Genomic DNA, 57,671 nt, shown 5'->3' on the forward strand with positions numbered 1-57,671 from the left:
GGAGCCCACGCCCTCGCCCGTGGCGATGCCGTCGATGGCCTGGTTGTAGAAGTCGGGCAGGCTGGGGGCCGCGCCGTGGCGCAGGTGGCCCCCGTCGGCGTCGGCGAGCAGGACCGACACCAGCACCTCTTCGGGAGCGAGCTCCTCGATGGCGCGGGCCATGCCCTCCAGGACCTCGGGCAGGGGGGCCTGGCGGGCGATCTGTTCGAGGAGCGCCCGGTGTTCGGCCGTCAACCGCTGCGCTTGCTGCACCTGGGTGGTCTCCACCCCGATCACCCGTACGCCCATGACGTTGCCGCCGCCGTCCAGGCGGGGCTCGTAGGTGAAGTCGAAGAACGCCTCGCGCGCCTCCTTCCCCTCCCCCAGGACCACCCGGGCGTTACGGCCGACGTGGGATCTGCCCGTGCGGTAGACCCGGTCGAGCAGACCGATGAACCCCTGGGCGACCAGTTCGGGCATGAGCTGTCCCAGCGGCACTCCGGTGCGGGTGCGCCCGGGTCCGCCGATCGCCGCGAAGAAGGCGGGATTGGCGGCCTCCAGCATGTGCGCCGGCCCGGCCAGGGAGGCGAACACGGCCATCGACTGGCCGAACAGGGCCCGCAGGTCGCCCTCCGTGCCGCTGCCGGCGGTGCGTGCCGCCGGCACCTGGGCGGACCGGGGCGTCCGCCGTCCTGACGCGCCCGTCATCCGGCGTTTTCCCCGCTCGGCCGCACCGGTTCGTCGGCGCCCGCGGCGAGCGCGCCGTGGTCGGCCGCGTGCGCGGCCAGGGCCTCGTCGGCGTCGGCGTACAGGGAGAAGATCTGGTTGAGGCCCGTCAGGGTGAACAGGCGGTCCAGGAAGGCGGGCACCGCCGCCAGGCGCAGGACCCGGCTCTGCCCGGAGAGCTGGTTGTACAGCTTCAGCAGGGCGGTGATGCCGGTGGAGTCGCAGTACGTGAGGTGGGAGCAGTCGATCACCACCGCACCCGTGTCCCCCTGCGCGCCCAGCTCCTTGTCACCGGCCTCGTACAACTGCACCGCGCTGTGGAAGTCGAGGTCCCCGCGCAGCACGAATACCACTCCTCGCGTGTCCCGTCTGACGTCTACCGCGAACACCCTCAGTTCCCTCCGCTGCGGTTCCCGGTGGGAACCCGTGGTAAAGATCAGTGAAATACTACTTTCATCCGGATATGACCGGAATCCTGTTCCCCGGCCTCGTCACCGTCCGGGCCGAACCGAACTCCTGCCCCCTCGTCGGCGCGCCACACCGGGTCCTCCGGCACCCGGTCAGTGGCGCGTGGTCAGGCTGGTCAGTCCGGAGATGGTCAGGACCGGGGTCAGGAGCGGGCCGGCGACGAGTTCGAGCCGGTCGGCGTGGGAGAAGAGGACGCTCAGGCCGGCGCTGTCCAGGTAGTCGACGGCGGTCAGGTCGAGGACGAGGGGCCCCGGGGTGCGGTCGAGCGCGTCGGCCAGGCTGCCCGTGTTGCTCATGTCGATCTCGCCGACCGCGGTCAGCACGGCCGTACCGTCCGGCCGTCGACCGGGCGTGAGGGTCAGGGACGTGGTCATCAGGCGATCCTCGTGTGCATGTCGACGGTGGTCCCGGTGGGGCCCTGGGTGACGGTGACCTGTTGCATCAGGGCCCGCATCAGGGCCATGCCGCGGCCGCGGTGGGCGTTGCGCTCGGGTTGGGGCACCTTCCACCGTCCGGTGTCCGCGACGATCAGGCGCAGGTTGTTCGCGGACGCCTCGGCGCGGAAGTGGACGGCGTCGCCGGGGGCGTCGCGGTGTCCGTGCTCGATGGCGTTGGCACACGCCTCGCCCGCCGCCACGAGGATGTTCTGCACGGTGCCCGGCGGCAGGTCGCACTGGTCGAGCCAGCCGCGCAGGGCCCTGCGGACGGGCGCGAGCTGGCCCGATTCCGCGGGGAAGGACATCTCCAGCGGGGCCGGGTGCCGGTAGAGCAGCAGGGCGACGTCGTCGTCGTAGCCGCCGGCGGGTGCCAGCCGGGACATGACGGCGGTGGCGAGTTCGTCGATCGCGGTGTCCCGGCCGTCCTGGAGCGCCTCGCCGGCCTGGTCGATGCCCGCGCTGAGCGGACGGCGGCGGCGTTCGACGAGTCCGTCGGTGTACAGCAGCAGGGTGGAGCGGGCCGAGATGGTGCAGCTGCCCTCGGGGCGCTGGGCGCCGGGACGGACGGCCAGGGGGAGGGAGCGCCCGTCTTCGAGGAGCCGGATGGTGCCGTCGGGGCGGACCAGGATGCCCGGGGGGTGCCCGGCGCTGGAATAGGTGAGTCCTCCGGTCCCGGGGTCGAGGACCCCGCAGAACACGGTGGTGCACATCGCACCGGGAACACCGGCGGCGAAACGGTCCAGGGCCATGAGCGCCTGGGCCGGGCCGGCGTCCTGCAGCAGCAGGGCACGGCAGGCGCTGCGCAACTGGCCCATGACGCTGGCGGCCTCCAGGCCGCGGCCGACGCAGTCGCCGACGACGATGCCGATGCGGCCGTCGGGCAGGGCGACGGTGTCGTACCAGTCGCCGCCGACCTCCAGGGGCCGGGTGGCGGGCTCGTAGCGGACGGCGAAGCCTTCGGGCAGGTGGGACGGGCCGAGGATGGCGCGCTGCAGGGCGATGGCGGTCTCGCGCTGCTGGTCGATCTGGTGCGCGCGGGCCAGGCCCTGGGCCAGGCGTCCGGCCAGGAGGGACAGCAGGAGCTGGTCCTCGCCGGTGAAGGGGCGCTGTTCGTCCAGGTCGATCCGGAGGGCGAGCGGACCGTCGGGGTGCTCCAGGAGGACGGCCGCCCCGCCCGGGTCGGTGACGGGGGTGAGCTCCGGCTGCCGGCACAGGTCGGCGAGCGCGTGACGGTGTTCGGCGGGCAGCCCCCGCCAGGTGAGGGAGGGGTCGGTGGCGGTGAGGGCGGGTTCGTCGCCGTGACCGAAGACCGCGGCCGTGACGTTCCGGGCGTGCCACACCTCCTTCAGCTCCTCCAGGGCGCCGGTCATGGCGTCGGACAGGCTGGTGGCCTGGGACAGGCGGGCGCCCAGGGCGGCCAGGGCGGTCTCGCGCTGGACGGCGTAGTGCTCGGTGGTCACGTCGCGGAAGGTCCCGACGATCACGGTGCGATCGGTGTCGGGGTCCTGGACCTGGTTGAAGGTGGCGCTCACCCACAGGCGGTGCCCGTCGCGGTGGGTGACGGGGATGGTGTAGCTGCCCCGTTCCTGGCCGGTCAGCGTGGCGAAGGCCTCGGCGACCTGACGGTGGGCCTCGGGGTGGGCGGCGGCGTCCGGCCACCAGGGGTGAACCGGCCGGTAGGGCAGGTCCTCGGGGCCGTAACCGAGGATGGCGGTGAAGGAGGCGTTGATCTCGACGACCGCGCCGTCCTCGTCGCAGACGAAGAACGCCTCCTGGAGGGAGTCGATGAGGGCGGTGCGCCACCGGGCGTGGTGGTTGCGCAGCCGGGCCAGCTTCACGTTGGCCTCGACCCGGGCGAGGAGTTCGGCCGCCGCGAACGGCTTGACGAGGTAGTCGTCCGCGCCTGCCTGCAGACCCTCGATGGAGGCCTCCTGCCCGGCGCGGGCGGAGAGGAGCAGGACCGGCACCGAGGCGGTGCGCGGGTCGACGCGCAGCGCCCGGACCAGGTCCAGGCCGTTCAGACGGGGCATCATCACGTCGCTGACCACCACGTCGGGGGCTTCCGCGCGGACGGCGTCGAGGGCCTGCCGACCGTCTTCGACCGCGTGGACCGAGTGGCCGGCGCCGCGCAGCAGCCGGGTGAGGTACTCGCGCATGTCGGCGTTGTCGTCGGCGATCAGCACCCGTGCCGGGGCCGCCGGACGGGGGGACCCCGCGTCGTCACCGGTGCCCGGGGCGGCGACGAACGCGGGGGCCGCCTCCTCGGTCCTCTCGCCCGGCAGCCAGCGCAGGGCCTCCTGGAGGAAGGGATCGGCGGCGGAGGGCGCGACGGTGCCCGTTTCCGGCCGGATGGCGTCGGCGGGCAGGTGGGCGGAGCCGAAGGGCAGCCGGATGGTGAAGCGGGTGCCCTCCCCCTCGGTGGAGGCGGCGGTGATGGTGCCGCCGTGCAGGCCGACCAGTTCCTTCACCAGGGCCAGGCCGATGCCGCTGCCCTCGCCGGAACGGGAGCGGGCGCTCTCGATGCGGTGGAACCGTTCGAACAACCGGGGCATCTCCTCGGCGGCCACGCCGATCCCGGTGTCCACGACCGTCACCACGGCCTCGCCGTCCTCCGCGCGCACGCCCACGCGGATCATGCCGTCGAAGGTGAACTTCAGCGCGTTGCTGAGCAGGTTGAGGACCACCTTCTCCCACATGCCGCGGTCGACGTACACCGGCTCGGGCAGGGGCGCGCAGTCGACCTGGAAGTCCAGGCCGGCCTTGTCGACGGCGGAGCGGAACACGCTGGCCAGCTCGCCGGTGATCGCGGCCAGGTCGACCGGTTCGTAGCTCGCCCGCATCCGGCCCGCCTCGATGCGGGAGAAGTCGAGGAGCGTGTTGACCAGCTTGCCCAGCCGAAGGCCGTTGCGGTGTACGGCCCTCAGTTCCTCCTGTACGCGCGGCTCCGCGTCGGCGAGCTGCTGCTGCAGCTCCTGGACCGGCCCCATGATGAGGGTCAGGGGGGTGCGGAACTCGTGGCTGATGTTGGAGAAGAAGGTCGTCTTGGCGCGGTCGAGTTCCGCGAGCTCCTCGGCCCGGCGTTGCTGGGCCTGGTAGCTGCGGGCGCTGGAAACCCCGGTGGCCACGTGCCCGGCGACCAGTTCCAGGAAGCCGCGGTAGCCCTCGTCCAGGGGGCGGTAGCGGTTCAGACCGGCCACCATGAACCCGTAGGGCACCGTGCCCTGTTGGTGCAGGGGGACGACAAGCGCCTGGGTGGGCACCTCCTCCCACCCCCCGGAGGGCAGGTCCCGGAACGGCTCGCCGTCCAGCGGCACCAGCTGGGACTCCCCGCGGGCCGGGGCGTCCGTCGGCCACACGGACGTGGAGTCCGCCGGCAGGGTCTCCGCCGCCACCGGGTGGCCGACCGGCACTCCGGTGACGGAGGAGAGGCGGGCGGAACCGTCTTCCTGGAAGAGGTAGGTCAGGGTGAAGGGCAGGTCGTGCGGATTGCGGCCGAGCTGCTCCGCGACGAAGTCGAACATCTGGGGTTCGGTGCGGATGACGCTCGGGTCGGAACCCAGGTCGCGCAGGGTCGCCATGCGGCGCTCGCCGATGACCCGCTCGGTGTCCTCGCTGACCACGCACAGCATGCCCACCACGGCACCGCCGTCGTCGCGCAGCGGGCTGTAGGAGAAGGTGTGGTAGCTCTCCTCGGGGTAGCCGGAGCGTTCGAGGAACAGCAGCAGCGCCTCGTCCCAGGTCGCCTCGCCGCTGTTCAGGACGGTGTCGATGCGCGGACCGATGTCGCCCCAGATCTCGGACCACACCTCGCGGGACGGCCGGCCGAGCGCCCAGGGGTACTTCTGTCCCAGGGTGTCGCGCCGGTAGGCGTCGTTGCAGAAGAACGTGAGTTCCGGTCCCCAGGCCATCCACATGGCGAACTTCGAGGACAGCAGGATGCTCACGGCGGTCCGCAGACTCTGCGGCCAGTCCTGCGGCGGTCCCAGCGGCGTCGCCGACCAGTCCACCCGGGCGAGGTCCTCGCCGATCCCCTTGTCGGCGCCGAACACCCCGGTCACAGCCGTCGACGGCGTGGCGGTCCCGCCGTCCTCCGAGCGCGTCACAGACCATCCTTTCGTTCGCTCCGGCCCTCGCGCGGAGCGCCTGCCGCAGACGGCTCCCGAGAGCCGTCGAACACCGGACACCACGGGTCCGGTACCCCGCAGGAGCTGTCGGAGTCCTTCTGCACCGCCTGAGGATCCACCGGTGTGCTTCCGTAGGATAAGACAATCGCCGAGGTCTGCAGCAGCGCCGGTGGTGCACGGCCGGGCGGGTGCCCCACGGGGCTCGGGCGGCTTCACCGGGCCGTCGGCCTCCTGGCCGCCGCTGTGGGGCCGTACGTCCTCACGGACGCGCGTCCCGGGGCCGTCCGCCGCGGAGACGGACGAGAAGTGGGCCCCCGGACAGCGGCAAGGCCTCCTCGCGCGCCGATCTCGCCGACAGCGGACCTTCCGGACTCCGGAGGCGTGGTGGGGCCGACCGCGACGACCCGGTCGAGGTCGCCTTCGGTGCCGGTCCGGGCGGGCGGGGCCTTCCGGACAGGCCCTAGGAGGCCGGCTCGGGACGCAACCGGGCGTACGGCTCCTCGGGGCAGGCGGCGTCCGGCGGGGCGACCTTGAGGTAGGCGGTCGCGTACTGCGGGTTCTCGACCTCCTCGCCCGGCGCCGGCTCCTGGAAGCAGACCCGCCACGTACCCGGGTCGGAGGGCAGTGCGACGTCGGTGTAGACGCTCTCCGGCCGTACCTTCCGGATCCCGACCGCCTCCAGCGTCTCCCCGGCCCGTACGAGGGTCGCCCCGGCGACGCCCGGCATCACCGGCCAGGAGACCGCCTCGCCGTCCGCGGCGGGACAGGGCGAGTCGACGCGCACCACCCCGAGGTCGAGCACGGGCCGCCCGCCGCCCCGCTGCCCGCCCGCCGTCTGGAAGCACACCTTCCACCCGTCCGCGTCCCACTGCCCGTCGTCCCGGTCGGAGGCGTCGTGCGTCACGACGTCGTACCCGGCCCCGTCCGCGACCTCCTGCGCCTCCTCGAGCACCTTTCCCACGAGCCGCGGGGGCCCGGCGGGCACGGAGGGAGTGGCCGTGGGCTCCACGGAGGAGGGAGGGACGGAAACCTCCGGCCGACCACCCTCCTTCGCGTCCCCGACACCCGCTCCCGGCCTCCCGCCCGGATCACCGGACACCAGGAGTCCACCCCCGACCACCATCAGCACACCGAGGACGACGATCCCCGGCCGCCGCCACCAGGGACGCGCGGCGGGACTTGCGGGCGGGGGCGGGGGCGCGTAGGAGTCCACGGCGGGATCGTAGGCCCGTCCCCACGGCCACCGCCGGGGTACGCCCGGATCGGCGGAAACGCACCCCGGATATCCTCTCAGCCCTCCAGGAAAGGACCGGGAAGTGATGCGCAGCACGGTGTTCCGCTGGACCGCGTGGGTGGCGGGGGCGCTGGCCCTCGGACTCCTGGTGACGTGGATCTGGTGGCGGGAGAGCGACACGGCGGCCCGCTGGCGCTTCGAAGAGGCCATGAAGACCTACTGCGGGGGCGTACTGGCCTACGAGGAGGGCCCGTTGTTCGAGGGCCTCGGGCACGAGGTCGCACTGCGGGGCGACCACAGCCCGAGGAAGGACGCCCACACCTGCTGGCTGGGCACGTCGAGGCGACAGGTCGTGGTGGCGCTCCTGCCCGGCGGCGATCCCGGTCCCGGCGAGCTGAGGGACACCCTGCCGCCGCTCCGGGACAGGGTGCTGCTGCCGCTCCCGCTGGGCGGGGGCTGGCGGGGCTGGATCGACGGCTCTTCGGCACGGGTCCTGCTCGACTGCCGGGGAAGCGCGGACCGCGTCGCCGTGACGGTCGAAATGACCTCCCGTTTGCGTGAGGAGGACGCGGAGAAGGTCTTCGCGGAGCCGGAGAGGATGTGGGAGGACACCGACCACCTCTTCGGAACCCGGTTCGCCCTCGCGACGGCGGTCAAGGCGGCCGGGCACTGGGGCTGCGAGGCCGAGACGGGGAAGCCCCTCACGTCCCTGCCCGAGGTCACCCGCGACGAGGAGGCCGAACGCGCGGACGGCACCTGCGCGGGCCTGCCCTTCGCCCTCGACCGACGGCTCGACACCGTATGGGAGACCGCGGTCGACCGGTCCGCCGTGTACGAGATCTGCGAGGTCGAAGCCTCCGGTCACTTCACCGAGAACCCCTACTCCTTCTCCGCCCGCTTCGGCCCGTACGCCCTGGCGGCCCGACGCGAGGGGGACTTCCGCGACACCGCAGGCGGGGTCGGCGCCAGGGGCGGCACGCTCTGGGCCTCCGCCCGCTGCCCCGGCGACACCGAACGCGCCCTGTTCACCGGCTCCGTACCGCCCGAGGCCTTCACCGCATGGTTCCCCGACGAGAAGGGCGGAGAGACCTTCGGCCTGCCCGCCTTCCACGAGTTCGCCAAGCGCTCCGCCGAACGCCACGGCTGCACCGACCTGCGCCTGCCGAAGCCCCGCTGACCCTCGCGGACACCGGCCGCCGCCTTCGGCGGCATTCGGTTCGCGCGGCCGGTTCCACCGTTTCACGGTCCCGTTGACGTGCGGTGGATTACGCTGTGTAGCCCGGACGCGACGAGGGCGGCCTTCCGCACCGCCGGTCCGTACGAGCGACGCGGAGGGTGACGCGATGCCGCAGCGACGAGTGGTCAGCGGCCGGAGCCAGGAGCCGCGCCGGCGGTTCGCGGAGGAGCCGCACAGACTCCGGACCACCCGGAAGCTGACCCTCCGGCAGCTCGGTGACCGGGTGGGCCGGGACTGGTCCCTGTTCGGCAGGATGGAGAAGGGCGAGACGCTGGGGAGCCCGGACGTCGTCCAGGGCCTGGACGCGTTCTACGAGACGCCGGGGCTGTTGCGGACGCCGGAGTACGCGCGGGAACTGCCGGCCGCGGGCGGTCACAAGGGCAAGGAGCTGGAGCAGCAGGTCGAGGCGAGGATGGGCCGGAAGGCGCTGCTGGAAGGAAGGGACGCGCCGCCGTTCCGGGCGATCCTGGCGGAGGCGGCCTTGCGTACACCGCTGCGGGACGGGCAGGGACGGCGCGCGCAGTGGGAGTACCTGCTGGAGATGTTCGAGCGGCGCAACATCACTGTGCACGTCCTGCCGCAAAGCGCGGGATCGCATGGGCTGGTCAGCACGGAGGCGTGGTTTCTGCGCCTCGTGAACGGCCGCCCGGTGACTTATACGCGCGCGGCGACGGCCCCCGCGAACCTTCGGGGTCGCGGGGGCCGTCGGCGTGTCCCGGTCGGTCAGATGTCCCGGAAAAGACTTGGCAGCCCTGTGAGCTGCGCAGACTCGTGACGTAGGGCTTCTGGCCTGGGGAAGCACCCTTTCTCTTCTTTCGCCCTCGTACCCCTTGATGCAGTCGAAAGTCCCAGGAAAGTCCCAGAGGAGTCCCATGCGCGAGTGGCTGTAATGGCAGAGGCAGATGTGCCGCCATGTGGGGCGGAGTGGAGCGTCGCGGCCGGGGAGGGGGCGGTCAGAACGCCCCTCCGTGCCCGTCGAAACGCCACGCTCTGTCGAGTCGGTGGCCCATGGCTGCCTGGTGCGCGTGCTGCAGAGAGAAGGTGTCGATAGGAGAAGGGCGCTGCCGCAGACTTGAAGTGCACCGGCTCCGGAGGCCGTCGGCGTTTCCGGCGCCTTCCCAGGTCAGTAGCTTAGATGGCGGCATGTTAGGGGCTCGGTCCCGCGTATGTCCTGTGAAAATGAAATGTCCTGTTTGTTTGCCATTCTGTGTCGTTGTCCTTGTGTCGAGGTCCCGCGGCGCGACGTGACAGCCGTCACGAAGGCCTACTACGCGCAAGGATGGACGGCCCCGTCTCGGGTGCTCGAAATGTCGCGGTGACCAAGTGCTTCCGAACGCCCGGAACGCAGCTGCCCGCCGAGCGGCCATCGGGCCGGACGCCGTTCGAGCGCTGGCCGCACCCGAGGGAGTGCGCGGCCTGTCCGCGGCCGGGGTTACTTCCGGCCAGGTATCCATTTCATGCCGAGCCGGTACGCCCGGGAGATCACGTCCTGGACGCCGGGGCCGTCCGCCGGCGTGAACCAGCGCACCTCGCGTTCGATGACGAGTTCGCCCTTCTGTCGTTTGACGAGGGCGATGGCACACGCGTGCGCCATCGGCGGGCACTCGTCCAGAATCACTCGGAACCGGCTACCACGGTCGGAGGTCAACGTCACCACCGCGTCGAGGCCGCGGAAGTCGCCGGACCCCTCGTATATGTAGACGAAGAGCAGGAGCTTCTGGAACTCGGCCTGGTGGTCCAGGTTGATGACGAGGTTCTCTCCCGTCTCCCGGGCCCCGGTCCGGTCGTCCGAGTCGAGGGCGACGTAGGGGAAGCGGTCCACCGCGCCGAAGGCGTTCCCCAGCGCCTGCACCACGGTCTTGGAACCGTCGGTACAGCGGATCATGCAGCCGAGGTCGAGGTCCACCGTCCTGGCCGGGGCCGCGCGCAGCGAGGCCCGGATCCGGTCGAACAGACCACGCGTCTCGCCGGTCGCCCGCTGGGCGGCGGCCTGTGGCGAGGTCCAGTTGAGGTTGACCTTGATCAGTCCCGAGGTCACGCCGTGCTTGTCCAGGAAGACCGTGGGCGAAGCCTTCGTCAGGTCCACGGCGGCGGGCTTGGTCATACGGCACCTTTTCGAAGAGGGGGGCGGGGGACGACCGTGCAGGTGGAGGCATGGGATTGCAGAGGGGCGGCCGGAGGGCTGAGCCGGTAGGACCGGGAGGGCGGCTCGAACAACCGGAGGCATCGACTCGTGGGGGTGGCGCCGTTCTGATCTCTGGAGTCGTTCGGCCTGGCGGCCTCTAGCATGAGGGCCGTCGGAGGGGGCCTGGGCCGGAGCGGAGCACGGAGAGTCGTGGGCGGTCTTACGGAAGCGAAGCTGAGGGCACTGGCCGGGGGGCGATCGTTCGAACGTGGACTCGGTTATGTGCACGAGGTGTCCGGGGTCGAGTTCGGTGACGGCTGGATCAGGGCGTTGGTGCGCGGCACGGAGCGGTACGAGGTGGAGCTGCTCCTCGGCGGCGGCAGGAAGCTCGCGGGCACGTGCGACTGCCCGTACGGCCAGGAGGGCAACTTCTGCAAGCATCTGGTCGCGCTCGGCCTGACGGTGATCGCCCAGGAGGCCGACCTGCCTAGCCTGAGGAAGGCGGCCAGGGACCGGACCCGAGGCCTCGAAGCCTGGCTGACCGGCCTGTCACGGGACGATCTGATCGCTCTCGTGAGGGAGGAGGCGGCCGATGACCGGAGCCTGCGGAGGCGTCTGGAACTGCGGGCGGCGAGCGTCCACGGCGACGTGGCCGGGATCCGTTCCCATATCCGCGAGTTGCTCGACATCGGCCCTTTCGCGCAGTACGGCTACGTCGAGTACGCCGATGCCCGTGCCTACGCCGACCAGGCCGGGCAGGCGGTCGCCGCGATCCGGTCGCTGACGGCTTCCGGTCGGGCGGCCGATGCGACGGCCCTGGCTCAGGAGGCGATCGGCCTGCTGGCCTCCGTGGTCGAAGGTGTCGACGACTCCGACGGCCGACTCGGCCAGGTCGGCGCCGATCTCGCCGACGCCCACCACGAGGCCTGCCGCGCGGCCCGCCCGGATCCGGAGGAGCTCGCGCACTGGCTGGTGACCCATGCCCTCGACGAGGCGGCCGACCTGACGGACTTCGACCCTCTGGATTACGGGGACGTGCTCGGGGAGCGGGGGACGGCCGCTCTGCGCCGGTACGCCGCCGAGGCGTGGCAGGCGAACCGCACCGGCTGGGCCGAGAAGCACCTGATGCAGCGCCTCGCGAAGTCCGGTCGGGACATCGGCACGGTGATCGCCGTGCACGCCGCCGACCTCGCCCCGGACGGCCACACCCACCTGCTCGTCGCCCGCGAACTCGACGCCGCCGGCCGTACCGCCGAAGCCCTGGAATGGGCCGAGCGCGGCATCCGGGAGGCCGAGGACCTGGCCGGCGTCGACACCGCCCTGGTCGACCACCTCGCCGACCGCTACACCCGCACCGACCGGCTCGCCGACGCCGTCACCCTGCGCCGTGACCACTTCGCCGCCCGCCGCACCCTGCTCACCTATCAGCAGCTACGTGTCGCAGCCGTGGCCGCCGACTGCTGGCTGACCGAGCGGGAGGAGGCACTGAAGCTTCTCCGCGCCGATGTCGAACAGGTTGGCGTGTACGGTGGCCGGGTCCTCGTCGACGTCCTGTTGGACGACAAGGACCTCGATGCCGCCTGGCAGGCAGCCCACGAGCACGGCGCCCACGACGGCCAATGGCTCACCCTTGCCGACCAGTCCCGCCCGACCCGCCCCGCGGATGCCCTTCCTGTCTACCTTCGCCTGGCCGCCCGCCTCGCACGCGAGACTGGCAACCGCGCCTACGAACAACTCGTCAGCCTCCTCCTGAGTGTCCGCGACTGCCACCACCGCCTCGGCACGCCGGACGACTTCACCGCCTACGTCGCCGACCTGCGCGCCGCCCAGAAGCGCAAGCGGAATCTGATGCGACTGATGGACGACTGTGGGCTATGACTCGCCAAGCATGTCATGTTGACATCGTCAACGCACCTTGCTGTTGTTTACAATTGAACTCCCGTGTACGCTGTTCGCGGGGCTGGGGGTCTGCCCGCGTCGTGAGGCGGGGCATTCCTCCGTGGGGAGTCGTGTGCTCGCAGGGCCGCGCGAAAACGCAAGGGAATGGGCTGTGGCGACGGAGATGATCGCGGGGCGGTTCCGGCTCCTGGGGGCTGTGGACTCGGGCAACATGGGTGAGGTCCACAGAGCCGAGGATCTGGAGGCCGCTCCAGGCGACGCCGATCGCGTCGTGGCGGTCAAGCTGATCCTCCGGCGCCGGTCCGGCCTGCAGATCGACACGCACGGCGACACCAAGGCCGTGGAACGGTTCGCCCGCGAGGTCCGGATCATGCAGACCTTCGCCCGGCACCCCAACCTCCCGCGTACGATCGCCGGCGGTGTGGACGACACGAACGGCGGCCTGCCCTACCTCGCGATGGAATTCCTCGACGGCCATCCTCTGGCCGACCTGGTCGCCGACGAGCCGCAGCTGCCGATCTCCTGGGCGGCGGCCATCGCGGCGCAGATGGCGGAGGGGCTCAAGGCCGCCCACGTCGAGGGTGTCATGCACCGCGACCTCAAGCCCCGCAATGTCATGCTCACCCGCGGTGGCCTCGTGAAGGTCCTCGACTTCGGCATGGGCCGGATCGTCGACGACCCGGACGGTACCAAGCTCACCAGCACGGGCGTCACCGTCGGCACCGCCCGCTACATGGCACCCGAGCAGTTCCAGGGCGGAGCCGTGACCCCGGCCGCGGACCTCTACGCCCTCGGCTGCGTCCTGTACGAGATGCTCCTCGGCGTACCGCCGTTCGTCGGCACCTCCGCGTACGAACTCGGCGAGAAGCACGTCCATCAGGCACCGAACCCGGTCCGGCTGGTCCGGCACGACGTCCCCGAGGCGCTCGCCCGCCTCGTCGACCGCCTCCTCGCCAAGGACCCGGCGGACCGCCCCGAGAGCGCCGCCGCCGTACGGGACGCCCTGCTGCCGTTCGTCGCGCCCGGCGAACCGCTGCCCACCTGGCGCGAGTTCGATCCGGTGGGCCGCCTCCTCCAGGACCGGGCCGCGCTCGCCACGCCCACGGCGCGGCAGGCTTCGGCCGGCCAGGCGCCCGCCCAGACCCGCCCGCACGCCTCCGGCATGGACGTCTTCGGCGTCCACCGGGACCTGATCGACGAGTACCGCGCCTTCACCCAGGGCGGCACGATCATCCGCGACGAACGCGTCGCCGACTTCGTCCGGCGCGACCTCGACGCCAAGTCCCAGTGGCCCAACCCGTGGATCTCCCTCAACCCCTTCTTCGACTCCGCCGGCACCGTTGCCGAACTCGCGTCCCAGGGCGTCCTCCACCCCGAGTGCGCGCGGATCTTCCAGGCGAAGAAGACCAGGGGCGGCACCGTCTGCGACGGCCGCCCGCTCACCCTCCACCAGCACCAGCGCGAAGCCGTCGACGCCGCCCGGTCCGGGGCGTCCTACGTCCTCACCACCGGCACCGGCTCTGGCAAGTCCCTCTCCTACATCGTGCCCATCGTCGACAAGGTCCTCAGGGACCGGGAGACGGAGCCGCGAGGAACGGCCAAGAGAGTCCGCGCGATCATCGTCTACCCCATGAACGCCCTGGCCAACAGCCAGCTCAAGGAGCTGGAGAAGTACCTGAGGGACGGCTACGGCGCAGGACGCGAGCCCGTCACCTTCGCCCGCTACACCGGCCAGGAGGACGACGCCGCCCGCAGGGAGATCCGTGACAACCCGCCGGACATCCTGCTCACCAACTACGTGATGCTGGAGCTGATGCTCACCCGCCCCGACGACCGAGACAGCCTCGTCCGGATGGCCAAGGGCCTCGAATTCCTCGTCTTCGACGAACTCCACACCTACCGAGGCCGCCAGGGCGCCGACGTCGCCCTGCTCATCCGCCGCGTCCGCGAGGCGTGCCAGGCCGACCGCCTCCAGTGCGTCGGAACCTCCGCCACCATGTCCACCGAGGGCACGATCGACGAGCAGAAGAGCGTGGTCGCGGGCGTCGCCTCCAAGCTCTTCGGCACGAGGATCCGCACCGAGCACGTCATCGGCGAGACCCTGGTCCGCGCCACCGACCCGGCCCCCGACGCGGTCCCTGCCGAGCGGCTGCGCACCACCGACGCGCCCCGCGCGTACGCGGACCTGGTCCGCGACCCGCTCGCCCGCTGGATCGAGACCCGCTTCGGCCTGGCCACCGACACCCTCACCGACCGCCTCGTCCGCCAGAAGCCGGCCAAGATCGAGGACGCGGCCGAGGACCTCGCCCGGGAGAGCGGCGTGTCCGTCGAGGACTGCGCCGCGGCCCTGCGCGCCACCCTGGAGGCCGGCTCGCAGGCCCGTCACCCCGTCACGGAACGCCCCCTCTTCGCCTTCCGCCTCCACCAGTTCCTCTCCAAGGGCGACACCGTCTACGTCACCCTGGAGGACCCGGACAGCCGCCACCTCACCCGTGACTACCAGCAGGTGCAGCCCGGCACCGACGGCAAGCTCCTCATCCCGCTCGCCTTCTGCCGGGAGTGCGGCCAGGAGTACCTGACGGTGTGGCGCACCGAGAAGGACGGAGAGGTCCGCTATGAGTCCCGCCGCGACACCTCCGCCACGGGCGGCAGGGCCGGCGACGGCTACCTCTACGTCGGCCGCCCGTGGCCCCGCTCGCTCGACGAGGCCGTCGCCGAGCGCAAGCTGCCGGAGTCGTGGCTGGAGCTCGACGACCGTGGTCAGGAAGTCGTCAGGAAGCCGTACCGCGAGCGCGCGCCCCGTGCCGTGACCGTCGACCCCTATGGGTACGAGGGACGGGGCGACCTGGACGCCGCCTTCATCCCCGCCCCGTTCCGCTTCTGCGTCCAGTGCTCGGTGTCCTACGAGCAGCCGCGTGGCAAGGACTTCGCGAAGCTCGCGACCCTCGACCAGGAAGGCCGTTCCTCCGCCACCTCCCTGGTGTCGGCGGCCGTCGTCCGCTCCCTCAAGGCCGTGCCCGAGGAAGCCCTCGACAAGGAGGCGCGCAAGCTCCTCACCTTCGTCGACAACCGCCAGGACGCCTCCCTCCAGGCCGGCCACTTCAACGACTTCGTCCAGATCACCCAACTGCGCGGCGCGCTCTACCGGGCCGCCCTGGACGCGGGGGAAGAGGGCATCCACCACGAGGAGCTGGCCACCCGCGTGGCGAACGCCCTCGCCCTGGACCCCGTCGAGTACACCGGTCAGTCGGACCTGCCGCCCGCCCTCGCCCGCAACGCGGCCAAGACCCTGCGTGACGTCATCGCCTTCCGTCTCTACCTCGACCTGGAGAGCGGCTGGCGCATCACCATGCCGAACCTCGAGCGGACAGGTCTGCTGACGATCGACTACGCGGACCTCCAGTGGGTCGCCGAGCGTGACGAGCGCTGGCAGGACACGCATGCGGCGCTCTGCGGCGCCGACCCCGCCCTGCGCGCCGAGATCACGCGGACGCTCCTGGACGACATGCGCCGCGAACTCGCCATCGACGTCCAGTACTTCCGCGACGACTTCGACGCCCTCCAGCGTGCCAGCGAGGAACGCCTCATCGACCCGTGGGTCCTCGGCAGGTCCGACGCGCCCAGGGTCAAGACCGCCTACCCGCAGCCCTCCAGCCCCGGCATGGACCGGTCCGGGCACTTCCTCTCGGCCCGCGGCAAGTTCGGCAAGTACCTGCGCCGCACCGCACCCACGGTCTTCGACGTGCGCGACGGCGTGAAGCTGGACAACACCGACCTCCAGAAGATCATCGAGGACCTGCTGAAGGTACTCGCGAAGGCCGGCCTGGTCACCGAGGTCAGCGCCGCCCCCCAGCGCGCCGGCCGCTTCCGCGTGCCGACCGGTCCCGCCGCCACCGGCTACCGGATCTCCGCCGCCTCCCTCATCTGGCGGGCCGGCCCCGGCGAGTCCGGTGCCCACGACCCCCTCACCCGCACCTACCCCAGCGGCGACGGGCCGCGCGTCAACACCTTCTTCCGCGACCTCTACCGCAACGCCGCCGCCGAACTGTCCGGCCTGTTCGCCCGTGAGCACACGGCCCAGGTCGACCCCGCCGAGCGTGAGCGCCGCGAGGAAGCCTTCAGCAAGGCCGAACTGAAGCTCCTCTACTGCTCCCCGACCATGGAGCTGGGCGTCGACATCTCGTCCCTCAACGCGGTCATGATGCGCAACGTGCCGCCCACCCCGGCCAACTACGCACAGCGCAGCGGACGCGCCGGCCGGAGCGGCCAGCCCGCCCTCGTCACCACGTACTGCGCCACCGGCAACAGCCACGACCAGTACTACTTCCGTCGCTCCGAGCGCATGGTGGCGGGCGCCGTCGCCCCGCCGCGCCTCGACCTCGCCAACGAAGACCTCGTCCTCTCCCACCTCCAGGGCATCTGGCTCGCCGAGGCCGGGCTGAAGCTCGGCCGGGCCATTCCGCAGATCATCGACATCGCGTACGACGAGAGCCTGGGCCGCCCGAACCCGGCGCTCCACCTCCACGACGACCTGTACGCGGCCTCCCGCGACGCCGACGCGCAGGCCCGCACGGTGGCGGCGGCCCACCGGGTCCTCGGCCCGTTGCTCGCCGACTTCGCCACGACCGTCTGGTGGGACGAGCGCTGGATCGAGGACCGCGTCCGCACCGCCCCCGACCGCTTCGACCGCGCCTTCGACCGCTGGCGAGACCTCTTCCGGGCCGCCCTCGTCGACCAGTACGTCCAGAACAAGCGGGTCCTCGACCACACCCTCACGGAAGGCGACCGGCGGCGCGCCGTCGCCCGCCGCAAGGAGGCCGAGACCCAGCTCAACCTCCTGAAGAACGAGACCCCGGACAGCCGGTCCGTCCTCTCCGACTTCAACCCCTACCGCTACCTCGCCTCCGAGGGCTTCCTGCCCGGCTACTCCTTCCCCCGCCTGCCGCTGGCCGCCTACATCCCGACCACCGGCCGCCGCCACGGCGACGGCGACTACCTCCAGCGCCCCCGTTTCCTCGCCATCCGCGAGTTCGGCCCCGGCGCGCTGATCTACCACGAGGGCGCCCGCTACCAGGTGACCCGCGTCCAGCTGCCCCCGGACTCCTCCGGTGACATCGCCACCACCGCGGCCACCCGCTGCAAGCACTGCGGCTACCACCACGACCCCGAGCAGCGCGCCGACGTCTGCGACATGTGCAAGGAGCCGCTCGGCGCCGCCGCCTACAACCTGCTGCACCTGCACACCGTCTACACCCAGCGCCGGGAGCGGATCTCCTCCGACGAGGAGGAGCGCCGCAGGGCCGGATTCCGGCTGGAGATCTCGTACCGCTTCCAGGACCACGGCATCCGCAGGGGCCGCCAGGACGCCCACGTCTCGGACCCGGCGGGCAGTCTCGCCACGATCTCGTACGGCGACTCGGCCACCGTCCGCATCACCAACAAGGGACGGCTGCGCGCCAAGGAGAACGAGCAGGACGGCTACTGGCTCGACCCCGCAAGCGGCCACTGGATGAACGAACGAGATGCCGCCGAGGCGTCCGGCGACTCCAGCGAGATGCCGGTCATCGACCCGGACGGCAACGAGAAGCGCCGCAAGAAGCGAGTCGTCCCCTTCGTCGAGGACCGCCGCAACATCCTCGTCGTCACCCTCGACGAGCCGCTGCCCGAACCCATCGCCCTCACTCTCATGTACGCCCTGGAGCGGGGCGTCGAGGCGGCGTTCGAGCTGGAGGACTCCGAGCTCACCAGCGAACTGCTCCCGCCCGACGACGGTCCCCGCAACCGCTTCCTGCTCACCGAGGCCGCGGAGGGCGGCGCCGGAGTCCTGCGCCGCCTCCAGGCCGAGCCCGGAGCGCTCGCCGTCGCCGCCCTCCGCGCCCTGGAGATCTGCCACTTCGACGAGCACGGAGTGGACCAGGCCGAGCAGCACTGCGCCCGCGGCTGCTACGACTGCCTGCTCACCTACGGCAACCAGCTCGACCACGCGGCGATCGACCGCCACACCGTCGTCCACCTGCTGCGCCGCCTCGCCTCCGCCGTGTCCGAGCCCGAAGGGCGGGGCGAGTCCCCGACGGAGCAGCACCGGCGGCTCGTCGAGGAGCTGGGGCGAACGGCCCCGAAGCTCGCCGACACGCCGGCCGACGACGCCGACGACATGGCGAACACTCCCCTGGAGCAGACCCTCGTCAACTGGCTCAGGGACCACGGCCTGCGCCTGCCCGACAAGGGCCAGACCCTCGTCGGCACCGCCCTCCCCGACTTCGTCTACCACCTGCCCGGAGTCAAGCTCGCCGTCTTCGTCGACGGGCCGGACAGGGAGGAGGACGCCACCCGGGACGAGGACGCCGAGGAGCGCCTCTACGACGCCGGCTGGGGCGTCGTCCGCTTCCCGGCCGACCCCGCCGACTGGGACGCCGTCGTCGCCCGCCACGCCCGCTACTTCGGCGGCCCCGCCGCTTCCTGACCACGGAACCGACCGACCACCCGAGGACCCCGAGGACTCACCCGATGACGCTCACCTACTCCGCCGGTTCCCTGGTCACCGCCCGAGGCCGCGAATGGGTCGTGCTCCCCGAGAGCGCCCCCGACATGCTCGTCCTGCGCCCGCTCGGCGGTTCCGACGACGACATCGCCGCCGTCTTCCCCGCCTTCGAGGACGTCAGAGGCGCCGAGTTCGCCCCGCCGTCCGCCGCCGACCTCGGCGACCACCGCGCCGCCGGACTGCTGCGCTCCGCCCTCCGCATCGGCTTCCGCTCCGGCGCCGGCCCCTTCCGCTCCCTCGCCGGCATCGCCGTCGAACCCCGCGCCTACCAGCTCGTCCCGCTCCTCATGGCGCTGCGACAGAGCACCGTACGGCTCCTCATCTCCGACGACGTCGGTATCGGCAAGACCGTCGAGGCCGGCCTCATCGCGAGCGAACTCCTCGCCCAGGGCGAGGCACGCGGCCTTGCCGTCCTCTGCTCACCGGCCCTCGCCGAGCAGTGGCAGGAGGAGCTGCGCACCAAGTTCGGCCTCGACGCCGAACTCGTCCTCGCCTCCACCGTCTCCCGCCTGGAGCGCGGCCTGGACCTGGGGCAGTCGCTCTTCGACAAGTACCCCCACGTCATCGTCTCCACCGACTTCATCAAGTCCACCCGCCACCGCGACGACTTCGTCAAGCACTGCCCCGACCTGGTGATCGTCGACGAGGCTCACACCTGCGTCGTCGCCGACGACACCACCTCCACGCAGAACCAGCTCCGCTACGAGCTGCTGCGCCGCGTAGCCGAGGACGCCGAGCGTCACCTGCTCCTCGTGACCGCCACCCCGCACAGCGGCAAGGAGTCCGCCTTCCGTAACCTTCTCGGCCTGGTCAGGCCCGAACTGGCAGGCACGGACCTGGACTCCGACCGGGGCCGACGACTCCTCGCCCAGCACTTCGTCCAGCGCAAGCGCGCCGACGTACGCCAGTACCTGACGACCGAAGACGGCCTTGGCGACGACAGCCTGGCCGAGCGGACCGCGTTCCCGTCCGACCGCTTCTTCAAGGACGAGACCTACAAGCTGTCACCGGCCTACCGCGCCCTCCTCGACGACGCCATCGCCTATGCGAGCGAGCGCGTCGAGGCCGCCGGCAGCCAGGGCAAGCGCGAGGCCCGTATCGCCTGGTGGTCCGCGATCGCCCTGCTCCGCTCCCTCGTCTCCTCCCCACGCGCCGCCGCCCAGACCCTCCGTACGCGCTCCGCCGCCGCGGCCGCCGCCAGCGCCGAGGAAGCCGACCGCTTCGGCGCGCCCCTCACCCGTGACGCGGCCGACAGCGACAGCCTGGAGGGCATGGACGTGGCCCCCGGCGCCGAGACCGACGACGCGGGCGCCCGCCTCGCCGAACTCGCAGACCGGGCCGCCGCCCTGGAGGGCCCGGAAGGCGACCTGAAGCTGAAAGCCCTGGTCAAGCACCTGAAGACGCTGCTCGCCGACGGCTACCACCCGATCGTCTTCTGCCGCTACATCCCCACCGCCGAGTACGTCGCCGAGCACCTGGGCGGCAAGCTCGGCAAGAAGACCGTCGTCCGCGCCGTCACCGGCACCCTCTCGCCCCAGCAGCGCATCGAGCGGATCGAGGAGCTGGCGGAGGAGGCCGGGCAGGACCCCGCCGCCCGCCGCGTCCTCGTCGCCACCGACTGCCTCTCCGAGGGCGTCAACCTCCAGCACCACTTCGACGCCGTCGTCCACTACGACCTCGCCTGGAACCCCACCCGCCACGACCAGCGCGAGGGCCGCGTCGACCGCTACGGGCAGCAGCGCGACGAGGTCCGGGTCATCACCCTGTACGGCAGCGACAACGGCATCGACGGCAAGGTCCTCGACGTCCTCATCAAGAAGCACCGCCAGATCAAGAAGGACCTCGGCATCTCCGTCTCCGTCCCCGACGAGACCTCCTCCGGCGTCACCGACGCCATCGTGGAGTGGCTGCTGCTGCGCGGCCGGGAGGGCGAGCAGGGAACCCTCTTCGAGACAGACTCCTTCCAGCAGAGCTTCGCCGACCTGGAGGCCGACTGGAAGTCCGCGGCCGAACGCGAGACCCGCTCCCGCTCCCGGTTCGCCCAGCGCTCCATCCACCCGGAGGAGGTCGCCCGCGAGGTCCTCGCCATCCGCGACACCCTCGGCCGCGCCGACGAGGTGAAAGACTTCGTACGGACCTCCCTCACCGCCCTGGAAGCCCACCTGGTGGAGGCGGGCGACGGCTCCGGCGACTTCACCGCCGAGGTCAGCGGCACCTCCGCCGGCCTGCGCGACGCCCTCGCCCCCGTCGTCGGAGCCGCCGCCGTCGAAGGCGCCCGCCCCATCCCGTTCCGTACGACCTCGGCCGTGGCCCGGGGCGAGGCCGCCCTCGTCCGCACCGACCCCGTCGTCGGTGCCGTCGCCACCCACGTCCTGAACTCCGCCCTCGACAGCCAGGCCGACGGCCGCCGCCCCGCCCGCCGTTGCGGTGTCGTCGCCACCCGCGCCGTCGACACCCGCACGACCCTGCTCCTCGTCCGCTACCGCTTCCACCTCACGCTGCCCTCCCGGCAGGGGGAGAAGCAGCTCGTTGCCGAGGACGCCCGCCTCCTCGCCTTCCAGGGCTCCCCGAAGAACGCCGTGTGGCTGCCCGAGGAGCAGGCCCATGCCCTCCTCACCGCCCAGGCCGCCGACAGCGTCGACCCCGACCACGGTGAGCACATGATGACCCGGGTCCTCGGCCAGCTCTCGGCTGTCACCGACCACTTGGAGCAGTACGGCGACACCCTCTCCGCCGAACTCCACGAGTCCCACCGGCGGGTCCGCCGCGCCTCCGACGAGATCGTCCGCGGCCTGCGGGTCACCGCCCAGAAGCCGGCCGACGTCCTCGGCGTCTACGTCTACCTGCCCGCCGCGTCCGGAGAGGCCGCCGTCTGATGTCCGCCACCACCCGCAACCAGGTCTTCTCCGCCGTTCACACCGTCGGCGGCCTGCTCCCCGCCGACATGCTGATCCGCATCGCCGACGGCAAGGACGTCAAGGGCTCCGCCCCCGCCGACTACCAGGTCATCGGCGCCCGTTCCGTACGCGACGAGGCCGAACGCCACTGGGACTACCTGAAGTCCGTCTGGCGCGAACTGCGCGAGAAGCTGCCGGTCGCCCCGGACGCCGAGACCCCGGCCGACCCGACCGGCCTGGCCGTCTCCCAGTGGCTGGAACCGCTCTTCGCCGAGCTGGGCTTCGGCCGCCTGACCCCGATCGGCGCCACCGGCATCCCGGCGGACAGCGACCCCGACCGCGTCTTCCCCATCAGCCACCGCTGGAACCACGCCCTCCTCCACATGACGGCCTGGAACGCCGACCTGGACAAGCGCACCGGCGGAGCGGGCACGGTCCCGCCCCAGTCCCTCGTTCAGGAGTGTCTGAACCGCACCGAGGCCCACCTGTGGGGCGTCCTCACCAACGGCCGCCGGCTCCGCATCCTGCGCGACTCCAGCGCGCTCGCCACCGCCTCGTACGTCGAGTTCGACCTCGAAGCCATCTTCGACGGGGAACTCTTCAGCGAGTTCGTGCTCCTGTACCGCCTGCTGCACGTCTCCCGCTTCGCGGTGGCGGAGGGCGCGGCCCCGTCCGCCTGCTGGCTGGAGAAGTGGCGTACGGAGGCGATCGCGTCCGGCACGCGGGCCCTGGACCAGCTCCGTAAGGGCGTCCAGGAGGCCATCACCACCCTGGGCACGGGCTTCCTGCGCCACCCGGCGAACACGGCCCTGCGTGAGGACACGGACGTCAAGGCCCTCCACGGGGCGCTGCTCCGTCTCGTCTACCGCCTGCTGTTCGTCTTCGTGGCGGAAGACCGCGATGTCCTGCACGGCAAGGAGGCGACGGAGCAGGCGCGGGAGCGTTATGCGTCGTACTTCTCCTCGGCTCGCCTGCGCGCCCACGCCCGCCGCCGCAGGGGCACGGCCCACGGCGACCTCTACCAGGCCCTCCGGATCGTCCTGGACGCCCTCGGCGACGAGAACGGCCGCCCGGAACTGGGCCTGCCGGGCCTCGGCGGCATCTTCGACGAGACGGAGACGGACGCCCCCCTGAAGGGCCTGTCCCTCTCGAACGAGTACCTCCTCACGGCCGTACGCCACCTCTCCCAGGTCCGGGACGCGGGTTCGCGGCGCTGGCGCACCGTCGACTACCGCCACCTGGACGCCGAGGAACTGGGCTCGATCTACGAGTCCCTGCTCGAACTGGTCCCGCAGCACAGCGCGGCCGACCGGACCTTCGAGCTGGTGGAGTTGGCAGGCAACACGAGGAAGACGACGGGCTCGTACTACACCCCGTCCTCGCTCATCGAGTGCCTCCTTGACTCCGCCCTGGACCCGGTCTTGGACGACGCGGTCAAGCGCGGCGAGCAGACGGCGAGCGCGGCGGGCGACCCGGACCCGTCGGACGCGATCGTCCGCGAGCTGCTTTCCCTCACAGTCTGCGACCCGGCCTGCGGCTCGGGCCACTTCCTGGTGGCGGCGTCGCGGCGGATCGCGAAGCGGGTGGCGGCGGTACGGGAACGCAACCCGGAGCCGACCCTGGAGGCCGTCCGCCACGCGCTGCACGAGGTCGTGGCGCGATGCGTCTACGGCGTCGACCTCAACCCGATGGCCGTCGAACTGGCCAAGGTGTCGCTGTGGCTGGAGGCCCTGGAACCGGGCAAGCCGCTCGGCTTCCTGGACGTCCACGTGAAGCACGGCAACGCGCTGATCGGAGCGACGCCGAAGCTGCTGCGTGGCGGGATTCCGGACGAAGCGTTCATCGCGACGGAGGGCGACGACAAGAAGCATGCCAAGTCGTTGGAGAAGCTGAACGCCGAGGAGCGGAAGGGTCAGTTCACCCTCTTCGACATGGAGGACGAGGGCGTGAAGGTCGCGAACACGACCCTCGCGGCCGGCATGCGCCGGATCACCCATGCCCCCTCGGACAACCTGCGTGAGGTACGGGGCCAGGCGGCGGCCTACGAACAGTGGGAGAAGTCCGCCGACTACCTCAACGCCCTCCACCTGGCCGACGCCTGGTGCGCCGCCTTCATGTGGCTGAAGACCCCGGAGGCTCCCAGGGCGGTCACGCACGGCCTCTTCCGCTCCCTGGAGGACCCGGACGCGTCCAGCGCCTCGAAGGCCACCCACGACGAGATCGTGCGTCTGCGGGAGCAGTACCACTTCTTCCACTGGCACCTGGAGTTCCCGGAGGTGTTCTTCGTCCCGGACGGGGTTGTCACGGGGACGGTGGACGAGGCGACGGGCTGGGCGGGCGGCTTCGACTGCGTGCTCGGGAACCCGCCGTGGGACAGCGTGGAGCTGAAGGAACAGGAGTTCTTCGCGCAGCGCGCTCCCGAGATCGCTGCCATCTCGAACGCGAGCGCCCGCAAGAAGCAGATCGCCAAGCTCCAGGACGACCCGGACACGCTGGAGCTGTACGGCGAGTACGCGGCGGCGAAGAGGGCCGTCTACGCGGAGAGCCACTTCCTGCGTCGGTCGAAGCGAGTGCCGCTTACGGGCCAGGGGAACCTGAATCTGTACGCGGTGTTCGCGGAGACGGACCGGATACTGACGGGCGAGCGGGGCCGCGTCGGCGTCATCGTGCCGACGGGCATCGCGACGGACGCGCGGACGCAGTACTTTTTCAAGGATTTGGTGCAGAAGGGTTCGATCGCGGCGCTGTACGACTTCGAGAACCGTGCCGGCCTGTTCCCGGACGTGGACTCCCGTATGAAGTTCAGCATCCTGTCCCTGACGGGCCGGGCCCTGCGCGAGCCTGCCGCTCGGTTCGCCTTCTTCCTCCACGACCCGGTGGAGTTGGACGAGGCGGACAAGGCGTTCACGCTCACACCCGAGGAGATCACCCTACTCAACCCGAACACCGGCACGTGCCCGGTCTTCCGCTCCCGTCGTGATGCGGAGATCACGCTTGGCATCTACCGCCGTGTCCCTGTCTTGATCGAAAAGGATGATCCAAGAGGAAACCCATGGGGCACGTCCTTTCTGGCCATGTTCCACCTATCCCACGACTCGCACCTCTTCCACAGTCGCGAGGAACTGGAAGCCGACGGGTGGCACCTCAGCGGCAACGTCTTCGCCAAGGGGGAAGCCAGGATGCTGCCTCTGTACGAGGCGAAGATGGTCGACTTCTATAACCATCGCGCCGCAGACGTTGTGAAAAGCGATACGGCTGCCCAGCGCCAGAATCAGCCGGAGTACCTGAACGAGGAAGCGTGGAAGGATCGCGGGCGCTCCGTCATTCCCAACAACTGGGTTGCCGAGCCTGAAGTTCGAGACAAGCTCGACAACAGGGGATGGCGCCAGAAGTGGCATCTGGGATGGAGAGACGTGACGAGCTCCACTAACGAGCGCACTGTCATTGTGAGCGTTATCCCTGACTCGGCCGCTGCCAATAGCCTTCCCGTGTCCATCGTCAGCGCGGGGCTGACGAGTCGAGTGGCGGAACTTCTCGCCTGCCTCAGTTCGCATGTCCTGGACTACACGGCTCGACTCAAGGTCGGCGGTGTCCACCTGAATTTCTTCATCTGTAACCAGTTCCCCGTCCTTGCTCCAGGGGATCTGGCTGAGCATGCGGAGTTCATCAGGCAGCGAGTAGTTGAGCTCACCTACACGGCCAGCGATCTTGAGCCCTTCGCCCGCGATCTCGGCGACACCGCCGCCCCCTTCATCTGGGACGAAGACCGCCGCACCGTCATCCGTGCCGAACTTGACGCCCTCTTCTTCCACCTCTACGGCATCACCCGCGACGACGTCGACTACATCCTCGACACCTTCCCCATCGTCAGGCGCAAGGACGAAGCCAAGTACGGCACCTACCGCACCAAAGACCTCATCCTCGCCGAGTACGACCGCATGGCGGCGGCCGGTGTCAGCCTGACGACGCCCCTCGTGGACGGCGAGAACTACACCTCCACCCTCACCCCGCCCCCGGGCCACGGCCCCCGCCACCCGGAAGCCTGACGCTCACGCACGCCTACGTGGCCCGGACCGAGGAGCGCGCCACGGTCCGGGCCCCTCCGACACACCTCACGGAGTGACCATGGATGACGAGATCCAGCTGATCAGGGACGGCGATGGCCTAGCGGTCATTGGGGCGGAAACGATGGTCGACCGCTTTCTCGTCTCCGAGGGCCTGCCCTCACAGGCCCTGCGACCGCGCCCGTTCCGCTCCGCCCTCGGCGACGCGGCCGGAGCCGCGCAGGTGGCTTCCGACATCGCCGCCGGCTCGGGCCGCTGGGTGAAACTGACCAAGGAGTCCGCGCGGCGCATCGACAAGTACGGACTCAGGGAAAGCGCCACGACGGGTCTCAGCACAGGCGTGCTGAAGGGGCCCAAGGGTCAGATCAAGGGATTCGTCGAGTTCGCGAAGGGGCAGGGGCCCCTCCGAGGCAACCCGGCGCGGATGGCCAACGTCGCGGCGGTCATGGCACAGCTCGCGATGCAGCAGGCCATGGACGAGATCACCGAATATCTCGCCACGATCGACGAGAAGCTCGACGACGTGCTCCGCGCCCAGGAGGACGCCGAACTGGCGAAGATGATCGGAGCGGAGCTCGTGATCACGGATGCCATGACCATCCGGGACGAGGTGGGCCGGGTCTCCGACATCACGTGGTCGAAGGTGCAGGCCACGCCGGAGACGATTGCGACGACTCAGATGTACGCGCTCCGCCGGCTCGACGCGCTCGCGGAGAAGATGGAACACAAGGCCAAGATCGGTGAGCTCGCCTCGGCGGTCGAGGAGGCCGAGTCCAAGGGCATGCAGTGGCTCGCCGTCCTGGCACGTTGCTTTCAGCTCCAGGACGCGATAGCCGTGCTCGAACTCGACCGGGTGCTGGACACGGATCCGGAGGAACTGGACCGGCATCGCGAGGGGATCCGGATCGCCCGGCGGAATCGGCTGGAGCTCATCTCGCGGAGTACCGAGCGTCTGGTGGCCCGGATGAACGTGGCCGCCGACGAGGCCAATGCGAAGGTGCTGCTGCACCCGGCCAAGTCCCCGGCCGTGGTCCGGTCGAGCAACCAGGTCGTGGCGGGCGTCCACGACTTCCATGGGCGGCTCGGGATCGAGTCGGGTCGCCAGTCGTCGGAGACGAGACGATGGACGGTTGCGGCGGCGGAGGTGCGGGACAAGGCGCTTGAGACAGGCGCCAAGGGGGTTGGTGCCGCCAGAAGCCTTGGCAACGAGACTATCGACAGGGCCAGTTCGGTCAAGAGCAAGATCGCCGACGGGATCGTCGAGCGAGCGCGCCGTCGGCGTGGGGACGGGAACGGCGACGAGAAGGAGCGCGACACGGAAGGCTGAGCGATCAGCGTCGGCCGCCGACCGCGCGGGCTCCCGCCCGACCGCATCAACGACCCTCTTTGCCTCGCACCCTCGACCGCGATCCGCCTCGAAAGAGCCCCGCCCGTCCCGGACGGGTCCGCACCTCAGGAGTCTTCTGGCATGATCCCGCCCAAGCCCACCGACGAGCCCACCTTCCCCGCCGCTCCTGTCGCCGCGCCCGCCAGAGGCCGGCTGTCCCGGCGCGCCGCCGTGCTGCTCGCCGTCTGGACGGTCGTGGTCGCCGGGGTGTCCTCCGCCGTCACCGTCGCCATCGTGGGCAACGGCGGCGCCGAAGTCACCGGCACCGCCGCACCGACATCCAGCCCCTCCATATGGCAGGACACGCGCACGTACCCCGACGACGCCGCGCAGGGCCCGGAGGAACTGGCCAGCCCGTCTCCCACCGCCAAGAGCTACGCCATGGGGGAGAAGGCCAAGAGCAGTGGCGCGACCGTCGTGGTCAAGAAGGTTCGCGAGTCCGCGACGGTGACCATCAACGACCACGACTCCGAGACGACGAAGACCCTCAAGGCAGGCGCGGAGGCGAAGTACGTCATCGTGGAAACCACCGTCTACAACGACGGGACCGAGTCCTTCGACCCTGCGTGTGCCGATGGGATCTCGCAGGGGCTCATCGACGCCGAGGGCCGGAATTTCGATCCCATCGAGAACCAGTACCAGGTCAAGGGCAACGAGAAGGCGTGTAGCGGTGAGGAAGTACAGCCGGGGTTCAAACGTGACGCGGTGTTCGTCTACAAGGTCCCTGCTGACGCGCGCGCCGTCCAGTGGGCGTTCTCCGGTTCCGAGGGTCGGGTCCAGGACGACCTGGCCATCGTGACGATCACCGGCACCAGCTCCAGCTGACCATCCGTTCTCCCGCGCCCTGACCCACCGCCCGCCCGGAGCCGCGCCATGACGCCGTACGCCAACGAGGAAGACACCCGCAAAGTCCAGACGGCCGTCCTCGGGCGCGCCGACTCCGACGACCCCGTCTTCCTTCCGTACGACCACGACGAGTTCGACCTCTTCATGCGGGGCCGTTCCCGCGACGACTTCTACTGTGGCACCCTCCTCGGCGGCTGTGGCAAGAAGCTCAGCGCCAAGCGCTACACCGAGAAGAAGTGCCACTTCGCGCACCGCCCACCCGTCCACTGCCGCCGTACCGCGAACGGCGAGTCCAGCGCCGACCACCTCTACATCGGCCAGGCCCTGACCCACTGGCTCGCCGGACAGAACCGGCGGAATGCCAAGGCGTCGTACCGCACCGTCGAGGACAGGCCGGGCGGGACCGTGGACTTCCGGCTGTCCGGCGGGCGGCAGCTGATCCGCGTACAGATGGCCCGGCTGGGTCTGCACCCGTGGCGGCAGGAGGCGGAGAGCCTCGCCCGGGGCGCCGACCACGTCGAATGGCTCTTCGGACCGGACAACATGCTGGCCTACGACCGGGTGGAATCCCACGGGTACGCGATCCGCGTCGAATGCCGGACAGTCGGAGTCACGCGCGAGGTGCGGATCGGTACGCAGCTGCCCGGCAACACCGTCGAATGGACAACGTTGGAGGAGTGCGTCCTCACCCGCCAGGGGATCGTCACCCCCAGCCTGGTGTCAACGCCACAGGGAATCGTGCCGCGAGGATCGACTGGAGCCATTGCTTCCGCCGCTTCCGTCACGCCGCCGATCGCTTTCCGGCTGGCCGACGACACCGTGGCCTTCACCGGAGCCATGGCCAGGACCGACATGAAGTCGCCGACCGGCACACCGGGCAGCGTCTACGACGCCGACATCCAGCCTCTCGGCTCGGCAGTGGCCCGGGCACGGATCGTCCTTCCTCACGCCTCGACGACGCCCAACCCGTCGAGGGTGTACGTCCTCCGGGAGCGCGTGACCCTGACCCCCGTCGACGCCACAACGACGGACACGCCCGCGTGGCTTCTCACCGCCGCCCAGACGCGACGTCTGGACGCTCGGGAAGCGGCGGCCTGGAGCGAGCTCAGACCGCCCCAGCCGGCACCGGCGCCAGCCAAGCCCCTTCCGGTCGAGCCGCCGACCGCGCCTCCGGGCCCACGCCTCGACGACCGTGAGATCGTGGCGTCCTTCCGGGAGACGTTGGAGCGGACCGCCCGCGCACAGGGCCGGATCACCTGGGCCCAGCTTGCGGGGAAGGCGAAGGCAAACCCCGAACTGTTCACCTCGGAGCACCGGCGCAGGCTTCTCATCGCGCTCGACTTCCCTCGCGCCGAGGATAAACCGGTCCTTTCCTCGCTCCTCAGCTCGGACAATGGTGACGTCCCGTCCTTCTTTGCCGCTGTCCTCACCGGTCTGGGCTGGGCGCCGGGCCTCCCGGGGAATCAGGTCCGCCACATCAACGAGACGGAACGACGACGCACCTACGAGTTCTTCGGGGCCAGCCCCGTCACTGCCCCTCCGACGCCGCCCGCCTCCCCGGCATCCCCCCGGCCCCAGCCCAGGGAGCTGGTGAGCCGACCACGGGCGGCCGAAACCCAACCGGCCCCGGCGGCCGGTCTTCCGACCCTCCAGCTCGTGCTCGCCCTACGCGAACATCTCAAGGCGCGAGCGAGGAACGGAGCCGACGACATCACCTGGCGGGAGCTCTCGGCCAACACGGGATTCGACTTCGGCGCCCTGTCGGACGAGCGGCGGACCAACCTCCTCTTCCGTGTGGACGAGCCCCTCAGGGGCCACGACCTCATGTACGCCGCCCTCGTCGTGACGGACGCAGGTAAGCCGCTGCCGTACTTCCTCGAGATCCTCAGGAGTCATGGGCGTCCGGTTCCCGGGCTCCAGAGCGAGGCCCATCAGGCCAGGCAACTGGAGGTCGACCGCATCCGTGACGCGTACACGAGTGGCGCGAACCGGTCGAGGGCAACGCAGACGGCGTCACCCGCTGCGGCCCCGGCACCCGCCCCCATCGGGAGCCCTGTCGACACCTCCGTCGCGGCCGCCCTCGGAACACTCACGGGGCTGCGCTGGCGATTCGACCACGCCCGGGAGGCCGGCGACCTCGCCGAGGCCAAGCGCGCCTGGCAGGCGGCAGGCAAGCTGTACGGTACGAAGCTGCCTCGGGCGGAGCAGGCCGAGCAGTATCCCCACCTGCGCGCCATGAGCGAGTGGGTGCGGGGGCGTGAGAACGAGATCGTCCAGGCGGATCTCCGGCGGATGTTCGATGATCTCGGGCGGCGGCAGGAGCCCAGTGAGGCCGAGGCCCTTCGGGAGAGCATGTCGCGCGCGAAGGAGCTCAAGCGGAAGCACCACGGCAAGCTCCCACAGGACCTCCAGGACGTGTACCGCGCCTGTGGGGAACGACTCGCCGCGCTGCTCGCCGTGCCGTCCGGTGGCGACGCGAAGGGACCGCAGACGGAGGACGCGTCATCCCGGCCGGACGAGGCCAAGCTCGCCGAACTCGCGGCCGTCGTCCGCTCCCTCCTGGAGAACACCGCACGGAACGGGGCCACCCTCACGTGGTCCGCGATCCGTCACCGGCTGAGCGGGGAACTTCCTCACCTGCACCCCGACGACCAGGGGCAGGTGCTCGTACTCGCCGACGCGAACACCCCGGCAGACGAGCCGCTCCTCTCCGCCCTGGTCACCACGAACAACGGGGATCTCCACCCGCTGTACCGGCACGTGGCCTTCTCGCTCGGCCGGGAGACAGTCTCAGGTCCGGACGAGCTTCACGCACGGTGGCAGATGGATGTCCTTCGGCTCTACGGCATCTGGAAGCACCGCTGACTTACTGGGGGCGGAATGTGAGAAATTCCGAAAGTCGGAGGCTCGCACTTTCGTCATTCCCTGAGTAGTCTGGATGACGAAGAAGACAGGGGATGGATGGAGAGAGGGAGGTCACCCATGGCCGCGGCCACGTTCCATGCCAGCGTGCGCGACAAGGGGCAGCTGACGTTGCCCGCAGGGGTGCGCGAGGCGCTGGGAGTCTCCCCAGGTGACGAGCTTGAGTTCGCGATCAACGACGCGGGTGTCGTCGAGGTTCACGGACTGAGGAAGATCCGCACCGACCAGGCATGGTTCTGGACGGAGCGGTGGCAGGCCGGTGAGCGCGAGGCGAGCGAGGACATCGCGGCCGGACGCACGACCCGCCACGAGGACGTGGACGAGATGTTCGCGCACCTCGGCAAGGAGAACTGACCCCGACCCCTGGGAGGCCTGATTGCCGACTTTCGAGACGACCGCTCGCTTCGACCGCGACTTCAAGAAGCTCCTTCCGGAGGAGCGGGCGCGGTTCCAGGAGACCATTCGGGACAAGTTCGTACCGGATGTGACCAGCGGACGGTTTCGGCCCGGCCTCCGGGTCAAGCCGGTCCAGGGAGTGCCCCTCCCTGCCGGCGCGCGTCCCGTCATGGAGATGACCTGGGCGCCCGATGGGCGTGCCACCTGGCAGTACGCGGACGAGGTCCGCGAGGGTGAGCCGCACATCGTCTGGCGCCGGGTCGGCGGACACGAGATCTTCGATCCCGGTCCTGCCTGAGGGACGGAGGGGCGTCGGGCGGCGGATGTCGGCCGACGCCCCTCGTGTGGTCCCCGGGCTCACAGCCCCGGCAAGTGAGGTGGGCTGTGCACCGTCGGCCGAAACGTGCATCGCACGGCAGAATGGGCCCGTGAGCGACGAAGACGTGGACCTGGCCGACCTTCTGGGCACCCGGGAATCCGCATGGCTGGAGTTCAAGCGCACGCCCAAGCGCGAGGGCAGGCGCGGGGACGCCATCGCCAACGCGGTGTGCGCCATGGCCAACGACCTGTGCGGTCGTGGTGGCGGTGACATCCTCGTGGGGGTGGACGACAAGGGCATGCCCGTTGACGACGTCGATGTGAGCGATCAGGCACTGCTCCAGCTCACCGAGATCCGGGACTCCGGCCTCATCCTCGATCGGCCTTCCCTTACCGTCGAGCGGGCAGTCTACCGGGGCAAGCCCGTGGTACGGCTTCACGTGGCCGCGTCCGCGACCCCGCCCGTACGGTTCGACGGCGTCATCTGGGTCCGCCCGGGCCCCACCACGCGGAAGGCCAACCGCGAGGACGAGCGGGTACTCACGGAGCGCCGCCGGGCCAAGGACCTTCCCTTCGACACGCGCCCTCTGGAGCTGGCTCGCGTCGACGACCTGGATCTGGACGTCTTCCGGCACTCCTACCTGCCGTCGATGGTCGCCCCGGACGTCATCGAGGAGAACGGCCGCCCCATCGACCTTCAACTCTCCTCGCTCCACCTCGCGACCCCTGCCGGCGTGCCGACCACACTCGGTGTGCTCACCGTCGGGCTTGACCCCACCAGCCACGTACCAGGGGCGTACGTCCAGTTCGTTCGCTATCAGGGCGCGGACCTCGACGCCCCGATCGCTGACGAGCAGGAGCTCCGGGAGAACCTGGTGGGGTTGTCGGCGCGCCTGGAACCCCTTTTGCGTAGCAACCTCCGTACCCGGCTCGTGGAGGACGGCTTCCGGGAGACCTCGCGCCCGGACTACCCGTTGGAGGCGCTGCGCGAGCTCTGTATGAATGCCCTCATGCACCGCAACTACGAGACGTCCTACGCGCCGACCCGGATCGTGTGGTTCGACGACCGGATCGAGATCACCAACCCCGGCGGACCTTTCGGGCAGGTGCGGGACGACAACTTCGACCGCGTCACCGACTACCGCAACCCGTCCCTGGCCGCCGCGTTGAAGGGCCTCGGGTACGTGAACCGGTTCGGCCGCGGTATCGGCCGGGTGAGAAGGGCGCTGGAGGACAACGGTAATCCGCCCGCCGAGTTCCAGGTGGACGATTCGTCGTGGGTCGTCGTGATCAGGAGGGCCGCATGACGTCGATCGCGCTGTTCAACAACAAGGGAGGTGTGGGAAAGACCACCCTCACCTACCACCTGGCCCACATGATCCGGCGTCTCGGCCTTAGCGTTCTGGCCGTCGATCTGGACCCCCAGGCCAACCTGACCTCCATGTGTCTGGACGAGACGGAGATCGAGGACCTGTGGGAGAACCCCTCCGAACTCATCAACCAGGGTGCGGCGAAGGCGGGACTTCCCGGCACAGGGCGGGTGCGTAGCGGACAGACCATCGCCGACGCCGTCCGTCCCATCCTCGAAGGGACGGGCGACATCGCGGCCGTCGAGCCTGTCGAGCTCCAGCCGGGGCTCTGGCTGTTGCCGGGAAGCCTCGACCTCAGTCGTTTCGAGGACAAGCTGTCCAACGAGTGGTCCCGCGCTTACGCGGGTGACATCGCGGCGATCCGTACGTCCACGGCGTTCCACCGGATCATCGAGCTGGCCACCCGGACCGTCGGGGCGGACGTCGTGCTCATCGACGTCGGCCCCAACCTGGGGGCCATCAACCGCGCCGCCCTGATCTCGGCCGACACGGTGCTGATGCCGCTGGCCGCCGATCTGTTCTCGCTCAAGGGCCTCAGCAACCTGGGGCCGACGCTGCGCCAGTGGCGTGCCGACTGGCAACAGCTCGTCCTGCCCAGGGTGCCCGCGAACATCTCCGCGCCCCGGGCGGAGATGCGTCCGCTCGGGTACGTCATCATGCAGCCGGAAATGCGCCTGGACCGGCCGGTCAAGGCGTACGAGCGATGGCTCAAGCGGATTCCGTGGGTCTACTCCTCAGCCATCCTCGACGAGGCGGAACCCACCCGCGAGGACGACCAGCACCGCATCGCGACCATGCGTAACTACCGGAGCCTGATGCCTCTGGCGCACGACGCCCGGAAGCCCATGTTCGACCTGAAGCCGGCCGACGGCGCCCTGGGGAGCACCCAGCAGTACGTGAAGACCTGCTTCAAGGAGTTCCAGGCGCTGTCCCGCGGGGTACTGGCGAGGATCGGCGAGCCTCTGGAGGAGGCTCACCCGACGGCGCCGGCGGACAGGCGCTGACACCCCGTCGCGAACGGTACGAACCGCGTCCACTCCTCGCGGTCGACCGCGAAAGGCTGGCGCTCCCCTTGACACCGCGACCGCAGGAACAGGCGCGGCTCGGACCCTTTCCGACGCGAACCTCGCCGACCGGAACCAGGCGTACCCGACCGGCGCTCGGACCCGTCGGAGTGTCGGCGCCGTTAGCCTGTCGACATGACGGAGCGTGTCGTTTCCGGCCGCGCGGACGGCCTGATCACCGTGGACGCCGCCGACGCGCTGTGGGTCGGGCTGACGGCCGGCGGCGCCGTGCCGACGGCTTCCGGGGCGTTCACCCGCTCGCCCGCCCGTGCCCGGACGGGGTACGTCCTGCTCGGGAGCCGCGTGGTCGCGACGGCCAGGGTGGGCGGCGGTCGGTGGGGCGTCGCGGAGCGCGAGGTGCGCCGGGCGGCCGCGGAACTGAACGCGGTGGTCATGGACCGGCGGGACCTGGTCCGCGTCGGTCCGTTCCGCGGGGCGCCGGAGCCGGAGCTCGACGAGGAGACGCCGCTGCGCTGGCGGTGGCGCGTCGCCGGGGAACTGGGGGAGCCGGGCGGCCCCGGATGCGGGACACGACACGAGGCCGGCCGGCCGTGTCATCTGACGGGGATCGACTGGCGACAGCTACTCGTGGAGCACACCCCCGACGCGACCCGGAGGACGTGGTGGCTGCCGCGCGGGGCGGTGAGGCTCCTCGACGCGGCCGAGCACGCCGAGACGCGGTGGCTGCGAGCCGCGCGGACCCGCGAGACGGGCGCCGCCGCGACCGAGCCGCCCTCCCGCCCCCGGCGGGCCAGGGACGCCGACGGGCGGCGAGCGACGAGCCCCGAGGGCCCCGCCGCCTCACCGCGCCCGTACGGTAAGGAATTCGAAGGCCAGTTGTACTCGGTGCTCAGCAGGAAGCCTGGCATCGCCAGGAAGGTGGCCGAGTGGGTGTGCGCCGTCTGCGGCGGCGCGCCCGCCGCAGTGCTCGACCACTGCCACGAGCACGGCTACGTCCGCGCCCCCGTCTGCCAGTCCTGCAACACGCGGGAACGCCCCGATCATCTGTACGCCAACGACGTCCGCGTTGCGAACCGCTACACCCGCCTCTTCCGCACCGACGTCGACGACTGGCTTCGCCACTGGCACCGCTGCACCGGCTGTCGCGCGCGCATCACCCTGCCGCTGCCGCACCTCGCCGCGTGGACCGCTTTCATAGCCTGCCGGTCACTGCGCCCGACCCACCGGGCCCCGGGCGGACGTCAGCCCTGCGGCACCCTGCGCGTGTCCTGGGCGGGTAGTCAGAACGCGCCCCGGTCCTGCCTGTTCAGGGTCATGGTCGATTTCTGTCCCGCCGGCGAGCATCGTGTCCTGGCGCGGGTCCCCTACCGTGAGGCCGCCGAGCGGTTCCGTGGCTGGCTCGCCGAGACGGCCCCCGCCGTGGCTGCCGCGTCCGGCCCCGACCGCCTGGACGGCCTCCCTGCCCAGCCCCGGCCGGTCGTCGTGGACCCCGGCGGCGAGGGCCTGGGACTGTTCTGAGCCGAAGAGCCGCCCGCCGCGTACGGCGACGGGCGGCTCCCGCGTAACACCGGGCGGGCGTGCGGCTCAGTCCTCCGCCGCGTACCGCACGAACCGCGTCCAGCCCTCGCGGCCGACCGCGAACGGTCGGCGCTCCACGTCCTTGGAGTCCCGGATATGGACGGCCCGCGGGGTGACGGCGACCTCGACGCAGCAAGGCGGGTTCCAGCGTGACGCCGGGACGGCTCGTCAGAGTCCGCAGGAGCGACAGCCCGCACTGCGTGGCGAGTTGCGCCGTGGTGAGGGACTTCTTGAAGCCGGCCCGGTCCGAGCCGGTCCTCGGTAGGACGGTCCAGCCATGAGGCGCAGGCGGCCCCTTCCGGCGGGCACGGCCTCGATGCCTGCGCGGCGGCGGCCGTGCAGATTGGCCAGGAGGGCGGGCATCTCGGGAACCACCGACGGCTGGTGGAGGACCAGATCCCGCTCACCGTTGTCCCGGCGGGTGTCGTGCAGAGTGAGTTGAGGGCGACCGGGCAGGACGAGACGCCATTCCACGGCGGTCCCGTCCTCCGTAGATCCGGAGCAGGTGGCCCCGTGGCGCGTTGCGCGGGTGCCTGACCGCCGCAGGGTCAGCTGGTCCGTAAGCCTCATGACGGTTGAGCTTCTCCTCAAGAGGTGGGGCCGTGCGGCCGTCTGACTGTCACTCATGCCGCCCGGATCCGCGATCGTACACAAGTTCACATGGAGTATGGCAGGTAATATTTGTTGACGACGTCAACCTATCTGCGTCACTCTAGGGCTCTCTGGTGCGGACTTCGCCATCGCACCCGCCGCCTCCCGTGCATGGAGCCACACCGTGAGCGACCAGCCCCACCCCTCCCTCCGTGACCTCGTCCTCCAGCGCCTGGCCGCCGCCGGCCTGGAGCCGGAGACGGCGGATCTGCTGCGCGACCTCTTCCCCGGGACTCAGGCCGGAAGCTCCTCCCGAACCGGTCCTCTCTTCCTCCGCTCCATCACGGCCGCCGGGTGGCGAGGCATCGGCCCGGAGACCGCGCTCGGCCTCACCCCCGCACCGGGCCTCACCGTGGTCGCCGGACGCAACGGCTCCGGTAAGTCCAGCTTCGCCGAGGCCGCCGAGATGGCACTGACGGGCGACAACTTCCGCTGGCAGGACCGTACTCAGGTCTGGCGGCAGGGATGGCGGAATCTGCACGATCCGACGGCTCCCCGCGTGGAGGTGGAGTGCCGTCGCGACGGGGCCGACACACCCGTCACCGTCCGCAGGAGCTGGCACGGCGACGGGCTGGGCGACGCGCGGGTGGCGGTCCACCGGCCAGGACTGCCCGACGGAGAGCTGGGCGAGATCGTCGGTGCGGAGGAGCTCGCGCTGTACCGGCCGTTCCTCTCGTACAGCGAACTCGGCGCCGTGATCAACGGCCCCATGACCGCCCTCCATGACGGACTCGCCCAGATCCTCGGCCTGGAGCAGCTCTCCGAGGCCTACAAGGAGGCGGGAGCCCGCCTCAAGGCGATCAAGGACGGCGAGAAGAAGGTCACCGACCTGGCAGCCACGGTCCTCACCGAACTGCGGGGCTCCGGCGACCCGAGGGCCGTCGCGGCCGCAGAGGTTCTCTCCGCACGCCGCCCGGACCGCGAACGCGTTCGCACCCTCCTCGCCGCACGGCCCGAAGGCGACACCGCCGAACTCGAAAGGCTGCGCGGGCTCTCCACCCTCGAAGGGCCTGATCTGAGCGACATCAGCGGTGCCGTGACGCGGCTGCGGGAAGCCGTGGCCCGGGCCGATGACGCGCGGTCCGGCTCCGCCGAGGACGCCCGCCGTCTCTCCGACCTCCTGGAGCGGGCGCTCGACCACCGGCGGCGGGCGCGGACCGCCGACTGCCCCGTCTGCGACACGCCCGGACTGCTCGACGACGACTGGGCGGTGCGCGCCCGGGAGCAGGTCGAACGGCTCCAGCACGAAGCCGCGGAAGCGCAGTCCGCGCGTGACGACCTGCGCGGCGCCATCCGCGCCGTCCACGATCTCGTCCAGCCCGTCCCCGTATGGCTCCGGCCGGAGGACTCGCCGCTCGCCGCCCTCTGGCGGGAATGGGCCCTGTGCCGGAGCGTGACCGACCCCCGCCCGCTGGCGGATCAGGTCGAGCGCCTTTCGGCCGCCCTCGCCGAGGCCTGCCGGCAGGAGAGCGAGCAGGCGGCCCGCCTGCTCGCTGATCAGGACGCCGGCTGGCAGCCGCTCGGGGTGCGCCTCGTCGAATGGCTGGCCGCCGCCGACCGGGCCGCCGAGGCCGCATCGCTCGGCAAGCGGCTCAAGGACGCGCAGACCTGGCTCAAGAAGGTCACCGACGAACTCCGCGAGGAGCGGCTGCGCCCGTTCGCCGACCAGTCGCAGACCATCTGGAAGCTGCTCTGCGAGCGCAGCAGCGTCACGCTCGGCTCGATCGGCCTCACGGGGACGGCCAACCAGCGCAAGGTGAAGCTCGACGTGTCCGTGGACGCCATGGACGCGCCCGCCTTCGGCGTGATGAGCCAGGGCGAACTGCACTCGCTCGCCCTCTCGCTGTTCCTCCCTCGCGCCACCCACCCCGACAGCCCCTTCGGGTTCCTGGTGATCGACGACCCGGTGCAGTCCATGGACCCGGAGAAGGTCGAGGGGCTCGCGCGGGTCCTCCACGCCTGTGCCCAGCGCCGCCAGGTGATCGTCTTCACTCACGACACCCGCCTCCAGCAGGCCATCCGCCACCTGCGCATCCCTGCGACGATCATGCAGGTCTCCCGGCAGACCGACTCCGTCGTCAAGGTCACCCGCACCGACGACCCGGTCTCCCTCGCGCTGAGCGAGGCCCGGGCCGTCGCCAAGGACCCGAACGTGCCGCAGGACGTCGCCGACCGGGTCCTACCCCAGATGTGCCGTGGCGCCCTGGAGGCCGCCTGCCTGGAACCCGCACGGCGCCGCCTGCGGGCCGAAGGCCACGGCCACGCCGATGTCGAGGCCAGGATCGGCAAGGCACACAAGCTCACCGAACTCGCCGCGCTCGCCTTCTACGACAGCACCATGGAGCCCGCCCAGGTCCTCGCCGCCGTCGCCCAGGACCACGGTCCCTGGGCCCGCGCACTCATCGAGCGGTGCAACGCCGGCGCCCACCAGCTCCTCACCCCGATCGGCGACCGCATGGACCTGGTCCGGGACACCGAGCGCCTTGCGAAGGCGGTGCGCGGCCGATGACCCGTACCCCCGACGACCTGGCCGCGGCCGCCCGCCATCTGCTGCTCCCTCCCTCCGGCGTCATCCACACCCTCGCGCCGGGACTCCGCGCCCGAGCCGCCGCCGCCCTGCTCCGGCTGGCCCTGGACGAGGCCATGGACGGATTCTGGCGGCAAGTCAGCCCCGCCATGGCGCACAGCCGTGGCCGTACCAAGGCGCTCTGTCTGGAGTGGTACGCCCCGTGCTCCGTGGCCCGTCAGTGGCACGCCGTGTGGTCCGCGCTCAGCGAGGCCTGCCACCACCACACCTACGAACTCCCGCCCACCCCGGGCGAGGTCAGGGCTTGGCACGACGACGTCGTCGAACTGCTCGCCGCCCTCCGTCAAGGACCCGAGCGGACCGAAGCCTGACCGGTGCACCGAAAGGACCACGGCATGGACACACGCCGCTACCGCATGGTCGTCACCAGCGGCCTCGACTACGTCAGTACCGGCGCGCAGGTCGACGCCCGACTCCGGGACTGGCTGCGTGAACCGCCCAAGAACTACGACATCCAGGCGTTCGCGGAGGGGCGCAACGAGATAGCCCGGGGAGTCACTCTCGACCACGACTCGGCGACCGGCACCGGCGGGGCGTACGGGCGCTGGCGCCTCCGGGAGACCGCCCCGGACGGTACCTGGCAGACGACCCTGGTGATCAGGCAGACGGAGAGCCGGCCGACCCGCGTACAGCTGGACGTAGAGCACCTTCCCGACGATCCGGACACGTTGCCGACGCCCGCAAAGACCCCCCGCCTCGCGGCAAGCCTGCTGGACGTTCTCCATGCCCACGACGGGCTCGCGGATGTGACCCGGATGCCACAGGTCGTCGAGGCGGCCGACATCGACTCCGTCATCGACGAGCTGTGCGACGCGGAGCGCCGTCTGCCGATCGTCATGGCCACCGCCCCGAACGGGGCCGACTTCGACGTCTGGCTGGAGCAGATCCTGGACCCGCTGGTCCGTCCCCTGGCCGGCCTCGCCATCCTCTACGCCCTCGCGCCCGGGGCGGACAACCGCTTCAACCGGCTCATGGAGTACCACCGGGTGTACGGCGGTGGCATCCGGACCTTCCTTCCCGGTGTGGATCCGGCCTGGGCGGCCGACGGCCAGCGCCACCGCGTCATGTCGCACCGGGTCGTCGCCGAGAACCCGGCCCGGGCCCGCCGCCTGCTCGCCCAGCTTCCCCAGGGCCTCGCCACCCGGGCGCCACTGCCGCCCGAGCTGGACGCGGTACCCGTATTGCGCGCGCGTACCAAGGAGAGCTCGGGCAGCTCCGAGCTGGAGCGGCTGAGGGACGAGAACCAAGCCCTCTTCGAGATCCTCGAGGAAGCCGGGCGCGAGCAGCGGGTACGAGCCGACGAGATCAGGGACCTGAAGAACGAACTCCAGCGCGCCAGGAGCGACGAGATCACGCTGATCGCCGAGTACGACGAGCAGTACCGGGAACTGCACGAGACCCGGGTCCGGCTCGTCACCGTGCAGAAGCGCCTGCTCGCCCTCGGCGCCGCCGAAGCCGCGTACGCCCCGGACGACGGCGGTCCCGCTGTCCCCAAGTCCTTCGCGGAGATCCTGGAACGGATCGAGGAGATGCCTCGCGTGCACTTCACCGGAGCCAGGAAGATCACCCTGGAACTGGACGACCAGGCGTACGGTTCCTCCTGGGTTCGCATGGCCTGGGACGCTTTGCTGGCGCTTCGGGACTACGCCGACGTCTCGGTCGACGCCCTCGCCGACGGCGCGGCCTTCCGTGACTTCAAGCAGTGGTGCGAGGACGCTCCGGGCGGCAGGCACGCGATATCGCCCCGCAAGGTCGTGCGCGACGAGTCCAGGACGGTGAAGACGAACACCGTCTGGCGCAAGGAACGGACCTTCCCCGTCCCGGAACACGTGGATCCCGCCCGCCGGCTGTTCATGGGCGCGCACGTGAGGATCGGCGGCGGCAACACCGTCGCTCCACGCCTGCACTACCACGACGCGGCCCGCGCCGAGCACGGGATCTTCATCGGATACATCGGGCCGCACCTCACCAACACCCTCACCTGAGGTGCGGAGCGGGACTAAGGTCCTTCTCGGCACCGGCCTTCGGGCATATGCCGTTCCCGTGTCCACGGACTCATGGGAACGAGGAACGTACGTGAACCAGGAGTGCGCGTGAACGAGGACAGCGGCAACCCCGCCGAGTACCCGGAGTTCCGGCTGCGGCTGCCCGGCGGGGACGGCATCGGGCGGGCGGTCGGCGTCCTCCTCGACGCCGTCGGCACCAACGGGAGCCGCAAGTTCCTGGTCCGGGCCGGTTCGCCGGCCAGGGAGCACGTCATGCCGTCGTTCCCCAAGCACTTCAGCGGCACCTTCAGGCGGCGCGAGGAGCTGAGAGCCACCGGGGCCCTCGCGCCGTCCGACCGCTGGCCCGGCTGGCTGGAGCTGACCGCTGACGTCGAGTGCGGATCGCCGTCCGCCGCCGCCGAGATACTCGTCGGCGCCCCGCGCAACGGCTGGGAGGAGTGGCGCACCGAGGCGGGCACACCGCTGTCCGACTTCATGGAGGGCGTGCGTGCCGGGCCCAACCGGGCCTGGCTCGTGCGCGGTTCGAACGTGGCGGGCAGTGACCTCGTCCACCGGCTGTGGCTCCCCGAGGGCAGGGTCACGCTGTCGGCCTCACGGCTGCGCCAGGGAGTGGCGCAGGGGGCGAGCAAGGAGCGGCTGAGAGCGTTCGTCGAGGAGGACTACGGGACGACGGCGACCTACAACCAGAAGCTGGAGCTCGTCGACGAGCTGTACGCGTTCCTCTCCTGGATGAAGCCGGGCGACACGGTGTGTGGCATCTCCGGGGGCCGCCTGTACGTCGGTGAGATCACCGGAACGGTCGAGCAGACCGCCTCCGAAGGCGGCCGTTCCAACCTGCGCCGCCCCGTCGACTGGCAGAGCAGCGGGTACGCCTACGACGAGCTTCCCGAGGAACTCCAGCAGAAGCTCTCGGCGCAGCACGACGTCGTCGACCTCACCTCCGTGCAGGCCCTCATCGACGGACTCGGCCGTACCGACGAGGAGCTCGCCGACGAGGCCGTGTCCCGGGAACGCGACCCGAGCGAGACGGTCCCGGCCCTCGCGGCCCGGCGTGAGCTGGAGCTTCCCGAGCCGGGCCAGGCCCTCGCCGACGAACTGCTCGTCCACGACGTGGAGTGGCTGCGCGAGGTGAAGGACCTCCTCTGGGACGAACGGCAGCTGGTGCTGTACGGCCCGCCGGGCACGGGCAAGACCCACCTGGCCCTCAAACTCGCCGAGTTCCTCGGAGGCGGACCCGAACGGGTCAAGCTGGTGCAGTTCCACCCCTCGTACGCGTACGAGGACTTCTTCGAAGGGTTCCGCCCGAAGGAGGACCCCGACACCCGGGAGGTCGCCTTCCGGCTGACGGCGGGCCCGCTGCGGGAGCTCGCCGACCTCGCCTCCCGCGAGGGAAACCGCCACATCCCGCACTTCCTGATCATCGACGAGATCAACCGTGCGAATCTGGCCAAGGTCTTCGGAGAGCTCTACTTCCTCCTGGAGTACCGGAACAAGTCGGTCCGCCTGACTTACTCGGGCGACGACTTCGCCCTCCCGTCCAATCTCTTCGTCATCGGGACGATGAACACCGCCGACCGCTCCATCGCCCTCGTCGACGCGGCCATGCGACGGCGCTTCGCCTTCGTGGAGCTCTCGCCGCGTACTGAGCCCACCCAGGGGCTGCTGCGCCGCTGGCTCGCCGCCCAGGACCGTGGCCCCGAGCCGGCGGACCTGCTGGACGCGCTCAACTCCCGCATCGACGACCCCGATTTCCGTATCGGCCCCTCGTACCTGATGAAGAAGGCGGTCTACCGGGAAGGCGGCCTTGACCGCACCTGGCGCACCAAGATCCTTCCGCTCCTGGAGGAGCATCACTACGGAGAGGGAATCGACATCGCCAAGACCTACGGTCTCGAATCCCTTCGCGCGACCATCGCACCGGCTGCCGGCCCGGGTGAGCCCGACGCGTGACCGGCATCCAGCTCGTCGAACACGCCCCGCACACCACCCATGACCTGCCGGCGGCCATCGGCCGGGCACTCGCCGCCTCCCGGATCGTGGACGCGGCGCCCGACCCGTACCGGACCGGGGGATGGCGGCTGCGCGCGGGGAGCAAGGTCGGAGCCTTCGTGGTCAGGGCCCCGGGGGAGGACCCCGTCACCCTGAGAGTCACCCCGAAGGTGCCGATCGCCCATCTGTTCTTCCTCCTGGGGTACGCCCTGAACCCGCGGATCCACCAAGAGGGCACGGTGGAGGTGTCGGCGCACACGGAACTGGTTCCCTTCTTCGCCCAGACCTACGAGAGGGCGCAGGAGCGCGCCCTGAGGCAAGGAGTGCTGCAGGGGTACCGGCACACGGAAGAGGCGTCCCCTGTCCTTCGCGGTCGGCTCAGGGAGACCGACCAGGTGCGCCGTCACCACGGACGGCTCTTTCCCCTGGAAGTGGCCTATGACGAGTACACCACAGACATACCCGAGAACCGGCTGCTGCGGGCGGCGACCGAGCGGCTGCTGAGCCTGCCCCGCGTCCCGGCCGGAGTACGGCGGTCCCTCCAGCACCAACGGGCTCGGCTCATCGACGCCGAGCCCCTGCTGCGCGGCGCCGCTCCGCCCCGGTGGCGGCCGAGCCGCCTGAACCTCCGCTACCAGCCCGCGCTGCGGCTGGCGGAGACCGTCCTGCGCCGCGAGTCGCCCGAACACCTGCCGGGTGACGTCACCGTCGACGGATTCCTGCTCGACATGAACAAACTCTTCGAGGACTTCGTCTGCGTGGCCCTGCGTGAGGCCCTCACAGCGCATGGCGGACACTGCGCGCTCCAGGCCAAGGGAGTGCATCTCGACGCGGACGGGACCATCCGCATGAGGCCGGATCTCCTCCGGTACGGGGACGACGGCCGCCCGCTGAACGTGGCCGACGCCAAGTACAAGGCGCAGAAGCCCGATGGTTTTCCCGACGCCGACCTCTACCAGATGCTCGCCTACTGCACAGCGCTGGGTCTTCCCGAGGGACACCTGATCTACGCCAGGGGCGGCGCCCTTCACGCCTCCCACCGTGTCCGGAACGCGGGGATTGTCATCCACCAGCACGTCCTGGACCTGGAAGGGCCGCCGACGGAACTGCTCGGGGCGGTCCGGGACCTCGCCCGCCTGATGGCCAGGGGCGCGGAACCCGCATCCCCCTAAGATCGTTTCGGTCGCGCCGCACGCCACGAGGTAAGGAGCCCACCGTGCCCCAGCTCGCCTTCGCGAACAGCTTCTGGGAGAGCTACGACGTGCTGGAGAAGCCCGTCAAAGCCGGAGTGCGCAAGGCGATGGCCAAGTTCCAGCAGCTCACTGTCGCGGAACTGCACGCCGACAAGGGGCTTCACCTGGAGTCGGTGGACAAGGCGCGCGATCCACGGATGAGGACCATCCGGATCAACGACTTCTGGCGGGGAGTGGTCCTCGCCCCGGACGACGGCAGCGACGTCTTCCTCCTCGTCAACGTCGTGCCGCACGACGACGCCTACAGCTGGGCGGCCAAGCGGCTCTACACGGTCAACACCGCCACCCGCGGCCTGGAGGTCCGCAACGTCGTCGCCATCGAGCAACTGACGCCGGCCCTGGAGCGGGCGGCGGCTGCGGCCCCCGTCCTGCTCTTCGCCTCCCACTCGGACACCGTGCTGCGGGAACTCGGTATCGATGCCCAGGTGTTGCGTGCCGTGCGCACGATCACGGATCAGGCACAGCTGGACGCGTTCGGCACCCTGCTTCCCGAGGACCAGTTCGAAGTCCTCCAGTTCCTCGCGGAGGGTTTCAGCCCGGAAGAGGTCTACCGCGACGTCGTCACCGCACGGCGGCCCGCCGAAGTTCCTGAGAACCCCGCGGACGACCTCGCGTCGGCGATCCTCCGCACCAGAGGCCGCATTACGCTCGTAACCGGGCCGGACGAGCTGGCCGAGATCCTGGAGAAGCCCTTCGCCGCTTGGCGGATCTTCCTCCACCCTTCCCAGCGGCGCGTCGCCTACCGCGTGTCCTACGGCGGACCGGCCCAGGTGACCGGAGGCCCGGGCACAGGCAAGACCGTTGTCGCCCTGCATCGTGTCAAGCACCTGCTGTCCCGCTCCGAGGACAGCCGGGTCCTGCTCACCACGTACACCAACGCGCTCGCGGCGAGCCTGCGCGAGAATCTCGCGCTGCTGCTCGACGGCGATGAGGCGCAGCTTGGCAGGGTCGACGTGACGACGGTGAACGCCTACGCGCATCGAGTCCTTCATGCAGCCGGCGGCCGGACGCCGTCCCTCGTCGGAGACCGTGAGGAGCGGCAGGTCTGGCAGCGGGTCGGCAAACGTCTCGGCCTTCCGTGGCCGGAGCGGTTCCTCGCCCAGGAATATCGCCACGTCGTACTCGCCCAGGACATCGGCACGCTCGACGCCTACCGGGGCGCGGCGCGCAAAGGACGCGGCTCGGCGCTGCCCGTAGCCCAGCGAGAGCGGGTCTGGGAGGCGATCGAACTCTTCCGGTCCGAACTCTTCGCCCGAGGCGGCCGCACCCACCTCGAAGTCTGCGCCGAGGCGGCACGGCTACTGGCGGCGCGACACGCCTCGGACGGTCATGACTACCACCACGTGGTCGTCGACGAGGCGCAGGACCTGCATCCGGCCCAGTGGCGTGTACTGAGGGCCGCTGTACGGCGCGGACCCGATGACCTCTTCATCACCGGTGACCCCCATCAGCGGATCTACGACTCCCGGGTCAGCCTGAGCTCACTGGGGATCGGGGTGACAGGCCGGAGCAGTCGGCTGAGGGTCAACTACCGCAGCACGGAGGAGATCCTGAGCTGGTCCACCGGCATCCTGAACGACGTGGCTGTCGAGGATCTCGGCGGGGACGGTGTGGACACCCTCCTCGGCTACCGTTCCCTCCTCCGTGGAGGCCGGCCTCATGTCATAGGACACGCCACCGAACAGGCTGAGGCGGACGCGATCGTCGAGCGGATCGAGGAGTGGATCGGCCAGGGCATGCGTGCCGAGGAGATCGGGGTGTGTGCCCGGTTCCACCTGCTCCTGGACAAGGTGTACGACAGGCTCGCGGCTCGGGGCATTCCCGTGGTCCGGGTCAAGGAGGCGCCGGGGGCGGGAGCGGCAGGAGTGCGCCTTGCGACGATGCACGCGATGAAAGGGCTGGAGTTCCGGGGCGTCGGTGTACTCGGCGTCTCCGACGGCGCGCTTCCCTTCGCCCGCGAGGTCACCGCGGCGGCGACGGACAGACTGCAGCACGCGACCGATCTGCTGCGCGAGCGGTGCCTGCTCTTCGTTGCCTGCACACGGGCCCGAGAAGCGCTGCACGTGTCCTGGAGCGGAAAGCCCAGCCCGTTCGTTCCCCTGGCCGCCGAACTCACCTGACCGGTCGGCCTGTCACTCGCCTGAGTCGCCCGCATGGGGGACGAGGGCGCCGCTGGTCAGTCCGTCCCTGGCCAGAGAGGCCGTCCTCTGCCCCAGTTCCGCCAGCTTCGTCACGCGCTCCTCGAACTCCTGGAGTGTGCGGAAGACCGCTCCGTAGCGACGCTGGTCGGCGACCGCCATCTGCGGGATGCGTGCCGCTCGCGCGTCCACCCGATGCGTACCGCTGGCGCTGGTCGAGCGACGGACATTTGACACGCTCTGAAGAAAGCCGCGCAGGTAGTCCGTATCGAGTTGAGGACTCGTCGAATGGGGACCGCTGGCATCCGTCTCGATCAGACCCGCCCGGGACAGTTCAGCGAGGCTGACCGTGGCCGTGTCCAGAGAGTCCTCTCCTGCCCCCTCTCGCAGAGCGGGCAGGAGGGCACCCAGCGCATGGAGTTGCTGCTCGATCTGTTCGCGCAGGGACTGGTACTCCGCTCGGAAGTCATGGGCGGAACGGTGGACGTGATGGCCCGGAGTGAGATCGACGGTCTCGTCGAGAAGGTCGATGAGGGGGACGTCGACGATCTGGTCACCGATGGGTTCCAGTGGTCCGTCCGGCTCGTTGCCCGTCAGGTCGATCATGCGCACGTGCGACGGAGCCGCGTCGTCCGGCTTTGGGCGGCGGAGGGTCCAGAGCAGTACGGGGACGGAGTGCGAGGAGGCGACTCCGCCAGGCAGTGCGACGACCTGGACGAGGATTCCCCGCCGCACGAGCTCTGCCCGGATCCGGCGCCCCGCCTTGCGGTAGGCCGTGGAGGCCGGCATGACGATCACCGTGCGACCCCCGGGGGCGGTGTGGGCGTAGCAGTGTTGGAGCCAGGCCAGTTCCCCCTCGGCCTTGGAGGGCGTACCGAGCTCCCAACGCGCGTCGAGGAGCAGCTCCTCACGCCCCCAGTCGGGGCCGGAGGCAGGCGGTTCGCAGACGACGAGATCGGCGCGGAGCGAGGGCCAGGCATCCGCCCGCAGTGAGTCACCCGCTTGGATCACCGCATCGGTTCGGCCGGTCAACTCGGCTCGAAGGCCGGCGAATCGCGCTGCTGCGGGGTTGATCTCCTGCCCGCGAACGACCGTACCGTCGGCGTCTCCCACGGCCATGAGAAGGACCCCGATACCGCAGGCTGGGTCGAAGACGGTAGCGCCATCAGTGACCCGGCCCGCGAAGTGGACAACCGCCCGGGTGACCCGTGCGGAGGACACCTGGTCAGAGCCTCTGCGGCGGGCCGAGTCCTGGAAGCGCTCGACAAGTCCGTCGACCGCGTGGGCCGTGGAGGCGTTCTTTGCCAACGAGGTGACGAGCGCGGCTGCCGCGGAATCGAGACCGGACGGATTTCCCGTCGAGAGGAACTCGGCGACCGAAGCCAGGCCGCCGATCATGTCATCGCCGAACGACGCGCGGAGCGCCTGCCAGAGCCGGACCTCGTCGGAGACGTCGTGGCTCTTCCGCTGGGTTGCCAGCCATGTCCGTACGTCGGCAAGGGAGAACAGCGGCGTGCCCGGACTGCCTCCCGCCGGGGCGGGGAAGTCCGTGTGGCGGCGCCTCCAATTCGACACGGCAGCTCGCGTAACGCCTGCGATGCGTGCGATCTCGGCCCCGGTGATCAAAGGGTCTGCTGCACCCGCTTCATCCCTCATGAGTCAACCGTACACGCCGCTACAGACGCGAGTTAAATAGTGAGCGTTGACGACGTCAACGTATTTTGAGGGGAGTCATCTTCTTCCCTTACGGAGGGCAAGCGAGGGATCGGTCAGACCTTGATCACAGTGACGCGTCCACCGCACAGGGTGATGAGGTCCTCGGGGTCGGACGTGAGGATCGTGGTCGGCCCCGGAGCCGCCAGGGCGGTGGCGGCGAGCATGGCGTCGATGGCGTACTTGTGGCCGTGCAGGCCGGCGTCGGCGAGGAGGGCGGCGGCGTGACGGGCGATCGGTTCGGTGATCGGCTCCACGACGAGACGGGAGAGAGTCCACTCCAGGGCCGGGCGGTTGATGCGGGGGTGGACCACCTCGACGAGGGTGGCCGCCGAGGTGATCACGCGCAGGTCGTCGGCGCGGGCCAGGGCGAGCCAGGTGGTGACCGTGCGGTCGCGCAGGACGGCCTTCGCCAGCCCTTCGCTGTCGAGGACGAGGGTGCCGCCAGGGACCGCGGGGGAGCCGGTCACGCTGCGTTCGCCCCATGCTGGTTCTGCTCGCGACGGGCTTCGGTGAGCTGGTCGCGCAGGGACTGGATCTCGTCGTCGGTGACGGGGCCGTGCTCGGCCTCGGCGACGGTGATGAGTTCGTTGAGGTTGTCGCGTTCGATCTGGCGGGCGACGGCGGCGGCCACGTAGGCGGAAAGGCCGGAGGGGCCGCTGCGGGCCTTGGCGGCTTCGGCGATGTCGCGCGGCATGGTGATCGAGTACTTCCCGGTGGGCTCGCTCATGCTACTTATCCTACCCTTCATCCTCCTGACAGGGCTTTCTTGGCTGGCATGGGACCCACAGGCGGCACGTTGATCTGGAGAGAGGCGGTGGTCGTCATGCGGAGTTCGGCAGGCCAGGTGCGAAATGCACCCGGACGGCGTGGGTCGAGGGTGGTGAAGCCCTGGCGGGGGCCAGCGGCCGGCGATGGAGTGGATGTCAGGGCTCTGGCCGACGAGCTCGGGGCCTCGTTGGTCCGAGCCGTCAGGGAAGCCGCCGCTGACGACTTCGGCCGGGTGAGGAGCGGGCGCGGTGTGACCACCATCAGCTGGTACGCCTTCGCTCTCGAATACTGGAGGTGCGCTGGGGCGGGTTCCCACGAAGATCCGGAACGAGACCAACGACGCCCTCTGTTCCAACACCGGGGGGCTTGACCCCCTGTTCTCGGACACCCGAGGCACTTGGATCCTGATGGCCCAGAAGAACAGATGACCCGTGGTCATGACCCGACGCCGCCACTCACGCCTCGGACAGCGCAGCCCGATCCCTGCGAGGCAGCGTCCGGAACGACATCAGCCACGTTGGCGCCGGCCGCATGACTCGTGTCCAGGATGCAGGGTCAAGGCCCATCCGTGCTTGCCCCTTCCGCCAGGACTCCCGGGCCCGCGCCTGTTCGGTGAGAGCCGTACCGTCAAGTCCACGACAGTCTGGAAGACGGGCGACACGACCGACTGACCCGACCACGCTGTCCGACGGCCTCAGGCACTCACGCCCACGCCCCGGCCCGGTCCGCGGTCTCGCCGGGGACCAGGCCGGCGCATGGCCCGGTTACGCTGCTCGCGGGCGTGTACGGCGTGGGTGCAAAGTCCCAGAGAAGTCCCACGAAGCGTCGCCACGCCTCCTGATGCTGCGCATTGACGCAGGTCGGAAAGATTTCTTCAGCCGTTGCCTGGCGACCTTTCAGATGTCCCGGAAAAGACTCGGCAGCCCTGTGAGCTGCGCGGACTCGCGATGCAAGGTACCTGACCTGGGGAAACAGTCTTTCCCTTCTTTCACCCTCGTACCGCTTGATGCCGCCGAAAGTCCCAGGAAAGTCCCAGAGGGCTCCCCCGCGCGAGCGGCGAACGTGGGGGCAGAGGCAGATGTGCCGGCACGTGGGGCGGAGTGGAGCGTCGGGGCCTGGAAGGACGGCGGTCAGGATGGTCCCTCCGTGCCCGTTGAAACGCCGCGCTCTGTCCCCCACGCCCCCGGGCGCCTCCTTCAGCTGCGGGTCCCCTCACCTTCGCCCACGGCGACCTCCAAGTCGCCGCTGAGTCGCCCACCGCGTCGGATACGGCAGTGCGGCCGCCCTGCGTTGACGCGCCGGAGATCGAAGCCGAGCCCGTCGTAGACGACCGCGAGGTCATCGGGGAGATCGAAAGCCAGTCCGTACTGCCCGGCGACATCGGACCCGACATCGCTGAGGACGCCGAAGAGGAGGTCGTGCTTCGCGGCGGGGGAGAGCGACTCGTCCGGGACCTGAGGTGACACGGCGACCAGGTGGGCGCCGCGCGCGGTGATGGCCTCGTGACGCCGCTGAAGAGACCGCAGGGCGATGTTGCGGTACGGGCACCAGAGCGGATTCGTCACGAAGTCGGGCGCAGTTCTCCCGCGACCGGGCGGCCGCCCCCATTGCGCCGTGCCGTGCCGTCAGTCGAAGCGGAGGTCGGCGAGCCCCCGTTCGAGGGCGGCTACATCGTCCTCGGGCCCACCGCCGGCCGGACGCGTTTCCATGAGTGCGGCGAGTTCGGCGCCCGCCCTGCGCACGCGGCCGGGCAGTGCGTCGGTGTAGGCGTCCCCGCCCGAACCCCAGTCCTCCGAGGCCGCGAAGACGGCGGTGGGGACCACGACGGCGCGCAGGTAGGCGAAGAGGGGGCGCACGGCGTGTTCGAGGACGAGCGAGTGCCGGGCCGTACCGCCCGTCGCCGCGATCAGCACGGGCTTGCCCGTGAGGACGTCCGGGTCGATCACGTCGAAGAACGACTTGAACAGTCCGCTGTAGGAGGCGGCGAACACGGGGGTCACGACCGCCAGGCCGTCTGCGTTCGTCACCGTGTCGATCGCGGCGGAGAGCCGCGGCGGCGGGAAGCCCGTGACGAGGTGGCTCGCTATGTCGCCGGCCAGTTCCCGCAGCTCCACGACCTCGGTCGACAGGAGGTGGTCCCGGGCGGCCAGCTCGTCGGTGACCGACTGGGCCAGCCGGTCACCGAGCAGGCGGGTGGACGAAGGAGTGCTCAGACCTGCGGAGACGACGGTCAGTCTCACGGGACCGGCACCTCCCGAGCGGCGCGGAGCGACGCGTGCGTGGGAGCGTCGGGGACGTCCGACGGCCGCCCTCGCGCGAACTCCTTCCGCAGTACGGGCACGACCTCCTCGCCCAGGATGTCGAGCTGCTCCAGGACGGTCTTGAGGGGCAGTCCGGCGTGGTCCATCAGGAACAGCTGGCGCTGGTAGTCGCCGACGGTCTCCCGGAAGGCGAGGGTGCGCTCGATGACCTGCTGCGGGGAGCCGACGGTCAGCGGGGTCTGCTCGGTGAAGTCCTCCAGGGAGGGGCCGTGGCCGTAGACGGGCGCGTTGTCGAAGTAGGGGCGGAACTCCCGTACCGCGTCCTGCGAGTTCTTCCGCATGAACACCTGGCCGCCGAGACCGACGACGGCGTCCTCCGGACGTCCGTGGCCGTGGTGGGCGTACCTGCGGCGGTAGAGCTGGACCATCCGCCGGGTGTGGTCGGCCGGCCAGAAGATGTTGTTGTGGAAGAAGCCGTCTCCGTAGAAGGCGGCCTGCTCGGCGATCTCCGGGGAGCGGATGGAGCCGTGCCAGACGAACGGCGGGACACCGTCCAGCGGCCGGGGCGTCGAGGTGAAGGCCTGGAGCGGCGTCCTGAACGTGCCCTCCCAGTCGACGACGTCCTCGCGCCACAGCCGGCGCAGCAGGGCGTAGTTCTCCTTGGCGAGGTCGATGCCCCGGCGGATGTCCTTTCCGAACCACGGGTAGACCGGGCCCGTGTTGCCGCGTCCCAGCATCACGTCGACCCGGCCGTCGGCCAGGTGCTGGAGCATCGCGTAGTCCTCGGCGATCTTCACCGGGTCGTTGGTGGTGATCAGCGTGGTGGCGGTGGAGAGGATCAGGTGCTCGGTACGGGCCGCGATGTAGCCGAGCATCGTGGTCGGGGAGGACGGGACGAACGGCGGGTTGTGGTGCTCCCCGGTCGCGAAGACGTCGAGGCCGACCTCCTCGGCCTTAAGGGCGATGGCGACCATCGCCTTGATGCGCTCACGTTCGGTCGGTGTGCGCCCGCCAGTGGGGTCGGGGGTCACGTCCCCGACGGTGAAGACGCCGAACTGCATGGGATCTCTGCCTTTCAGAACGCGTCCGGCTCTCTCGCGGAGAGCCGGGAGGGCCGCGTGGCGGTGCCGGGCCGGGGCGCGGCCCGTCGGCGGTGCGGGATTACTTCGCCAGGAAGGCGAGGAGGGCGGTGTTGACCTCGTCCGCGTGGGTCCACAGCAGTCCGTGCGGGGCGCCCTCGATCTCGACGTAGTCGGCGGAGGGGAGTGCCTTGCGGAAGGGGCGTGCGGTGCCCTCGGCGGGCAGGATGCGGTCGGCGGTGCCGTGCAGGATCAGCGCGGGGACGTCGACGGCGGGGATGTCGGCGCGGAAGTCGGTGTACCAGGTCGACGGTGCGGCCGACGCGGCGACGGAACCACCGCCGGCCGCCGTGTTCCAGCTGTTCCGGACGGCTTCCTCGCTGATGCGGGAGCCCAGGTTCTCGTCGAGGTTGTAGAAGTCGTGGAAGAAGGCGGTGTAGTAGGCGTAGCGGTCGGCCTTGACCGCGGCGACGACTCCGTCGAAGAACTCCTTCGGGGCCACGCCGTCGGGGTTGTCGTCGTTCTTGAGCAGGCAGGGTTCGAGCGAGGCCAGGAAGGCGGCCTTGGCGACCCGGCCGGTGCCGTACGTGGACACGTACCGGGCGACCTCGCCGGTGCCCATGGAGAAGCCGACCAGGGCGGCGCCGTTCAGGTCGAGGGTCTCCATGACGGTGTTCAGGTCGGCGGCGAAGGTGTCGTAGTCGTATCCGGTGGCCGACTGGGAGGACCGCCCGAAGCCGCGGCGGTCGTACGTGATGACGCGGTAGCCGGCGTCCAGCAGCGTCGCGGTCTGGCGCTCCCACGAGCGGCCGTCGAGCGGAAAGCCGTGGATGAGGACGACCGGCTGCCCGGTGCCCTGGTCCTCGAAGTACAGCTCGACGGGGTGGGCGGTGTCCTGGCCCGCGGTGATGTACGGCATGAGGTGTCTCCTTGGTACGCGGTGGTAGGTCCACGCCGCCCTGCGGCACGGACTCCCTCACGCTATGGCCGGTCACACACCCTTCGTTGCCCCGTGACGCACGACGACTTGCCCAAGGGTGCAGCGTCACCGCACGGTACGGAAGGGCGTCCCGGCCGGCCTCCCGCGAAGGGCGGCCCGCGCCGCACGGCACCCGACGGGCACCACGTACGCGCGCGGCGAGTGGGCCGTTCCTGCCTGTGGTTCTGCCTGGAGACGGAGAGGGCTCGCTGGTTGGCTGTGGGTACGGACAGGTTCCGGGACCCGCCTAGCGGGTCCCGGTCGCGCTCGACGCAGCCCGCCGCCCTTCACGTTCCCAGGGACCACGCCGGTGTCCCGTCCGCCGCGCCCCAGAGCCGCCTTCCCTCCGACCGGAGAACAACTTGAGCCTGCCGACCACTGCCTCCGTGACCGACCCCGACGAAGTCGCTCACGGGAACGAGACGGTGAGCAGAACGCCGATGCCGACGAGGATCACACCATTCGGCGCAGGACCGTTCCACGGCCGCATCGTCACCGATCGTCTCGGACACCTCCGGATCACGACCCTGAAGGCCGACGCTGAGGGGGCCGGCCGCACCTCGGCCCTGATGGCGAGTGCCCCCGACGCGCAGATGACCGTGCTCGTACAGGTGTCCGGCACCGCCGTCCTCGTCCAGGACGGCCGGGCGGTCGAACTGGACGAGGGCGACATGGTGATCCCGGACCCGGCGCGCCCGTACTCCCTTGAGTACCCGCGGCGGTCCACCACGCACGTCTTCCGGTTCCCTCATCGTCTTCTGGGCGGGGTGGACAGCGACGTCCGGCGGATCGCCGGACACATCATCGGCACCGAGGACGGTGTGGCCGCCGTGCTGTTCCCGTTCCTGACCGCCCTGGCGTCCACGTCGTCCGACGACCTCGCGCCCGCCGTCGCGGACAGGCTCGCCGGCAATGCCGTCGATCTGCTCGGAACACTCGTCGCAGAGCGGACCCGCCGGTGCGGCACGGAGGCCGAAACCCGTGGCTACCTGATGACGCGCGTCCTCGAGCACATCGACCGGAACCTGGGCGACCCCGATCTGGCACCCGCACGCATCGCTCAGGAGCACCAGGTCTCGGTCCGGTACCTGTACCGGCTGTTCGAGCGTGAGGGCACCACGATCAGCCGTCGCATCCGGCAGCGGCGCCTGGAGGAGGCGGGCCGTGAACTGGCCCGCCGTGCCAGGGTCGCCCCCACCGTGGCCGCCGTGGCCCGGCGGTGGGGCTTCGTCAGCCCTGCTCATTTCAGCCGCGCGTTCCGGGAGGCGTACGGCGTCTCCCCCGGTGAATGGCGTCGTCTGCGCACCTCCCCGGAGACATCCGGGTCACAGGCCGACGGCCTGGTGTCCGGAGGATGAGTCGTCCGCACGGCGCAGCGGGCACGTCCCGACTCCCCGGGGCGCAGTCGTCGCGTGGCGGTCGGGTAGACGACGGGACGATGCTGCGGGCCGGGGGACCGCCGAATGGTACGGGTCGTCAGGGCGTGCCGGGTCCGTCGAGCCGTTCACGAGCCTCGGTGAGCCGGCCCGGGTCGGCCGTCTCACCGAGGGCGAGGCATCGGGAGAAGGCGTCGCGGGCCTCGGCCCCCTTCCCCGCTGCCAGCAGGCTGTCGCCGAGGTGGACCAGGGCGCGGCTCTCCATCGCGGCGTTGCCGCTGTCGCGGCAGAGTTCCACGGCCACCACCAAGTGCTCGACGGCCTCGGCCCAGTTCTCCAGACGGGCGTGGGCGCCGCCGATGAGCATGCGCAGGTTCATGCGGGTGAAGTCGGCGATGTGCGGTTCGACCCGGTCACCGACCTGGTCGAGGAAGGCGAGCGTGAGTTGGATCTCCTCGACCGCCTCCGCGTGCCGCCCCCCGTCCACGAGGATCTGGTTGCGCTCGACCCGGGACTGGAGTGCGCCGTCGAGGTCACCGGCGGCCTCGAAGAACGTGGCTGCCTCACGGTTGTGACGGGCCGCCGCACCGTGGTCGCCGAGCAGCCGGTGGGCCCAGGCGGAGTAGCTGTTGGCCCAGCCTTGCTGAGCGCGGTCGCCGGCGCGCTCGGCCGCCGCGAGGGCCTGGGCCGAGCGGGCGAGGCTGTCGTGGTGGCGGCCTTCGCAGACGAGGAGGGCCCAGGCGTGGTAGTTGAGCTGGGTGGCTTCCAGGAGGGGGTCGTCGAGTGCTTGGGCGGAGCGGGCGGCGGTGGCGAAGACCTCGGGCCAGTGTCCCCAGAAGATCCACTGGTCGGAGAACCAGTGCAGGGCCTCGGCGACCTCCACGACCCTCGCGTGGTCGCCCGCGGCGGCGGCCGCCCGCAGGGCGGCCAGCCAGTTGTCCCCTTCGGCCTGGAGCCACCGGCGTGCGTGTTCGGCGGTGGACAGGTCGACGGTGCCCTGCCAGGTGGCGGGCGGAGCACCGTGGTCGGGTTCGTACCAGCGGCCGGCCGTCACGGTGGTCTCCAGCAGCCAGCGGTGCAACGCCGACCGGGCCGCCTCGGCCGCTCCGGCCGGCTCCTCGGCCCGTAGCCGGCCGCGCGCGTACAGGCGCATCAGGTCGTGGAACCGGTAGCGGTCCCGGTCGGTACCGAGGAGGCCGGCCTCGACGAGTTCTTCCAGGGTGTCCTCGGCTTCGTACAGCGGCTGTCCGGTCAGCTGCGCCGCGCCGGCCGGGCCGGCGTCGGCGCCGTCCACGAGGGACAGGAGCCGGAACATGCGGCCCGCGGCGGGGGTGAGCTGGCGGTAGGACAGGTGGAAGGCGGACGACAGCCGCAGGTCGCCGGCGGTCAGCGCGTCCAGTCGGCGCTCCTCCACGGCGAGGCGGTCGGCGAGGCGGCGCACAGTCCAGCCGGTGCGGGTGGCGAGCCAGTTGCCGGCGACCCGCAGGGCCAGCGGCAGGTGTCCGCAGTGATCTGCCACCTCGGCCAGCGCGCCCGGATCCGCGTCCGCGCGCTCCCGTCCCACCAGGGCGGTCAGAAAGTCCGAGGACTCGGCCGCGGAGAGTTCGCCGAGCGCCAGGCGGTGGACGCTCTCCAGCCCGGTGAGCATCCTCCGGCTCGTGACCACGGCCATCGTCGCGCCCGTACCGGGCAGCAGGGGCCGGACCTGCGCCTCGTCACGCGCGTTGTCCAGCACCAGCAGGCAGCGCCGCTCGGCCAGCGTCCGGCGGCACAGCTGCTCGTGTCCCTGCGGGCCGGCCATGGCGACATCCCGGTCGGCCACCCCCAGGGCCTTCAGGACCCGCAGCAGGAGCTCGGGCGGACCGGGCGGGTCCTCCTCGGTACCCCGCAGATCGAACATCAGCTGGCCGTCCGGAAAACGTCGGGCCAGCTGATGGGCTGCTCGCAGCGCCAGGGTCGTCTTGCCCGCGCCCGGCGGCCCGGACACCGCCACCGCCACCGGTATCCGCCCCGTCTCCTGCCCGGCCAGCGCGGTCAGCCGAGCCAGTTCCGCCTCACGGCCGACGAAGTCGTCGATGCCGCGAGGGAACGACGCCAGTCCCGCCGGATGCGGGCGGGGACGGCGGCCGACCCGGGCCGTGGCCAGCAACCGCTCCCGTTCCGTCTCGCTCAGCCCCAGCCCGTCCGCGAGCGCGGCCACCGTCCTGCGCTGGGGGGCGGACACCCGCCCCCGCTCCAGGTCCCCGATCGCGCGGACGCTCACCCCCGACGCCTCCGCCAACGCCTCCAGCGTCAGCGACGCCTCCAGACGCAAGCGCCGCAACACCGCCCCGAACCCCAGACCCGTTTCCGCCACCCGCTCGTCCCTCCCGTGCCTCCGGCCCGCATGAAGGGAACATTTTGCCCGGGAGCGAAGGCTCCAGGACATTCGGGTCCGACGAAGTCCCCGACGGCGCGGTCTTACGCGAGGGAGAACTCAGCCGGCGCTCCGGAGAGCTTCGGCGAGACCGGCCCGGGAGGCCACTCCCAGCTTCGGGAAGATCCGGTACAGGTGTCCGCCGACGGTGCGGGGGGACATTCCCAGCGCGGTACCGATGTCCTTGTTGGCCCATCCCTTCGCCGCGAGCTCGGCGATCCGGAACTCGTGGGCGGTGAGGGCGGCGGCACCGGGCACGTCCGACCACCGGCCCGCGGGGGTGTAGCCGGCCGCGCGCAGTTCCTCGGCCGCTCTGCGGGACCAGGGCTCCGTACCGAGACGGGCGAAGAGCGCCTGAGCGGCGAGGAGCTGTTCCACCGCCTCCGCGGGCTTGCGCCGTCGGCGCAGCCAGGCACCGTGGGCCAGCCGCACACGGGCCAGCTCGAACGGCCACCGGTCGCTCCCCGGTACGGCGTAGGCCGCCGCGCAGGCCTGCCCGAAGCGCGTCTCGTCGGCGGCGATCGCCTCCGCCGCCGCCAGGACGAAGGCGTGGTAGGGACCGATGGTCGCCATGCTCGCCGCGCGGCCGGCCTCGACGTGCCGCAGGGCCCGGTCGCGCCGCCCGGTGCGGACCGCGGCCTCCACCAGGGTGAGGAAGGAACGCTGGAACTGCACGGCCTCCTGCGGGAGGCTTCCCGCGGGCGTGATCGAATGCGCGAGCTCGTAGGCCGTTTCGAAGTCTCCTCGGCCGAGTGCGCTCCAGGCGCGTGCCCCGGTGATCTGCTGCTGGACGAAACGGGGTGCCTGCCCGTCGGCCCAGGGGCCCAGGGAGCGTTCCACCGACGACAGGGCGGCTTCGTCGCAGCGTCCACCGTGCAC

At 70.7% G+C, this 57,671-nt stretch carries 35 protein-coding genes and 2 pseudogenes (2 of these 37 only partly in view); 21 read left to right on the top strand and 16 right to left on the bottom strand.

Features of this window, described 5'->3' with window-relative positions; all coding sequences use genetic code 11:
• The 5 genes from OO47_RS00725 to OO47_RS33800 form a co-directional block, all read right to left on the bottom strand.
• Positions 1-687: the 5' portion of a SpoIIE family protein phosphatase gene (locus tag OO47_RS00725; protein WP_078489412.1), read on the bottom strand. It extends 1,536 nt beyond the left edge of the window; the window shows 687 of its 2,223 coding nt (coding positions 1-687); it begins with the start codon at positions 685-687; its stop codon lies off the left edge, out of view.
• The gene (locus tag OO47_RS00730) at positions 684-1,094 is read right to left on the bottom strand and encodes an STAS domain-containing protein (RefSeq protein WP_267883668.1); all 411 of its coding nucleotides are present in this window, start codon (positions 1,092-1,094) and stop codon (positions 684-686) included. The genes OO47_RS00725 and OO47_RS00730 overlap by 4 nt, the downstream gene beginning before the upstream one ends.
• A 171-nt stretch (positions 1,095-1,265) precedes the next feature.
• Positions 1,266-1,547, bottom strand: a complete 282-nt coding sequence (locus OO47_RS00735) for an STAS domain-containing protein (RefSeq protein WP_030211495.1) — start codon at positions 1,545-1,547, stop codon at positions 1,266-1,268.
• Entirely contained in the window at positions 1,547-5,713 is a 4,167-nt protein-coding gene (locus OO47_RS00740; protein WP_030211496.1) for a SpoIIE family protein phosphatase, read from the bottom strand. Before OO47_RS00740 ends, OO47_RS00735 begins: the two co-directional genes overlap by 1 nt.
• A gap of 481 nt (positions 5,714-6,194) precedes the next feature.
• On the bottom strand, positions 6,195-6,695 hold the full coding sequence (locus OO47_RS33800) for a PASTA domain-containing protein (protein ID WP_158708622.1): 501 nt from the start codon (positions 6,693-6,695) through the stop codon (positions 6,195-6,197).
• A gap of 358 nt (positions 6,696-7,053) precedes the next feature.
• Between OO47_RS33800 and OO47_RS00750 the strand changes: the two genes are divergently transcribed.
• Both OO47_RS00750 and OO47_RS00755 read left to right on the top strand, forming a co-directional pair.
• Positions 7,054-8,145 carry a hypothetical protein gene (locus tag OO47_RS00750; protein WP_030211500.1) on the top strand — a complete coding sequence of 364 codons (1,092 nt, stop codon included), beginning with the start codon at positions 7,054-7,056 and terminating at the stop codon, positions 8,143-8,145.
• Between the two features lie 166 nt (positions 8,146-8,311).
• The gene (locus OO47_RS00755; RefSeq protein WP_078489414.1) at positions 8,312-8,980 is read left to right on the top strand and encodes a helix-turn-helix domain-containing protein; all 669 of its coding nucleotides are present in this window, start codon (positions 8,312-8,314) and stop codon (positions 8,978-8,980) included.
• A 657-nt stretch (positions 8,981-9,637) separates the two neighbouring features.
• Here OO47_RS00755 and OO47_RS00760 read toward each other — a convergent pair.
• A complete protein-coding gene (locus OO47_RS00760) occupies positions 9,638-10,309 on the bottom strand; it encodes a hypothetical protein (protein ID WP_030211505.1) in 672 nt (223 codons plus the stop codon).
• A gap of 231 nt (positions 10,310-10,540) precedes the next feature.
• Here OO47_RS00760 and OO47_RS00765 point away from each other — a divergent pair, with 231 nt between their 5' ends.
• From OO47_RS00765 to OO47_RS00820, 12 genes are all read left to right on the top strand, one after another.
• On the top strand, positions 10,541-12,208 hold the full coding sequence (locus OO47_RS00765; protein WP_030211506.1) for an SWIM zinc finger family protein: 1,668 nt from the start codon (positions 10,541-10,543) through the stop codon (positions 12,206-12,208).
• A gap of 184 nt (positions 12,209-12,392) precedes the next feature.
• Entirely contained in the window at positions 12,393-18,692 is a 6,300-nt protein-coding gene (locus tag OO47_RS00770) for a protein kinase domain-containing protein (protein WP_033207628.1), read from the top strand.
• 44 nt (positions 18,693-18,736) lie between these two features.
• A complete protein-coding gene (locus OO47_RS00775; RefSeq protein ID WP_030211511.1) occupies positions 18,737-21,646 on the top strand; it encodes a DEAD/DEAH box helicase in 2,910 nt (969 codons plus the stop codon).
• Positions 21,646-25,713, top strand: coding sequence for an Eco57I restriction-modification methylase domain-containing protein (locus OO47_RS00780; protein WP_030211513.1), 4,068 nt, complete (start codon positions 21,646-21,648; stop codon positions 25,711-25,713). The genes OO47_RS00775 and OO47_RS00780 overlap by 1 nt, the downstream gene beginning before the upstream one ends.
• Before the next feature lie 79 nt (positions 25,714-25,792).
• Positions 25,793-27,058: a hypothetical protein gene (locus OO47_RS00785; RefSeq protein ID WP_030211515.1), complete on the top strand. Its 1,266-nt coding sequence runs from the start codon at positions 25,793-25,795 to the stop codon at positions 27,056-27,058.
• 141 nt (positions 27,059-27,199) lie between these two features.
• Entirely contained in the window at positions 27,200-27,943 is a 744-nt protein-coding gene (locus tag OO47_RS00790) for a DUF4352 domain-containing protein (protein WP_030211516.1), read from the top strand.
• A gap of 48 nt (positions 27,944-27,991) precedes the next feature.
• The gene (locus OO47_RS33805) at positions 27,992-30,829 is read left to right on the top strand and encodes a competence protein CoiA family protein (protein WP_051715780.1); all 2,838 of its coding nucleotides are present in this window, start codon (positions 27,992-27,994) and stop codon (positions 30,827-30,829) included.
• A gap of 117 nt (positions 30,830-30,946) precedes the next feature.
• The gene (locus OO47_RS00800) at positions 30,947-31,240 is read left to right on the top strand and encodes an AbrB/MazE/SpoVT family DNA-binding domain-containing protein (RefSeq protein WP_030211520.1); all 294 of its coding nucleotides are present in this window, start codon (positions 30,947-30,949) and stop codon (positions 31,238-31,240) included.
• Between the two features lie 22 nt (positions 31,241-31,262).
• Complete coding sequence (locus OO47_RS00805; protein ID WP_030211522.1) at positions 31,263-31,580, top strand: hypothetical protein; 318 nt, start codon at positions 31,263-31,265, stop codon at positions 31,578-31,580.
• A gap of 130 nt (positions 31,581-31,710) precedes the next feature.
• A complete protein-coding gene (locus OO47_RS34535; RefSeq protein ID WP_030211524.1) occupies positions 31,711-32,907 on the top strand; it encodes an ATP-binding protein in 1,197 nt (398 codons plus the stop codon).
• Positions 32,904-33,974, top strand: coding sequence for a ParA family protein (locus tag OO47_RS00815; RefSeq protein WP_030211525.1), 1,071 nt, complete (start codon positions 32,904-32,906; stop codon positions 33,972-33,974). The genes OO47_RS34535 and OO47_RS00815 overlap by 4 nt, the downstream gene beginning before the upstream one ends.
• 195 nt (positions 33,975-34,169) lie before the next feature.
• Positions 34,170-35,513: an endonuclease domain-containing protein gene (locus OO47_RS00820; protein ID WP_030211527.1), complete on the top strand. Its 1,344-nt coding sequence runs from the start codon at positions 34,170-34,172 to the stop codon at positions 35,511-35,513.
• A gap of 66 nt (positions 35,514-35,579) precedes the next feature.
• On the opposite strand, the pseudogene OO47_RS34540 reads toward OO47_RS00820, so the two are convergent.
• Positions 35,580-35,705 (bottom strand): annotated as a pseudogene (locus OO47_RS34540) (DUF397 domain-containing protein); the annotation flags it as partial.
• A 643-nt stretch (positions 35,706-36,348) separates the two neighbouring features.
• Here OO47_RS34540 and OO47_RS00825 point away from each other — a divergent pair.
• The 6 genes from OO47_RS00825 (at position 36,349) to OO47_RS00850 (ending at position 46,179) form a co-directional block, all read left to right on the top strand.
• Entirely contained in the window at positions 36,349-38,733 is a 2,385-nt protein-coding gene (locus OO47_RS00825; RefSeq protein ID WP_030211529.1) for an AAA family ATPase, read from the top strand.
• Positions 38,730-39,122: a hypothetical protein gene (locus OO47_RS00830; protein ID WP_033207545.1), complete on the top strand. Its 393-nt coding sequence runs from the start codon at positions 38,730-38,732 to the stop codon at positions 39,120-39,122. The genes OO47_RS00825 and OO47_RS00830 overlap by 4 nt, the downstream gene beginning before the upstream one ends.
• Before the next feature lie 24 nt (positions 39,123-39,146).
• On the top strand, positions 39,147-40,796 hold the full coding sequence (locus OO47_RS00835; RefSeq protein ID WP_051715782.1) for a hypothetical protein: 1,650 nt from the start codon (positions 39,147-39,149) through the stop codon (positions 40,794-40,796).
• Between the two features lie 108 nt (positions 40,797-40,904).
• A complete protein-coding gene (locus tag OO47_RS00840) occupies positions 40,905-42,767 on the top strand; it encodes a DUF4357 domain-containing protein (RefSeq protein WP_033207636.1) in 1,863 nt (620 codons plus the stop codon).
• On the top strand, positions 42,764-43,978 hold the full coding sequence (locus OO47_RS00845; RefSeq protein WP_030211537.1) for an McrC family protein: 1,215 nt from the start codon (positions 42,764-42,766) through the stop codon (positions 43,976-43,978). The genes OO47_RS00840 and OO47_RS00845 overlap by 4 nt, the downstream gene beginning before the upstream one ends.
• Positions 43,979-44,022: 44 nt before the next feature.
• Positions 44,023-46,179 (top strand): UvrD-helicase domain-containing protein, encoded by a 2,157-nt coding sequence (locus OO47_RS00850; RefSeq protein WP_030211539.1) that lies wholly within the window; start codon positions 44,023-44,025, stop codon positions 46,177-46,179.
• A 12-nt stretch (positions 46,180-46,191) separates the two neighbouring features.
• Here OO47_RS00850 and OO47_RS00855 read toward each other — a convergent pair whose 3' ends face one another.
• The 7 genes and pseudogenes from OO47_RS00855 to OO47_RS00885 form a co-directional block, all read right to left on the bottom strand.
• Positions 46,192-47,853 carry an N-6 DNA methylase gene (locus OO47_RS00855; protein ID WP_030211541.1) on the bottom strand — a complete coding sequence of 554 codons (1,662 nt, stop codon included), beginning with the start codon at positions 47,851-47,853 and terminating at the stop codon, positions 46,192-46,194.
• Positions 47,854-47,966: 113 nt separating this feature from the next.
• Complete coding sequence (locus tag OO47_RS00860) at positions 47,967-48,380, bottom strand: PIN domain-containing protein (RefSeq protein ID WP_030211543.1); 414 nt, start codon at positions 48,378-48,380, stop codon at positions 47,967-47,969.
• Positions 48,377-48,640 carry a hypothetical protein gene (locus tag OO47_RS00865; RefSeq protein ID WP_030211548.1) on the bottom strand — a complete coding sequence of 88 codons (264 nt, stop codon included), beginning with the start codon at positions 48,638-48,640 and terminating at the stop codon, positions 48,377-48,379. Before OO47_RS00865 ends, OO47_RS00860 begins: the two co-directional genes overlap by 4 nt.
• 1,318 nt (positions 48,641-49,958) lie before the next feature.
• Positions 49,959-50,231 (bottom strand): annotated as a pseudogene (locus OO47_RS00870) (redoxin domain-containing protein); the annotation flags it as partial.
• Positions 50,232-50,306: 75 nt separating this feature from the next.
• A complete protein-coding gene (locus tag OO47_RS00875) occupies positions 50,307-50,921 on the bottom strand; it encodes an FMN reductase (protein ID WP_030211551.1) in 615 nt (204 codons plus the stop codon).
• Positions 50,918-52,003 (bottom strand): LLM class flavin-dependent oxidoreductase, encoded by a 1,086-nt coding sequence (locus tag OO47_RS00880; RefSeq protein WP_030211556.1) that lies wholly within the window; start codon positions 52,001-52,003, stop codon positions 50,918-50,920. The genes OO47_RS00875 and OO47_RS00880 overlap by 4 nt, the downstream gene beginning before the upstream one ends.
• 100 nt (positions 52,004-52,103) lie before the next feature.
• The gene (locus OO47_RS00885) at positions 52,104-52,940 is read right to left on the bottom strand and encodes an alpha/beta fold hydrolase (RefSeq protein WP_030211558.1); all 837 of its coding nucleotides are present in this window, start codon (positions 52,938-52,940) and stop codon (positions 52,104-52,106) included.
• Between the two features lie 485 nt (positions 52,941-53,425).
• On the opposite strand from OO47_RS00885, the gene OO47_RS00890 reads away from it, so the two are divergent.
• Positions 53,426-54,358, top strand: a complete 933-nt coding sequence (locus OO47_RS00890) for a helix-turn-helix domain-containing protein (RefSeq protein ID WP_267883669.1) — start codon at positions 53,426-53,428, stop codon at positions 54,356-54,358.
• Between the two features lie 118 nt (positions 54,359-54,476).
• Here OO47_RS00890 and OO47_RS00895 read toward each other — a convergent pair whose 3' ends face one another.
• On the bottom strand, positions 54,477-56,732 hold the full coding sequence (locus OO47_RS00895; protein ID WP_030211563.1) for an ATP-binding protein: 2,256 nt from the start codon (positions 56,730-56,732) through the stop codon (positions 54,477-54,479).
• Between the two features lie 120 nt (positions 56,733-56,852).
• Positions 56,853-57,671 carry the 3' portion of a helix-turn-helix transcriptional regulator gene (locus OO47_RS00900; RefSeq protein ID WP_030211565.1) on the bottom strand. It continues 1,935 nt past the right edge of the window, so 819 of the gene's 2,754 nt are visible here — the last part of the coding sequence; the start codon falls outside the window, past its right edge — the gene reads right to left on this strand; the stop codon is at positions 56,853-56,855.

Source organism: Streptomyces bikiniensis, from assembly GCF_000716625.1.
GTDB lineage: Bacteria > Actinomycetota > Actinomycetes > Streptomycetales > Streptomycetaceae > Streptomyces > Streptomyces bikiniensis.

What these genes read in the sequence shown, in the direction of transcription:
- OO47_RS00750 (WP_030211500.1), top strand. Translation starts at nt 7,054, where the DNA reads ATGCGCAGCACGGTGTTCCGCTGGACCGCGTGGGTGGCGGGGGCGCTG.
- OO47_RS00880 (WP_030211556.1), bottom strand. Translation starts at nt 52,003, where the DNA reads ATGCAGTTCGGCGTCTTCACCGTCGGGGACGTGACCCCCGACCCCACT.
- OO47_RS00855 (WP_030211541.1), bottom strand. Translation starts at nt 47,853, where the DNA reads ATGAGGGATGAAGCGGGTGCAGCAGACCCTTTGATCACCGGGGCCGAG.
- OO47_RS00815 (WP_030211525.1), top strand. Translation starts at nt 32,904, where the DNA reads ATGACGTCGATCGCGCTGTTCAACAACAAGGGAGGTGTGGGAAAGACC.
- OO47_RS00775 (WP_030211511.1), top strand. Translation starts at nt 18,737, where the DNA reads ATGACGCTCACCTACTCCGCCGGTTCCCTGGTCACCGCCCGAGGCCGC.
- OO47_RS00760 (WP_030211505.1), bottom strand. Translation starts at nt 10,309, where the DNA reads ATGACCAAGCCCGCCGCCGTGGACCTGACGAAGGCTTCGCCCACGGTC.
- OO47_RS00770 (WP_033207628.1), top strand. Translation starts at nt 12,393, where the DNA reads ATGATCGCGGGGCGGTTCCGGCTCCTGGGGGCTGTGGACTCGGGCAAC.
- OO47_RS33805 (WP_051715780.1), top strand. Translation starts at nt 27,992, where the DNA reads ATGACGCCGTACGCCAACGAGGAAGACACCCGCAAAGTCCAGACGGCC.
- OO47_RS00820 (WP_030211527.1), top strand. Translation starts at nt 34,170, where the DNA reads ATGACGGAGCGTGTCGTTTCCGGCCGCGCGGACGGCCTGATCACCGTG.
- OO47_RS00800 (WP_030211520.1), top strand. Translation starts at nt 30,947, where the DNA reads ATGGCCGCGGCCACGTTCCATGCCAGCGTGCGCGACAAGGGGCAGCTG.
- OO47_RS00830 (WP_033207545.1), top strand. Translation starts at nt 38,730, where the DNA reads ATGACCCGTACCCCCGACGACCTGGCCGCGGCCGCCCGCCATCTGCTG.
- OO47_RS00780 (WP_030211513.1), top strand. Translation starts at nt 21,646, where the DNA reads ATGTCCGCCACCACCCGCAACCAGGTCTTCTCCGCCGTTCACACCGTC.
- OO47_RS00835 (WP_051715782.1), top strand. Translation starts at nt 39,147, where the DNA reads ATGGACACACGCCGCTACCGCATGGTCGTCACCAGCGGCCTCGACTAC.
- OO47_RS00785 (WP_030211515.1), top strand. Translation starts at nt 25,793, where the DNA reads ATGGATGACGAGATCCAGCTGATCAGGGACGGCGATGGCCTAGCGGTC.
- OO47_RS00735 (WP_030211495.1), bottom strand. Translation starts at nt 1,547, where the DNA reads ATGACCACGTCCCTGACCCTCACGCCCGGTCGACGGCCGGACGGTACG.
- OO47_RS00755 (WP_078489414.1), top strand. Translation starts at nt 8,312, where the DNA reads ATGCCGCAGCGACGAGTGGTCAGCGGCCGGAGCCAGGAGCCGCGCCGG.
- OO47_RS00885 (WP_030211558.1), bottom strand. Translation starts at nt 52,940, where the DNA reads ATGCCGTACATCACCGCGGGCCAGGACACCGCCCACCCCGTCGAGCTG.
- OO47_RS00865 (WP_030211548.1), bottom strand. Translation starts at nt 48,640, where the DNA reads ATGAGCGAGCCCACCGGGAAGTACTCGATCACCATGCCGCGCGACATC.
- OO47_RS00790 (WP_030211516.1), top strand. Translation starts at nt 27,200, where the DNA reads ATGATCCCGCCCAAGCCCACCGACGAGCCCACCTTCCCCGCCGCTCCT.